The sequence below is a fragment of the Desulfovibrio desulfopostgatei genome, from assembly GCF_053570645.1.
In genome coordinates this window covers 1,512,340-1,570,010 of record NZ_JBRBQS010000002.1, presented here as the reverse complement: position 1 = coordinate 1,570,010, position 57,671 = coordinate 1,512,340, and the positions used below count along the sequence as shown (strand labels likewise).

39 protein-coding genes, 1 tRNA gene and 1 pseudogene (2 of these 41 only partly in view) are annotated in these 57,671 nt (G+C 54.8%); 26 read left to right on the top strand and 15 right to left on the bottom strand.

Going from position 1 to position 57,671, the window contains the following annotated elements; all coding sequences use genetic code 11:
• Nucleotides 1–778: the 3' end of a methyl-accepting chemotaxis protein gene (locus ACUZ9Q_RS06935; protein WP_449247591.1), read on the top strand. 1,643 nt of this gene lie to the left of the window's left edge; 778 of the gene's 2,421 nt are visible here — the last part of the coding sequence; its start codon lies off the left edge, out of view; its stop codon occupies nucleotides 776–778.
• Between the two features lie 86 nt (nucleotides 779–864).
• On the opposite strand, the gene ACUZ9Q_RS06930 is transcribed toward ACUZ9Q_RS06935, so the two are convergent.
• Entirely contained in the window at nucleotides 865–2,484 is a 1,620-nt protein-coding gene (locus tag ACUZ9Q_RS06930; RefSeq protein WP_449247590.1) for a sensor domain-containing diguanylate cyclase, read from the bottom strand.
• Between the two features lie 1,017 nt (nucleotides 2,485–3,501).
• Here ACUZ9Q_RS06930 and ACUZ9Q_RS06925 point away from each other — a divergent pair.
• The 11 genes and pseudogenes from ACUZ9Q_RS06925 to ACUZ9Q_RS06875 all read left to right on the top strand — a co-directional run bounded on the left by ACUZ9Q_RS06925 (nucleotide 3,502) and on the right by ACUZ9Q_RS06875 (nucleotide 18,702).
• A complete protein-coding gene (locus ACUZ9Q_RS06925; protein WP_449247589.1) occupies nucleotides 3,502–5,046 on the top strand; it encodes a methyl-accepting chemotaxis protein in 1,545 nt (514 codons plus the stop codon).
• Nucleotides 5,047–5,411: 365 nt separating this feature from the next.
• Nucleotides 5,412–7,169, top strand: a complete 1,758-nt coding sequence (locus ACUZ9Q_RS06920; protein ID WP_449247588.1) for a methyl-accepting chemotaxis protein — start codon at nucleotides 5,412–5,414, stop codon at nucleotides 7,167–7,169.
• 405 nt (nucleotides 7,170–7,574) lie between these two features.
• Nucleotides 7,575–8,300, top strand: a complete 726-nt coding sequence (locus ACUZ9Q_RS06915; protein WP_215646570.1) for an MIP/aquaporin family protein — start codon at nucleotides 7,575–7,577, stop codon at nucleotides 8,298–8,300.
• Between the two features lie 94 nt (nucleotides 8,301–8,394).
• Nucleotides 8,395–9,891, top strand: a pseudogene (gene glpK, locus ACUZ9Q_RS06910) (glycerol kinase GlpK).
• Between the two features lie 330 nt (nucleotides 9,892–10,221).
• Nucleotides 10,222–10,896: an HD-GYP domain-containing protein gene (locus ACUZ9Q_RS06905; protein WP_192111732.1), complete on the top strand. Its 675-nt coding sequence runs from the start codon at nucleotides 10,222–10,224 to the stop codon at nucleotides 10,894–10,896.
• Nucleotides 10,897–11,289: 393 nt separating this feature from the next.
• Nucleotides 11,290–12,909, top strand: coding sequence for a peptide chain release factor 3 (locus tag ACUZ9Q_RS06900; protein ID WP_308584331.1), 1,620 nt, complete (start codon nucleotides 11,290–11,292; stop codon nucleotides 12,907–12,909).
• Between the two features lie 328 nt (nucleotides 12,910–13,237).
• Complete coding sequence (locus ACUZ9Q_RS06895; protein WP_323391352.1) at nucleotides 13,238–14,341, top strand: SGNH/GDSL hydrolase family protein; 1,104 nt, start codon at nucleotides 13,238–13,240, stop codon at nucleotides 14,339–14,341.
• A complete protein-coding gene (locus ACUZ9Q_RS06890) occupies nucleotides 14,341–14,751 on the top strand; it encodes an SxtJ family membrane protein (RefSeq protein ID WP_215646578.1) in 411 nt (136 codons plus the stop codon). The genes ACUZ9Q_RS06895 and ACUZ9Q_RS06890 overlap by 1 nt, the downstream gene beginning before the upstream one ends.
• A gap of 24 nt (nucleotides 14,752–14,775) precedes the next feature.
• Nucleotides 14,776–14,925 carry a DUF5989 family protein gene (locus ACUZ9Q_RS06885; RefSeq protein WP_192111728.1) on the top strand — a complete coding sequence of 50 codons (150 nt, stop codon included), beginning with the start codon at nucleotides 14,776–14,778 and terminating at the stop codon, nucleotides 14,923–14,925.
• Between the two features lie 48 nt (nucleotides 14,926–14,973).
• Nucleotides 14,974–16,833 (top strand): carbamoyltransferase family protein, encoded by a 1,860-nt coding sequence (locus ACUZ9Q_RS06880; protein WP_449247587.1) that lies wholly within the window; start codon nucleotides 14,974–14,976, stop codon nucleotides 16,831–16,833.
• An 804-nt stretch (nucleotides 16,834–17,637) separates the two neighbouring features.
• Complete coding sequence (locus ACUZ9Q_RS06875; protein WP_449247586.1) at nucleotides 17,638–18,702, top strand: diguanylate cyclase; 1,065 nt, start codon at nucleotides 17,638–17,640, stop codon at nucleotides 18,700–18,702.
• A gap of 36 nt (nucleotides 18,703–18,738) precedes the next feature.
• On the opposite strand, the gene brnQ is transcribed toward ACUZ9Q_RS06875, so the two are convergent.
• A complete protein-coding gene (gene brnQ / locus ACUZ9Q_RS06870; RefSeq protein ID WP_192111725.1) occupies nucleotides 18,739–20,040 on the bottom strand; it encodes a branched-chain amino acid transport system II carrier protein in 1,302 nt (433 codons plus the stop codon).
• A 281-nt stretch (nucleotides 20,041–20,321) separates the two neighbouring features.
• Nucleotides 20,322–20,750, bottom strand: a complete 429-nt coding sequence (locus ACUZ9Q_RS06865; protein WP_215646587.1) for a TOBE domain-containing protein — start codon at nucleotides 20,748–20,750, stop codon at nucleotides 20,322–20,324.
• A 454-nt stretch (nucleotides 20,751–21,204) separates the two neighbouring features.
• Here ACUZ9Q_RS06865 and ACUZ9Q_RS06860 point away from each other — a divergent pair, with 454 nt between their 5' ends.
• Nucleotides 21,205–22,578, top strand: coding sequence for a dihydrolipoyl dehydrogenase family protein (locus ACUZ9Q_RS06860; protein WP_215646589.1), 1,374 nt, complete (start codon nucleotides 21,205–21,207; stop codon nucleotides 22,576–22,578).
• A 215-nt stretch (nucleotides 22,579–22,793) separates the two neighbouring features.
• Nucleotides 22,794–24,143 carry an NADP-specific glutamate dehydrogenase gene (gene gdhA, locus ACUZ9Q_RS06855; protein WP_227119407.1) on the top strand — a complete coding sequence of 450 codons (1,350 nt, stop codon included), beginning with the start codon at nucleotides 22,794–22,796 and terminating at the stop codon, nucleotides 24,141–24,143.
• Nucleotides 24,144–24,295: 152 nt separating this feature from the next.
• On the opposite strand, the gene ACUZ9Q_RS06850 is transcribed toward gdhA, so the two are convergent.
• The 6 genes from ACUZ9Q_RS06850 to ACUZ9Q_RS06825 form a co-directional block, all read right to left on the bottom strand.
• The gene (locus ACUZ9Q_RS06850) at nucleotides 24,296–28,081 is read right to left on the bottom strand and encodes a hypothetical protein (RefSeq protein WP_308584343.1); all 3,786 of its coding nucleotides are present in this window, start codon (nucleotides 28,079–28,081) and stop codon (nucleotides 24,296–24,298) included.
• Between the two features lie 146 nt (nucleotides 28,082–28,227).
• Entirely contained in the window at nucleotides 28,228–28,794 is a 567-nt protein-coding gene (locus tag ACUZ9Q_RS06845; protein WP_308584345.1) for a GNAT family N-acetyltransferase, read from the bottom strand.
• 34 nt (nucleotides 28,795–28,828) lie between these two features.
• Nucleotides 28,829–29,338 (bottom strand): nitroreductase family protein, encoded by a 510-nt coding sequence (locus tag ACUZ9Q_RS06840; protein ID WP_297147612.1) that lies wholly within the window; start codon nucleotides 29,336–29,338, stop codon nucleotides 28,829–28,831.
• Nucleotides 29,339–29,580: 242 nt separating this feature from the next.
• Nucleotides 29,581–31,878: an FAD-dependent oxidoreductase gene (locus tag ACUZ9Q_RS06835; protein WP_449247585.1), complete on the bottom strand. Its 2,298-nt coding sequence runs from the start codon at nucleotides 31,876–31,878 to the stop codon at nucleotides 29,581–29,583.
• Between the two features lie 20 nt (nucleotides 31,879–31,898).
• Nucleotides 31,899–33,530 (bottom strand): glutamate synthase-related protein, encoded by a 1,632-nt coding sequence (locus ACUZ9Q_RS06830; RefSeq protein WP_192111718.1) that lies wholly within the window; start codon nucleotides 33,528–33,530, stop codon nucleotides 31,899–31,901.
• Nucleotides 33,518–34,519, bottom strand: coding sequence for a glutamate synthase (locus tag ACUZ9Q_RS06825; protein ID WP_297147618.1), 1,002 nt, complete (start codon nucleotides 34,517–34,519; stop codon nucleotides 33,518–33,520). Before ACUZ9Q_RS06825 ends, ACUZ9Q_RS06830 begins: the two co-directional genes overlap by 13 nt.
• A 703-nt stretch (nucleotides 34,520–35,222) precedes the next feature.
• Between ACUZ9Q_RS06825 and ACUZ9Q_RS06820 the strand changes: the two genes are divergently transcribed.
• The 3 genes from ACUZ9Q_RS06820 (at nucleotide 35,223) to ACUZ9Q_RS06810 (ending at nucleotide 40,525) form a co-directional block, all read left to right on the top strand.
• Nucleotides 35,223–36,977, top strand: a complete 1,755-nt coding sequence (locus ACUZ9Q_RS06820; protein ID WP_227119410.1) for a methyl-accepting chemotaxis protein — start codon at nucleotides 35,223–35,225, stop codon at nucleotides 36,975–36,977.
• 266 nt (nucleotides 36,978–37,243) lie between these two features.
• Nucleotides 37,244–38,809, top strand: coding sequence for a carboxylesterase/lipase family protein (locus ACUZ9Q_RS06815; protein ID WP_449247584.1), 1,566 nt, complete (start codon nucleotides 37,244–37,246; stop codon nucleotides 38,807–38,809).
• Between the two features lie 102 nt (nucleotides 38,810–38,911).
• Entirely contained in the window at nucleotides 38,912–40,525 is a 1,614-nt protein-coding gene (locus ACUZ9Q_RS06810) for an aldehyde dehydrogenase family protein (protein ID WP_449247583.1), read from the top strand.
• Between the two features lie 95 nt (nucleotides 40,526–40,620).
• Here the strand turns inward: ACUZ9Q_RS06810 and ACUZ9Q_RS06805 are convergent, their stop codons facing one another.
• Nucleotides 40,621–41,439, bottom strand: a complete 819-nt coding sequence (locus ACUZ9Q_RS06805; RefSeq protein WP_449247582.1) for a phosphodiesterase — start codon at nucleotides 41,437–41,439, stop codon at nucleotides 40,621–40,623.
• 256 nt (nucleotides 41,440–41,695) lie between these two features.
• On the opposite strand from ACUZ9Q_RS06805, the gene ACUZ9Q_RS06800 reads away from it, so the two are divergent.
• From ACUZ9Q_RS06800 to ACUZ9Q_RS06775, 6 genes are all read left to right on the top strand, one after another.
• Nucleotides 41,696–42,748 (top strand): ABC transporter ATP-binding protein, encoded by a 1,053-nt coding sequence (locus ACUZ9Q_RS06800; protein ID WP_227119414.1) that lies wholly within the window; start codon nucleotides 41,696–41,698, stop codon nucleotides 42,746–42,748.
• A 156-nt stretch (nucleotides 42,749–42,904) separates the two neighbouring features.
• Entirely contained in the window at nucleotides 42,905–44,188 is a 1,284-nt protein-coding gene (locus ACUZ9Q_RS06795) for an ABC transporter substrate-binding protein (protein ID WP_192111711.1), read from the top strand.
• 76 nt (nucleotides 44,189–44,264) lie between these two features.
• Nucleotides 44,265–45,149 carry a carbohydrate ABC transporter permease gene (locus ACUZ9Q_RS06790; RefSeq protein WP_192111710.1) on the top strand — a complete coding sequence of 295 codons (885 nt, stop codon included), beginning with the start codon at nucleotides 44,265–44,267 and terminating at the stop codon, nucleotides 45,147–45,149.
• Entirely contained in the window at nucleotides 45,146–45,982 is an 837-nt protein-coding gene (locus tag ACUZ9Q_RS06785) for a carbohydrate ABC transporter permease (protein WP_192111709.1), read from the top strand. The genes ACUZ9Q_RS06790 and ACUZ9Q_RS06785 overlap by 4 nt, the downstream gene beginning before the upstream one ends.
• 339 nt (nucleotides 45,983–46,321) lie before the next feature.
• The gene (locus tag ACUZ9Q_RS06780) at nucleotides 46,322–46,630 is read left to right on the top strand and encodes a c-type cytochrome (RefSeq protein ID WP_192111708.1); all 309 of its coding nucleotides are present in this window, start codon (nucleotides 46,322–46,324) and stop codon (nucleotides 46,628–46,630) included.
• 139 nt (nucleotides 46,631–46,769) lie between these two features.
• A tRNA-Val gene (locus ACUZ9Q_RS06775) sits at nucleotides 46,770–46,845 on the top strand.
• Between the two features lie 126 nt (nucleotides 46,846–46,971).
• Here ACUZ9Q_RS06775 and ACUZ9Q_RS06770 read toward each other — a convergent pair.
• The 5 genes from ACUZ9Q_RS06770 to ACUZ9Q_RS06750 form a co-directional block, all read right to left on the bottom strand.
• Nucleotides 46,972–50,580, bottom strand: coding sequence for an alpha/beta fold hydrolase (locus ACUZ9Q_RS06770; protein WP_449247581.1), 3,609 nt, complete (start codon nucleotides 50,578–50,580; stop codon nucleotides 46,972–46,974).
• Nucleotides 50,581–50,897: 317 nt separating this feature from the next.
• Nucleotides 50,898–51,152 (bottom strand): hypothetical protein, encoded by a 255-nt coding sequence (locus ACUZ9Q_RS06765; RefSeq protein WP_449247580.1) that lies wholly within the window; start codon nucleotides 51,150–51,152, stop codon nucleotides 50,898–50,900.
• Between the two features lie 28 nt (nucleotides 51,153–51,180).
• Nucleotides 51,181–51,594, bottom strand: coding sequence for an OsmC family protein (locus tag ACUZ9Q_RS06760; protein ID WP_449247579.1), 414 nt, complete (start codon nucleotides 51,592–51,594; stop codon nucleotides 51,181–51,183).
• A 326-nt stretch (nucleotides 51,595–51,920) separates the two neighbouring features.
• On the bottom strand, nucleotides 51,921–52,991 hold the full coding sequence (locus tag ACUZ9Q_RS06755) for a 2,3-butanediol dehydrogenase (RefSeq protein ID WP_192111704.1): 1,071 nt from the start codon (nucleotides 52,989–52,991) through the stop codon (nucleotides 51,921–51,923).
• 363 nt (nucleotides 52,992–53,354) lie between these two features.
• Nucleotides 53,355–55,442 carry a sigma-54-dependent Fis family transcriptional regulator gene (locus ACUZ9Q_RS06750; RefSeq protein ID WP_449247578.1) on the bottom strand — a complete coding sequence of 696 codons (2,088 nt, stop codon included), beginning with the start codon at nucleotides 55,440–55,442 and terminating at the stop codon, nucleotides 53,355–53,357.
• 395 nt (nucleotides 55,443–55,837) lie between these two features.
• On the opposite strand from ACUZ9Q_RS06750, the gene ACUZ9Q_RS06745 reads away from it, so the two are divergent.
• The 3 genes in view from ACUZ9Q_RS06745 to ACUZ9Q_RS06735 are tightly spaced (at most 35 nt apart) and all read left to right on the top strand, a layout consistent with a single transcriptional unit that may run on beyond the window.
• A complete protein-coding gene (locus ACUZ9Q_RS06745; protein WP_449247577.1) occupies nucleotides 55,838–57,073 on the top strand; it encodes a dihydrolipoamide acetyltransferase family protein in 1,236 nt (411 codons plus the stop codon).
• A gap of 16 nt (nucleotides 57,074–57,089) precedes the next feature.
• Nucleotides 57,090–57,452 (top strand): Lin0512 family protein, encoded by a 363-nt coding sequence (locus ACUZ9Q_RS06740; protein WP_022660107.1) that lies wholly within the window; start codon nucleotides 57,090–57,092, stop codon nucleotides 57,450–57,452.
• Between the two features lie 35 nt (nucleotides 57,453–57,487).
• Nucleotides 57,488–57,671, top strand: the beginning of a protein-coding gene (locus ACUZ9Q_RS06735) for a thiamine pyrophosphate-dependent dehydrogenase E1 component subunit alpha (protein ID WP_192111701.1). Its footprint extends 779 nt past the window's final position; the window shows 184 of its 963 coding nt (coding positions 1–184); it begins with the start codon at nucleotides 57,488–57,490; its stop codon lies beyond the right edge, outside the window.

The following is a 57,671-nucleotide window of genomic DNA, read 5'->3' as shown; positions in this document are numbered from 1 at the left end:
GAACACATTGCATGTCCGTACGGCTGAGGCCGCTGTGGCCATCAGTCAGATGAACGCCACCGCTGTGGAAATTGCCCAAAATGCCTCCGGTGCAAGCCAGCAGGCAGATAAAACCATGCAGCAGGCCAAGAAAGGTGCTGCTACAGTACAACAGTCGGTTGCTGCAATTAGCCGCGTGAAGGGACAAACAGACATTTTGAAAAAAGATATCAGCGGCCTGGGCGATCAGGTCGCCGACATCGGGCAGATCATGGATGTCATCACCGATATTGCCGATCAGACCAACCTTCTGGCTTTAAACGCCGCTATTGAAGCAGCTCGTGCTGGTGAGGCTGGCCGCGGATTTGCTGTGGTTGCTGATGAGGTCAGAAAGCTTGCAGAAAAAACCATGAGAGCTACTGCAGAGGTCAGCTCTGCCATAACCGCCATTCAATCTGGCGCTGGCAAGGCTGCTGAAGGTATGGGAGATGCCGCTCTGGCCGTGCAAGAAGCAACGCAACTGGCGGATCAATCCGGCATAGCATTGCATGAAATTCTGGAACTGGCGGGGTTAACCACTGATCAGGTGCGCTCCATTGCGACCGCTGTTGAAGAACAGTCGGCAACAAGCGAAGAAATCCACCATGTGTTGAATGAAGTCAGCGGCGTGGCAGATCAAACAACCAGCGGAATGGAACGATCTGTAACTGCGGTGGAACAGCTCGCATTACAGGCGGGGGCGCTCAACAAGCTTATTCAAAAAATCAGCGGCAAAACCTGCCAGCCATCCGACGCTTAATCTGCAAAAAGCGCAGTATGGCTGATTAACAAAAGGGCTGGCCCGATTCGCGCAGCGTTCCACAACGCATATCTGCGGTTGCCGCCTCAGGCTGCAACCACCACGGCATCACGCCCAGCTTCCTTGGCGGCATACAGGGCTTTATCTGCCCGGATCAGCATGACGGCCAGTGCCGCCTCTGCGGATTCGGGTGATTCCGCCATATTCGCCATATCTGCGCATACAGCCACCCCGATGCTTATTGTTACCGAAAGCTCGTTGCCGTCACTCAGCAAGGGGTGTGCTGCTACTGCGTGTCGTATGCGATGGGCAAGCTCTTCACCTTGCCGGGCATCCTTACAGGCAACAAGAACCACAAACTCCTCGCCTCCGTAGCGCACAAGGAGGTCTGCACTGCGCACGCTGGCATTGATTATCCGCGCGGTGTGCTGCAACACCATATCGCCGACATTGTGCCCAAAAGTGTCGTTGATACTTTTAAAGTGGTCGATATCAAGCATCAGACAAGCGCACTGCTGGCCTGCTGAATGCGTTTTTTTAAGAAATTCCGCCCCCATAGCCTGCAAAAAACGGCGATTGTGCAGGCCTGTGAGAGCGTCTTTCAGGCTCACAGCCTCGGCCTTTTTGATCTGCCTGGCGACCCTGAAACTCATTACTGTAAACGCATCAAACAGAATCCTGAGTTCGCTGGGCATATTCTTCTGGTCACACAATTGCCCTGTTGCCTCGTAATTGTTTTTACGCAGCTCGAGCGCATAGGCCGTAAGCTCCTCAAGCGGAGCTTCAATACTGCGGCAAAAGCGCAGCATCAGTGGCATCATAAACAATACTGCGCAGAGCGATCCAAGGCCGACAAAAATAGTAAGCCACCGGTATCCTGCCAGAATTTCGTCTACTGACCGAAAATACACCAGCCGCCAACCACCATGCCCAACGGCAACTGAAGCGCCGAGCATGCGCACGCCCTGATCGTTCACGAATATCTGACCAGCTTCGCCAAGCTGCATAAGCTGCAAGGGTATTTGCCTTGCAGCATCATCTGCATTGCTTGCAACTGCCCTGTGGGGTGCAAGTATGTTTCCTTGCGCATCGCACAGTATCAGCCCCTGCTTGTCCGGCACAAAAGATCCGTGCAGCCATGCGTCCAGCTCGCCCACGAGAATGGATAAAAATACGACTCCGTCAAATTCCCCAGCCTGATTCGTCACTGGCATTGAAAACATGCACACAGGCTTGCCGGAAACCCGCCCTTTGATTCCTGTAGTAATTGCACTGAGGCCCATCATTGCCTGTTTAAAATAATACCTGTCGCCACCGTACAAACCAGGTTTGCCCATAGAGTCAATTTCTGAAATGCCCTGTGCATTGACAAATACAGCGGCAGAAATGCCTGTATGGCTTTCATCGTAATCGCTAAATTCTTTTGCAGCACTCTCCATATCTGATCTGTGTGCCTTAATAACCTTTGTCAAAAATAACACATCCTGAAAGCACACATCTACATAGGCTTTAATTGTATTTTTATTTTGACCCAAAATTTCAGCAAGCTGTTTTTTTTCATTTTCAATAAGTCGTTCTTGCTGAAAGAAAATAAAAAAAAGCGCCGCAATGGTAATTGGAATGCAGACAATAGCAATAGTATAGGCGCGAATACGCCCCCTGATCGTATCAAATCGAAAAATACTCATAAGTCTATGTTTGTTCATTACCATCTCACTGACTGCCAGATTTTATTTTTTTGCCTGCCTGAAATTATTAGCAATATCTGTTCCAGTACATTTTTGTTTCCTGTCAAAATATTGGTAACAAACCATATATCCTGCTGATTCGATCAATAATAAGGAAATGGAGGTAATTTTTCAGGATACAAACAGTGTGATAACTCATTATATTTATGCTGAAAAAGAACTATAAAAAATGTCTTGAGACAGGGTACATGCCAATCAATTGAGACCGTCCCAAGGGTATCAACTTATCGGATAAAATTTTTTCATGTTTATACCGGATATATAGTAAAAATACAGATGGGATAAAAATATTATTGAGCTTCATCATCTCTTTAAAATACTGTAAAAGTATGAATCGAGTTATTATGAACAGTTTTTAGTGCAGAAGACCTATGCACACTACCAAGGCCGTAGCAATCAATTCGTAAACTAGATAGCTTAATTTTAATAATAGCACACTGTAAAGTCAGGACAATATCATTAACATCACTACAAAAATTATGGCACTATTTCCAAAGCAAATATTATCGAATATTATATTTTTAGACATTTGTTTTTCGCACGATCGTCAGCATGTGAAAAAAATATTTATATTTATGAAACATAAACAATGTAACATAAATTCCGAAAATGAAATTGCAGCATCACTACTATTGATACCAACGCATGACGCGGCTTTGATAAACAGAAAACAGTTTCTGCCGATGCGACTTGTTAGCAATATTGCGCTGTAAATCGCTCATATTTGTTATTACTATTGCCAATGGAGGAACTGTTTTGATCAGCCAGATACTGCATACGTTACGCGGAAAATTCATCCTCACTATTTCTGTTGGGGCCATTGCCATGGCCGGGCTATTTTGTTTTTCGTTGCAGGCAATTAACAATATTGAGATCAAATATGCCCACACCCGCGATACCGCCATCGCAGGCAGAATTATTGCCCTGGAAGTAACAAAAAATATAAATTATTTTAGTCGCTTAACAAGAAACATCATGCTTGGCAGCAATATTGACAAAGATCTCAAGCAAATAGACACAGCCATTGCCGCCGTAAAAAAACACTTTGCCACACTCTCCTCCCTCAAGCTGCCCGCAGACTCCAAAGCTTTGACGGATAAAGCTCATGAGGCGGCCATTGCATTCATGAACAACGGGCAGAGCCTTGTAGCTCCCTTAAAGGATATCCCCGCGGACCAGCGCTACCTCACCTACAAAACCTATGAAAAGGAAGCCACTCCCTATGCCGTGGCATTTCGCGAACATTTTGAAAAATTTGACGCAAATATTACCGCCCTTGCTGAAACAGCCATGGCCGAAATGAATGATGACATCGCATCGCGGCGCACCCTGATGTGGATCGAATTTATTTTTGCCATTTGCCTGGTGTATTGCGCAGGATATTTCCTGACCAACAGGGATCTGCGCGCCATGCGCCAGTGTGTGTCTTTTGCCTCTACCCTTGGCGCCCAGCAGTCAGATGAACGCCTCGCTGCCGGAAGTTTTGCCAGCCTGAGCACTCTGGCTCTGGCGCTGAACAGCACGGCAGACAATCTGGCAAACTACCGCAAGGCTTCTTCCACTGCACAGGCCGAAGCCGAGCATGACCGCGAAGAAGCCAGAAAAGCCCTAGCGGAAGCCCAAAAAGCGCAAGCTCTTGCAGAGAACGCCAAAAGCGAAGGGATGCTCCACGCTGCCCGCCAACTGGAAAATGTGGTCGAAATTGTCTCCAGCGCTTCGCAGGATCTTGCGGTCAAGATAGACCAATCCCGCAGCGGAGCTGACGATCAGTCAGGCCGTGTGCGTGAAACAGCCACGGCCATGGAGCAAATGAATGCCACCGTGCGCGAAGTTGCCCAAAATGCGCAGCAGGCCGCCGGCATTGCAGACCAGACCCGACAACAGGCGCTGGAAGGCGCGCAGATTGTCAACGATGCGGTCAAGGGCATTGAGTCGGTGCACACGCAATCCCTTGCCATCCGGCAGGATATGGACGTGCTGGGCAAGCAGGCCGAAAGCATCGGGCAGGTGATGGGCGTTATTGCCGACATTGCCGACCAGACCAACCTGCTTGCGCTCAACGCCGCCATAGAAGCCGCCCGGGCAGGCGATGCCGGGCGCGGCTTTGCCGTTGTTGCTGATGAAGTGCGCAAACTGGCGGAAAAAACCATGTCTGCCACTCATGAGGTGGGTCGGGCCATTGGCGATATTCAGGCCGGGACGCGAAAAAATATTCTGAATGTGGAACAGAGCGCCAGCGCCATTGAGGAGGCGACCAAGCTTTCCATTCGCTCCGGCGATTCGCTTAAGCAGATTCTTGAGCTTGTTCACCTGGTGAATGATCAGGTACAGGCCATTGCCGCTGCAAGCGAACAGCAATCTGCCGCCAGTGAGGAGATCAACAAGTCTGTTGAGCAGGTTGCAACCATCTCTGCCGAAACGGCTCAGACAATGGAAAATGCCGCGCATGCCGTTGATGGTCTTGCGCAGCAGGCGCAGGTGTTGCAAGGGCTTATCCGCGACATGAAAAATCAGGGCTGAAGCTCCTGAGTGCAGTCTTTCCTTGCGAAAGGCCGTCCATCACCGGGCGGCCTTTTTGCGTTGGTGCAGCAATCTTTGCGCACGCGCATCCCGCAGTTTCTGAAATCGATAAGCAATATTTTCACGCCTCAGTGTATGGACACAGTCCGCAAGGCGCATTAGGCTGTTTATAACCAAAATGCTTGGAATGCTCCCATCTGCATTCCAGGCAGCTTTGCAGGGCATCACATACTCCGTGGTACATGGCAACTGCGAGAATTATTTCCACGTTTAACATATCAATTTCATTAGTTTATAACTGTGTAATACTTTTGTCCGCACTTGCTGCGGGCCATTCAACCTCATGCTTTTGGGGGAGGCGCACCATGCAGTTAAAAGTAGCAACCCGGCTTTGGCTGGGCTTTGGTTCCATTTTTTTTCTGATACTGCTCAGCGCCTTGATCATGCGCCATAACCTGAGCCAGGCCGACCTCCTAGCCGACACGACGGCCGATGAAAGCATGCCGCTGGCCATGCTGGCTGCGGATATGAAGCTGCAAACCGTGCAGGTGCAGCAATTCCTGTCTGACGTTTCCGCAACGCACAACCCTGATGGGTACAAAGAGGCGCAGGAAGCCGCCGATACCTTTCATGAGCATGCAAAAAAATTCGAAAACAAATTCGCTCTTGAGAACAACAAAAAATCACAGGAGAGGCTTGCCGCACTGGTCAAGTCGTTCGACGCCATGTACGCGTTGGGCCGCAAGATGGCTGATACTTACATCAACCAGGGCATAGAGGCTGGCAACGAACTCATGGAAGATTTCGACAATGCCACAGAAGCCCTCACAATTGCTCTGGAACCATTTATTGAAGAACAGACCGGCGTGGCAAGCCATAACCTGGACACGTTAAAGGACGAGCTTGCCGCAAGCCTGATCCTGCAATGGGTTCTGACCGGAATTTCAATTATTACTGGCTCGCTTGGGGCATTTTTTACAATCCGATCATTCATGGCGCAACTGGGAGCGGAACCTGCCGATGTAGCAGAAGTGGCGCGCAAAATTGCCCACGGCGATCTTGAAGTGGATATGAGCCTGCACGGCAGCCGTAAAAACTGCGGCCTGTTTGCCGCCATGCGCGAGATGCGCGACAAACTGAGCGAAAGCTTCACCCAGGCCTCAACGCGGCAGGCTGAGGCAGAACTGCAAGCCGAAACAGCCCGCAAGGCAACTGCCGAAGCCCAGCAATCAAAGCTGATGGCTGAAAGGGCCAAGGCGGAAGGCATGTTGCAGGCAGCCCAGCAACTTGAAGAAGTAGTTGAAGTAATCTCTGGCGCTGCGGAGCAGCTTTCTACGCAGATAACCCAATCCAGCCGTGGAGCGGATGAACAGTCAAACCGTGTGCACGAAACTGCCACCGCCATGGAAGAAATGAATGCGACAGTGCTTGAGGTTGCCAAAAATGCCCAACTCGCAGCAGGGGTTTCTGGCAACGCTCAAAAACAGACCATTGAAGGCGTGCAGATTGTGAGCACTGCGGTTGAGAACATTAAGTCCATTCATGCAAAATCATTGGCAATCAAGCAGGATATGGGGGCATTGGGCAAACAGGCCGAAGCCATTGGGCAGATCATGAACGTCATTGCGGATATTGCCGACCAGACAAACCTGCTTGCGCTCAACGCCGCCATTGAGGCTGCCCGTGCTGGCGATGCAGGCCGGGGCTTTGCCGTGGTGGCTGATGAAGTGCGCAAACTTGCAGAAAAAACCATGACAGCCACCCGTGAAGTTGGGGATGCCATCAGCGGCATTCAGCAAGGCACGAGAAAAAATATTGATAATGTGGAAGACGTGGGCGCAGCCATTGAAGAAGCAACCACGCTCTCTGCCCGTTCTGGCGATGCATTGCGGCAAATACTTGAGTATGTAGAGCATGTTAACGATCAAATCCAGGCAATTGCCGCTGCAAGCGAGCAGCAGTCGGCAACCAGCGAAGAAATCAACAGATCGGTCGAGCAAGTCGCAACCATTTCTGCCGAAACAGCGCAGGCTATGGATCACGCAAGCAAGGCAGTGGGTGCCCTCTCCCAGCAGGCGGCTGCACTGCAAGGCCTTATACGCGACATGAAAACTAACGGCTGATGCGCCTTTTATTCCCATTATACATGGCCGCCTTCGGGCGGCCTTTTTAGTTTGCTGACAATTTTATGCTACAAACGACCCAAATGAACAAACATTTAAGAATGATAATTTTTACTGTTTGTAACAATTGTAATGTACTTGCAATCTTTTTTTCATCCCATTATATATCAAATATAGGATTAGTATTCCTTACAAACATATAACCAATTGTGATGCTTTGGCTCAATCTGCATCAGACACGCACGTTTTGTAAAACGACACCTAAATACCAAAGAGCCTTCGGCATCCAAGCAGAAAGGAACATTGCGCCAAGCAGTCCCCCCATTTTACCAGCAAGCTATTGGAACAGGAGATGGCAAACCGCAAGGTTTGCAACCATATCAACTACTTGTGAAGGATCTGCCCATGACCAACCTTCTTGGTGAATTTTTTGGAACGATGATGCTGATTACCTTTGGTGCTGGCGTTGTTGCCTGCGTTTTGCTTAAAGACTCCAAGGGCAACGGCGGCGGCTGGATTGTTATTACCGCGGGCTGGGGTTTTGCCGTTATGCTCGGCGTATTTACCTCGGTGGCTCTGGGCGCGCCCCAGGCTGACCTCAATCCGGCCGTGACCCTGGCCAAAACCATGCTTGGCGTCTACGGCGCGAGTCAGGCTTTCGTAACCATGCTTGCGCAAATCGCTGGCGGCTTCACCGGAGCTGCCATTGTCTGGCTTGCCTACCTGCCCCATTGGGCACCCACTGAAGATCCCGGCCTCAAACTGGCTGTTTTCAGCACCGCCCCTGCCATCCGCAGCTACGGTCAGAACTTCCTGTGCGAAGTTATCGGCACGTTCATGCTGCTTTTTGGCATCTTTGCCATTTTCCACACCAACAATGGCACCCTGCCTTCTGGTTACGGCCCCTACATGGTGGGCATCCTTGTGTGGGCTCTGGGCCTCAGCCTTGGCGGCCCCACCGGTTACGCCATCAACCCCGCCCGCGACCTTGGCCCCCGCATTGCGCATGCGGTGCTGCCCATTGCTGGCAAGGGTTCTTCTGACTGGGCCTATGCCTGGATTCCGGTGTGCGCTCCCATGGTCGGCGCTGTGCTTGCCTATGTTGTGTGCAAGGCCATAGGCCTGCTCTAGACCGTTTTGAGCAACTCCGTGCTGCCCAGCGTACAGGTTTTCAGACTTCTGCGCGCTGCGGCAACAAACATCAACAATGCTTTCGGAGGATTATATGGCTCATAAATACATTCTGTCTCTTGACCAGGGCACTACCAGCTCGCGCGCCATTCTTTTTGACCGCGACGCCAATATTGTTCAGGTTGCGCAGCGGGAATTCACCCAAATATTCCCCCAGCCCGGCTGGGTTGAACATAACCCCAATGAAATCTTTGACACGCAGTCTCATGTTGCCAAGGAATGCCTGAAACACGCCAACGTGCAGAGCAACGAACTGGCCGCAGTTGGCATCACCAACCAGCGCGAAACCACTGTTGTGTGGGACAAGGCCACCGGCGCACCCGTATACAATGCCATTGTGTGGCAAGACCGCCGCACGGCTGGCTTTTGCGACCAGTTGCGCGCTGCGGGCAAGGCTGAGGTTATTCGTCAGAAAACCGGCCTTGTGCTCGATGCCTATTTTTCCGGCACCAAGGTGCGCTGGATACTCGACAACGTGCCCGGCGCTCGCGCCAGGGCCGAAGCGGGCGAACTGCTTTTCGGCACCATTGATACCTGGCTTATCTGGAACTTCAGCAAGCGCGGCGCGCATGTGACCGACCCTTCCAATGCCAGCCGCACCCTGCTCTTCAACATCCACACTGGCCAGTGGGATGATGAACTGCTTGAAATCATCGGCGTGCCGCGCGCCATGCTGCCCGAAGTGGCTCCCTCCTCCAGCGTTATGGCGCAGACCCATCCCGAATTTTTCGGTTAGGCTGTGCCCATTGCGGGCGTTGCTGGCGACCAGCAGGCCGCTACCTACGGCAATGCCTGCATGACCGAAGGCATGGCCAAAAACACCTATGGCACGGGCTGCTTCCTGCTGCTCAACACCGGCACCAAGGCCCGCGAAAGCAAAAACAACATGCTGACCACCGTGGCGTGGGAAACGCCCAAGGGCCGTTATTACGCCCTTGAGGGCAGCGTTTTTGTGGGCGGCGCAGTGGTGCAGTGGCTGCGCGACGGCCTTGGCTTTATCCGCGATTCTTCTGAAATGGAAAGCCTTGCCATCACCGTGCCGGACAACGGCGGCGTGTACCTTGTGCCCGCCTTTGTGGGCATGGGCGCTCCTTACTGGGATCAGTACGCCCGAGGCACCATGGTGGGCATCACGCGCGGCACCAACCGCGGGCACATTGCCAGGGCGGCGATTGAATCCATTGCTCTGCAGACCCTCGACATCATGGAGGCCATGCAGAAAGACGCGGGCGTTCCCCTGACCACCCTGCGCGTGGACGGCGGCGCAAGCCGTAACAACATGCTCATGCAGTGCCAGGCCAACCTCACAGGCGTGGTTGTTGAGCGCCCCATGGTTACGGAAACAACCGCCCTTGGCGCGGCCTACCTTGCCGGTCTTGCTGTGGGCTTCTGGGAAAGCGAAGAACAGCTCTGCGCCCAGTGGAAACTTGACCGCCGCTTTGAACCCAACATGCCCGAAGACCGTCGGCAGGAACTGCTGCACCAGTGGCACCGCGCTGTGGAGCGGGCCAGAAGCTGGATTGAGGAATAAGTTTCGCTCCCGCTAGATCCGGGCGCACAATGTACAAACAACAGGGCTGCTCCATTGGGGCGGCCCTGTTTTGCGTGGCGATCAGGCTTTGTTACGAAATCAGCTTCGCAGGTTATGAGTTGCTATATATTTATAACATGTTGTTATTGAATACCATTTTCTGATTATTATGTGTATTATCTACCTTGCAAATTTTTACGGATGTGGCTAATTTGACATTGAAATTAAATTTCAAACCTGCTAATTCGAGACCTCATCTTAAGAGTGTTTTCAATCCTGCCTGCACGTCTGAACGTGAGCCGCGCGTTTCGCCGACCATAAGGATACGTAATGTTGTGTCATTCTCGCCTTAACCTTGCCGAAAGCGCCACCCGCCGCGAAAAACTCGTTCCTTGCAGCTCTGCGGTGACAGAAATCATCCACCAGCTTGCTGAATCACTCGGCAAGGCCATAGACGCCAAGGATACCTATACCCTCGCCCATTCAGAAGAAGTTGCCATCATTTCGCAGGCTTTGGCCCTTGCGATGGGCCTGGGGCACCAGGCTGCCGATATAATCCATGTGGCTGGTCACCTGCATGATCTTGGCAAAATTGGTGTTCCTGACGACATTCTGGCCAAAACATCCGCTCTTACTCCCAAGGAATGGCTGGCAATCCGCAAGCATCCAGACATGGGGGCCGACATTCTTGCTCCCATAGCCTGCCTTCGGGATTGCGGCATTGTGGATATGGTGCGCGCCCACCATGAGCGTTTTGACGGCAACGGTTACCCGCAGGGGCTTAAGGGCGGGCATATTCCCCTGGGCGCGCGCATCATCACCGTTGCGGATAGTCTTTCTGCCATGCTGCAATCACGCCCCTACCGCCAGGCCAAGAGCTTTGACGAGGCCTGCCGTGAAATCATCAAAGGCACTGGCAGCCAGTTTGACCCGGATGTGGTCAAAGCCTTTATGAGCATCAGGGACAGGTTGCGCGACCTTGTTGCCATGTTGCGTGTGGACTGAACACCCATAAAAAACATACCAGAAAATCCAGCAGATGGGCTTGAGCGCAACATCCTTCACAGTTTGCAACCTGCGGAACCTGCGGCCCATGCTGCTGCCGGGCATCTGCAATTCAAGCAGTCACCCCATGCAAACTGTTTGACTGCCTTAAAGTAAGTGGTTAAATTGTCGTTTTGGCAAATGCACGGCCCACGCTGTGTTTCGTGAGATTTTGTCCTCACGGTGTGGATGCTGATGGTTGCAGCGCAGCGCAAACGCACGGCATTCGCCGTGCTGCTTTTTTGCCGGGTCCGCGCAGCCAGCCATCGCTTAATGCGGCAGGCCTTTGCGCCGCTATGCAGCCGGATTCTGACCCACCGGCACACTCCTGACCTCTGAATTCCAGGCAGATTTATGCAAACAAACATATCATCGGCCATGAGTCGCGAAGCGCTCAGACGCCGCACTTTCGGCATTATTTCCCACCCTGACGCAGGCAAGACAACCCTCACGGAAAAGCTGCTGCTGTTCGGCGGAGCCATCCAGATGGCGGGCGCGGTCAAGGCCAAAAAGGCCCAGCGCCATGCCACTTCTGACTGGATGGAAGTTGAACGCGAGCGCGGCATTTCCGTTTCATCCTCGGTGATGAAGTTCACCTACGCCGATCATATCATCAATCTGCTTGATACGCCCGGTCACCAGGACTTTTCGGAAGATACCTACCGCGTGCTCACGGCTGTGGACTCCGCCCTCATGGTCATTGACTCGGTCAAGGGTGTTGAAACGCAGACCCGCAAGCTCATGGAAGTGTGCCGCATGCGCGACACGCCCATTTTGACCTTTATCAACAAGCTTGACCGCGAAGGCCGCGATGCCTTTGACCTTTTGAGCGATATTGAGCAGACACTGGGCATTCAGGCCGCGCCCATGACCTGGCCCATTGGCATGGGCAAGAGCTTTCAGGGTGTGTACGATATCGAGCGTCAGGCCATCCGTTTTTTTGCGGAGGACGGCAAAAAGACCTCCCGCCCCAAGGAAGCCCTGGTCATCAATGGACTGAACGATCCGCAACTTGCCGAACTGATTGGTGAAGACGCCGCCGAGCAACTGCGCACGGAGATTGACCTGCTGGAAGGCGCGGGCTTTCCTTTTGACAAGGAACTGTACCTCAAGGGCAAGCAGACGCCGGTGTTTTTTGGCAGCGCGGTCAACAATTTCGGCGTTCAGGAACTGCTCGACACTCTTGTACGTCTTGCCCCCGGCCCAATCCCCCGCGTGGCGGAATGCGCCACGGGCGAACGCGTGGTCAATCCGCTTGAAGAAGATTTTTCCGGCGTTGTTTTCAAGATTCAGGCAAACATGGACCCCGCCCACCGCGACAGAATTGCCTTTATGCGCATATGTTCCGGCAGGTTCGAGCGCGGCATGAAGGTCAAGCACCACCGCATCGGCAAAGAGGTGCAGCTTTCGCGGGCAATCACCTTTATGGCGCAAGACCGTGAAGGCGTTGAAGATGCATGGCCAGGCGACATTATCGGTTTGCATAACCACGGTACCCTGAAAATCGGCGACACGCTCACAACATCGGAGCCGCTCAAGTTTACGGGGATTCCCAACTTTTCGCCCGAGCATTTTCGCCGTGTGCAGCTGGCTGACCCCCTGCGCTCCAAGCAGCTTGCCAAAGGCCTGAAACAGCTTGCGGAAGAAGGGGCCATTCAGGTTTTTCGCCCGATCACAGACAGCTCGCACATTCTTGGCGCGGTTGGCGTGCTGCAGTTTGACGTTATCATTGCCCGGCTCAAGGCCGAATACGGCGTTATCGCCCTGTACGAGCCCTGCCCCATTTCTGCCGCGCGCTGGATAACCTCCAGTGACCGGGCGGCGCTGGAGTCCTTTAAATCCGACCAGCAGTCAAACCTCGCCTACGATGGCGACGACTGCCTTGCCATCCTTTCCAGCAGCGAGTGGCGGCTCTCGCGGATTATTGAAGAATGGCCGCAGATAACCTTTCACACCACACGTGAAATCAGATAGGCGGACAAAAACTTCATCTGTTCGCATCTGCATAAAATTGAATAACCGCACAAAATCCTGCAAAAACGGATTTTTGTGCGGTTATTTTCAATTCTGATTACATAGTGAGGTGCCGCAGGCCGCGCCTTACGGGGATATAGAGTTTCTGCCCCCGCAAAACCGTGCTTGAAAAGTTGTCAAAGCAGGCATATATGGTCTACTTGATTATGCTCGCGCTTTGGCCTTTTTGTTCAGGTACCGCCTTCGGTGAGGAAGCCCACACGCCTGAACCCCGAAACTTTCTTTCAACCACTCCTTTATGCTAAAAAGATTCCTGATTTTTCTGTTTATGCTGATAGCCATGCTTGAGGTGGCATCCTATTTCTACATCAAGTATATAAACACAAACATTCAGATGCCGTCTTACAGCCTGGTGAACGTTAACAGCAAGTTCTGGACGTTCAGCGACGAGCATTTTGGCGTATGGCACCACCCTTCATCCACATATTTGCACAAAAAGCCCTGCTTTACGGCCCAGTACGCTTCCAATGCCTTTGGCATGCGCGACAAGGAGCGCACCAAGGATGCAGACCAGCCGCGCGTTGTTATTCTGGGTGATTCTTTTATTGAAGGATGGGGCAACAGGTCAGAAGACAGACTCTCCAACCTGCTTGAGGCTTCGACCGGCAAGGAAGTGCTCAATTTTGGCACGTCCGGCGGCTTTGGCACCATTCAGGAATGGCTGCAATACAAGCATATGGTTAAACAGTTCAGGCACGATGTCGTTCTGCTGGGCATTCTGCCCCGCAATGATTTTGAAGATAACAGCCTGGATTTCTACTACACGCAGGACACGGACGATTACCGCCCATATCTGGTTGGCGATTATCCTGATTACAAGCTTTTTTACCCGGTTAAAAAGCTGCCCCAGCCTACAAAAGTTCAGGCCTTGGCAAAGAGCTTCAAGCTCACCCTGCTGGAATGGAGCTGTCTGTACCGGGTTGCTATTTACCTGAATGATTTCAAGATCGAAAACATGAAGCTTGTCCCTCGCTGGACACCCGAGAATACCAATGATCCTTCGGGCGGCTCCATGTACTATTCTGTGCCCGAGAACGAATGGAACATCATGCGCTATTCACTCGAGCAGCTTGTGGCCGAAGCGGGGAACCGCAAGGTTATTCTGTTCACCATTCCTGCCTATCAGGATTTTGAACACTATGACGGCAAGGAGCCGCCCCTTGCCCGCAAGCTGCGCGAACTGGCTGGCCGCACAGGCGCGACTTATGTGGACTTGATGCCTGCCATGCTTGCACGCGGCGTCAAATACCCCGACCTGTATTTCAGTTGCGACAAGCACTGGAATGCCTTTGGCAACGCTGTTGCCGCAGACATTCTTGAGCCATACGTGCGCGACGCCCTGCAATCATCCCCCGCTGCAAGAGGAAACTGATGCAACACCGCAAACTACATTTCGGCTTTTTGCCTGCTGCCGTGAGCAACAAGGAATGCGCCGATACCGCTATGGCCATGACATTGATATGTCTGTTGGCCGTCATGTTTACCAAGTCGCTCACCCTGTTGCCCCTTGCTCTGGGGCTGCTGCTGGCGGGCATGATCTGGCCTCGTCTGTATTCGCCTTTGGCAAAGCTCTGGCTTGGTCTTTCCCTGCTGCTTGGCTCCATCATGTCGCGCCTGCTGCTGAGCGTCATATTTTTTGTTATTGTGACCCCGCTGGCTCTTGTCATGCGCCTTTTCGGGCATGACCCCATGCGCCGCAAAGGCTGGAAAAAAAGCATGGATTCCACCTTTGTTTCGCGCGACCATACCTTTGAAGCAAAAGATCTGGAACATCCGTTTTAGGATTTGTTCCTTCAGGAGATATCAATGGATTTTCTTAAAGACCTGCTGCAATTTTTTATGCAGCGCAAAAAATTCTGGCTGCTTCCCCTTGTGCTCGTTCTGCTGCTGTTTGGCGTACTTGTGGTGATGACCAGCGGCTCGGCCATAGCGCCTTTTATTTATTCTGTTTTTTAACAGCATCTGGTCAGGCGCACCCAGCGCCGACGACACATGGGAGCCTTCATGCCCAGAGCCATTCTTGGCATTTCTGCCTATTATCACGACTCCGCAGCCGTGCTGCTGGTGGACGGCAAAATTGTGGCAGCCGCTCACGAAGAGCGCTTTTCGCGCGTCAAACACGATTCCGGATTTCCCAGCCACGCTGCCGCCTACGTGCTGCGCGAGGGCGGGCTGAATATTGCCGATCTTGAGGCTGTAGCTTTTTACGACAAGCCCTACCTCAAGTTCGAGCGCCTGCTTGAAACCTACAACGGCTTTGCCCCGGCTGGCCTGCGCAGCTTTCTTTCTGCCATTCCCGTCTGGATCAAGGAAAAGCTGTTCATGCGCTCCATGCTGCGCGAGGCCATAGCCAAGCTCGGCCCCGGCTCGCCCAAGATGCTTTTTCCGGAGCATCATCTTTCGCACGCTGCCAGCGCCTTTTATCCCTCGCCCTTTGACAGGGCCGCCATCCTGACCATTGACGGCGTTGGCGAATGGGCAACCACAACCATTGGCCTTGGCGAGAACGACAGCATCCGCATTCTCAAAGAACAGCAGTTCCCGCACTCGCTGGGCCTGCTCTACACGGCTTTTACCGCTTACTGCGGCTTCAAGGTCAATTCGGGCGAATACAAGCTCATGGGGCTTGCGCCTTACGGCGATGGCGACATGGAGCTTGTGGAAAGGCTTAAAAAAGCCATCTGCGACAGCCTTGTGGACATTCGCGAAGACGGCTCCCTGCTGTTGAACATGGAATACTTTGACTATGCCACCGGCCTGCGCATGTACAAGCGCGACAAGTGGGAAAAGCTTCTGGGTATTCCCCCACGCGATGCGGAGAGCGAAATCGGCCAGAAATACATGGCCCTGGCGCTGGCTATCCAGCAGGTAACGGAAGACATCGTGCTCAAGCTGGCTCGCACAGCCCGCGAGCTGACCGGCTGCGACAATCTGGTCATGGCGGGCGGCGTGGCCCTGAACTGCGTTGCCAATGGCCTGCTGATACGCAGCGGCATTTTCAAGAATGTGTGGATTCAGCCCGCCTCCGGCGACTCTGGCGGCGCGCTGGGCGCTGCGCAGGCTGCCTGGCACATATGGGGCGGCAACGAGCGCCCTTCCCCCAACGGTATTGATGCCATGCAAGGCTCCTATCTTGGGCCGGAGTTTTCGCGCAACGACATTCTGCGGGTCGCGCGCCGTTTTGACGCGCCCTATACTGAATACACCAACCTCGAGGAACTCTACTCCACGGTGGCCCAGCATCTGGCGGACGGCGCTGTGGTTGGCTGGTTTCAGGGCCGCATGGAATACGGCCCCCGCGCCTTGGGCGACAGGTCTATTCTGGGTGACCCCAGAAGACCTGAAATGCAAAAAAAGCTGAACCTCAAGATCAAGTTTCGCGAGGGGTTCCGACCCTTTGCGCCTTCTGTGCTTGAAGAATACTGCGCCGAATGGTTTGATCTTGACGCCAAGTCGCCCTACATGCTGGTGTGCGCTCCTGTGGCGCAGAAGCACCGCACGCAACTGCCGGAAAACGTGCGCGAGCTGCCGCTCTACGACAGGCTGTATCTGCAACGCTCCACGGTCCCGGCCATCACGCATGTAGACTGGTCTGCCCGCATCCAGAGCGTTTCGCGCAGCACCAATCCCCGTTACTGGGGGCTGATAGACACGTTCCGGCGTGAGCAGGGCTGCCCCATGGTCGTTAACACCAGCTTTAACGTGCGTGGCGAACCCATTGTCTGCACTCCTCTGGATGCCTATACCTGCTTTATGCGTACAGAGATGGACTTTCTTGTGCTTGGCGACATGATTTTTGACAAGCGTAACCAGCCAGAGTGGCTGGAAAATGTAGACTTCAAGTCCATTTTCACACTCGACTGACGCATAGCTGCATTATAAAAACACCAAACAACAAGAGCGGAACTCCCAAATGGGGGTTCCGCTCTTGTTGTATACGTGTAAACAACACGCTGCCCAAATGGTCGTGACGCTGTTATAGTAAAACAATAAACGCTATTGATAATTGTTCATTTAACAGGGCAATCTTGTTGCCGTCCTTTGCAATATTATATAATTTAAATGATGATATGTTATTATTACTATAAATAATCACACCAGATATATTTCCAGTTTGTTTCAGGTAAATTTGGAGCTAAAGTGGAATTTCATATTCCAACAATGTTCGTGATGCTGGTCGCCGGTTGTATTACACTTGCGGTGTCTGCACTTGCGGCTTCTGAACGCCATGCGGGCGATGGTTTGCGCGAATGGGGTTTGGCCCTGTGCATCCATGCCACAAGTTATATTCTCTTTGCACTGCGCGAAACTATCCCTGGTTTTTTATCTATTGTATGTGCGAATGCCTTGTTTTCTATTTCATATGCAATTTTTTACTATGCTGTTCATATTTTTCTTGGGGTACATCCGAAATACAGATTTCTGTTCTGGGGGCCACCCCTTATTATTACTGTTGGCGTGCTCGTTTTCTTTGACTCAGTCATATTTCGCGTGCTGTTGGTCAATGCCATGTTGGCTTTTCAGGGATTCCTGGTGCAAAAGGCGCTGTTAAGCTACAAGTTTGATTTTTCTGTGCGTGGACGCAACCTGATGCTCTTTGGCATTGGGCTGTCAATTATCACACTTGCGTGGAAATTCTGTGTAGCCATTGTTGCACCCCATCAGATAATGAGCATTTTTCAGACCTCTCCGGTTCAGGTAACGCTCTATATTGTCACCTTTATTTCCTTGATCATGGTGTCAACCGGCTTTGCGCTCATGGCAAAGGAGCGCTCGGATGCGGCCTTGCGCAAGGCTGCCCTGCTGGACAGACTGACCGGCTGCTGGAACCGTGTGCGCATTGAAGAAATATTGCAGCAGGAAATGGCGCGCATGCACCGCTATGGGCATCCGGTTACCTTGTTGATGCTGGATCTGGACAACTTCAAGCGCATCAATGACCAGTTCGGGCACCTTGCTGGCGATGAAGTGCTACGAGGTTTTGGGAGGATGCTGCGCACCGACATACGCGCAATTGACGTTCCGGGGCGCTGGGGCGGGGAAGAATTTGTTGTGGTTTTGCCCTCATCCACTTTTTTTGATGCAGTAACCCTCGCGGAGCACATACGTGATCATCTTGAAAAATTTAGCTTTTCTTTCAATTCAAGGGTTACTGTCAGCATTGGCGTGGCAGCCTGTCGGGCAACGGACACAGTGGAAGAATGGATGCAACGAGCAGATATGGCTCTGTACAGAGCCAAAATTGGCGGCCGCAATCAGGTCATAGTGGAGGATCTGGACGGCAGTATCAGCAATTTTATTTGCAGCCCTTCAAGCGCATTGCGCCTTCAGTGGAGCGACACATACGAATGCGGGCATGATGAAATTGACCGGCAGCACCGCAACCTCTTTGCAACAGTCAACAACCTGCTGCAACTGGACAGTTCCGGCGCTGACAAAAAAACAATTGGCACCGCCGTTGAAGGCCTGCTGGCGGACACGGTGGAGCATTTTCAGTTTGAGGAGTACATTCTGAACCAGATTGGATACCCGGATGCGCCTTCGCACATACAGGCACATCAACACCTGCTGGACAGGGCTAACGTTCTGCTGGCCCAGTATCAACGCAACGGCGCAGACCTCGCGGCACTTCTGCGCTTCATGATTTACGAGCTGACAGCCCAGCACATCATGATTGACGACAGATGCTTTGGCAAAATTGACGCCGCAGCGCCTGAAATACCGGCTCCGTAAGGCGGCTGCATACCTGCCAGCGCCGACTGCCTGAAATTAAGCCTTGCCCCTGCCCTGCCGTACAAAAAATCCCGCAATGCCAAAAATCAGGGCGGGTAAAATCCAGCCAAGCCCCACAGATTCAAAAGGCAGCATGGCCGTCAGCCCAACGGGCAGCCCAAAATCTTCAAGCACGCTCAGGCCGCTGCTCAGCAAAGCGCCAACGGTGGCAAAACGAAAGATGTTGTCGTTCTTGATGAACTTGTCAAACAGTGAAAGCACGATAACAGCGAGAGTGCCGGGGTACAGAAAGATCAGCACCGGGGCCGCAAGGGAAATGATGCTGTCGAGCCCCACGTTGGAGATCACCATGCTGAACAGGCCAGTGGTGACGGCCACCGCCCGGTAACTGAATCGCCCTTTGCTGAACTGCGAAATAAAGGTACCGGTGGTGCCGATCAGCCCCACCGCTGTTGCCATGCACGAAACAGTCATGATCACAGCCAGCAGCACGTTGCTGGCACGGCCAAAAAGCCCGCCCACAAGGCCGGATACCAGCGCGCCCTTTTCCGTATCGGCCGGGTACAAGCCGGAGCCGGTCGCACCAAGGTAGCACAACCCGCCATAGATTATGAACAGCAGCACGCCTGCCACAAGGCTCGACAAGCCAACAGAAAGCGCCTTCTGGCTGCCGGATGTATAGCCCTTGCCCTTGAGCGCATTCACAATAATATACCCGAACACCAGCGAGGCCATGACATCCAGCGTCTGGTATCCGGCGAGGATGCTGTTCCAGGCAACCCTGGCGTCGCGCACGTTGGGATTGATTTCTCCCAGCGGCCACACAACGGCGGCGCACACAATCAGGAAAAAACCGCCGATCTTGATGGGCGAAAGGTAACGGGCAATGGCATCCACCATGTTGGATTCGCGGTATGCCAGCAAGGTCGAAATGCCAAAAAAAGCCACTGAATAGAGCACCTTGGCAAGGCTGAACCCCTTGGACGAATACCCAAGCGGCGCAAAAGAAATGGCAAAGGCAGTGGCCCCGGTGCGCGGGATGGCCAGCAACGGGCCAATGCACAGAATGATTGCCAGCATCATGAGCATTGCAGGGGTTCCGCCAAGCCTGTGGAAAAGCCCTTCCTTTCTGTCAATACAAGAAGAAGCCAGCAAGGCGTATATTGTCAGCAGGGCAAGGCCCACATCTGCCGCGTAATAGCACAAAAAACCCGTGAACCACTGCGTTCCTGCCGTCAGGCCGATGTAAGGGGGAAACACCACGTTTCCCGCGCCAAAAAACATGGCGAACAGCGCCGCCCCAACCACAAAGGAATCGCGCACGAGTTTTTTGTTCATAAAATTCCAGTAGTACGAGTATTACAGGGGCCTGCCCTTTGCCGTGGCACGGTGCAAGCCACCCGCGCCGCCTCAAATATCAGAAGGCGAGGCCGCAGGCTATATGGTCAGGTCATATTTTTTTGGGTCAGACGCGGCAGGCGTTCAAAAATAATAACCTTTCAGCACGTTATTGCGCAGGTCAGAGCAAAAAATTCGGCTCTGCCGTTTATTGCAAACAGCAGAGCCGCTACAGATCAAGGCCAGTGAGAATGGCCCAAACCTAAATTCGATGAATCGATCTACTTGGCTACAGCAAGAATAACCTGCGAGGCCTTAACAATGGCGGTAACCTTTTTGCCAGGTTCCAGGCCAAGGTTCTTGATGCTGCCCATGGTCACAATGGAGGCGATGGAAGCGCCACCGGGCAGTTCAACAATAACCTCGGCATTGACCGCGCCGGGGGTAACCTTGCTCACAGTACCGGCAAACTGGTTGCGTGTGGAGAGCAGGTAGTTTTCTGCATCATTCATCAGCAGCACAAAGCTGGCCTTGATAAGGGCCATTGCGCTGGCGCCGGGCTTGAGGCCAAGATTCTTGGTGCTCACCTTGGTAATGGAAGCAACAATATTGATACCGCCTTCAACTGCCAATTCCACTTCATCATTGACTGCGCCGGAGTTAACGGCAACAACTTTGCCGGAAAAAACGTTCCTTGCACTGGTTTCCATATGATTCTCCTTCAGTTTGCGGAGTGACTGGAATAATCTGGGGGAGGACAACCTCCGCTTTGTATGGAGCAAAACTACAGGCTTTACAGTAAAAAAGCCAACCACTCGCAGCGTTACACAGATAAATATTAATATGCTGTTATTTCATGCAATTAAATCATCCCGATTTTAATTAAATGCGTGATTATAAAAATTATTTTTTGCTATCCCGGTAAAAGCGCTGCGCTTCCCCTATCCTCGGCATATGCAGGCTATCCCCACCGCCAGACCGCGCATGGTGACAATGTGCTCAAGACACCGTACCATGCTCAGCCACAAGCCGTTCGTTACTGCACCCAGTGCTGGACCTGCGGCCTTCCTCTAATAACAGCAGCCTTCAGTAGGGCCATAAACTGGCACGCCGTGATAAACATGCGTGTGCCACATGCCCAACTGCCAATATCCGGAGAAGCGCATGAATACATTTGATGTTGTCATTATCGGCGGCGGGCCAGGCGGAGCCAAGGCCGCAGGCATACTTGCCCGTGGCGGAAAATCCGTTGCGCTGGTTGAAAACACCCATATGGGCGGCGTATGCCTTAACTGCGGCTGCATTCCCACCAAGCTGCTGCTGGGCGCAACCGCTCCAAAAGGATTGTTGCGCGGTCTTGAGCGCCAACGCGTTGCCAAAGGCAATATTGAAGTGGATTACGATGCTCTGCAAAAACGCATCCAGCGTTTTGTCAAAGCATCATCCCAGACCCTGAGCAAGGGGCTGGAACAGCTTGGCGTAACGCTTATTGAAGGCCATGCAGCATGCGTCAGCCCCTCTGAGGTTACGGTGACAGGCGCTGACGGCACCGTGCAGAATCTGCAGGCAGAGCACATCATCCTTGCTGGCGGTTCCCGCTCCGCCGCATTCCCCGGCATGACGCCCGACCATGATGCCGTTCTGGACAGCACGGACATGCTGCGCGTGCCTGCCATACCGGAAAGCCTGATTGTTGTGGGCGCGGGGGCTATCGGCCTTGAAATGGCCGACTTTTTCAACGCAATGGGCAGCAAGGTCACCATTGTAGAAGCCGCACCCCACCTTGCCCCAACGGAAGATGCCGATCTTGGTCAGGAAATGGCCAAGCTTCTTGGCAAAACCGGCATAACCTGCATCACAGGCGTTAAAGCGGCATCGCTCACAACGCGCGAGGGCGCGGCTGTGCTCGTGCTTGAGGACGGCAGGGAACTGACCGCCGCCAAGGCCCTTGTTGCGGTAGGCAGAACGCCCAATACGGATACTCTTGGAGCGGAAAAAGCCGGATGCACGCTTCAGGCGCGCGGATTCATCACTGTTGACGAGCATCTTATGGCTGCCCCCAATGTTTATGCCATTGGCGACATCAACGGGCAAACCCTGTTGGCGCATGCTGCGGAGCATCAGGGCGCGTATGTGGCGCGGCGCATTATTGGAGCGCAAAGCGGCCCCTACGCTTCCGGGCCGGTGCCTTCCTGCGTTTACGGCAGCCTGGAAATCATGCGTGTGGGCCTTACCGCGCGGCAGGCCCTGGCACTGTGCGGGCCGGTGGCTGTTTCCAGGGCGCAACTCATGGGCAACGCCATTGCCCAGGCCGGAGGCGATGCGTCGGGTTTTATCAAGATCGTGTGGCAGAACGACAGCATTGTCGGCATTGCCGCTCTGGGGCACGGGGTTTCGCACCTTGTCACAGCGGCGCAGTTGCTGCTCATAGGGCAATACCACGGCTCTGCGCTCAATGCCTTCATGTTTGCGCACCCGACACTGGACGAAGCGTTACACTCTGCGCTGGAAGCTCCACAAGAACCTTTTGCTGGCTGATCCAGAAATTTCCGCTTTCCCGGCCATTCAGCCCCGGTCAGCCCATTAAGCCGACCGGGGCTTTTTGTTGTAAGCGTCACATTCCTCATATCGGATTAGGTATTTTTTTAAATTCTTGTCAAACTGCATCATCTTGTCTAAAAAAAACCTGCTTGAATCAATGTTATGCGGAAGTTTTTTCGTGCAATCCTTACCCCCCCTATCAGGAGAGCAACATGCCTTATGTTGAGCGAGTGTTAAATAACCTTAAAGAAACCTATCCCCATGAACCTGTTTTTTTGCAGGCAGTGCAAGAGGTGTTGCAAAGTCTGCAACCCATCCTGGACAAGCAAACTGAATACGCAAAAATGAAAATCCTTGAGCGGATTGTGGAGCCGGAACGCTGCGTCTCCTTCCGCGTGCAATGGATGGACGATGCAGGACAGGTTCAGGTTAACCGGGGGTACCGGGTTCAGTACAACTCGGCTCTGGGCCCGTTCAAGGGCGGCCTGCGCTTTCACCCCAGCGTGAATCAGGGCGTGCTGAAATTTCTTGGCTTTGAGCAGATTTTCAAAAACTCGCTCTCGGGCCTTGCCATCGGCGGGGCCAAGGGTGGCTCGGATTTCAACCCCAAGGGTAAATCCAAGACGGAAATCATGCGGTTCTGTCAGGCATTCATGACGGAACTCTGGACGCATATTGGCGCAACCGTTGACGTGCCTGCTGGCGATATTGGCGTGGGCAGCCAGGAAATCAGCTTTCTTTTTGGGCAGTACAAACGCCTGACCCGGCGCTACGAAGGCGTACTCACCGGCAAAAACCTGCTCTTTGGCGGCTCGCTGGCGCGGCCTGAAGCCACAGGCTACGGCGCTGTGTATTTTGCCCAGGCCATGCTTGATGCACGCGGCCAGAGCCTTGAAGGCAAGGTCTGCACTGTCTCCGGCGCGGGCAACGTGGCTATCCACTGCTGCCAAAAGCTTATTCAGGTGGGCGCAAAACCCGTGACCGTTTCCGACTCGCGCGGCATGATCTATGACCCTGAAGGCATCAGGCTGGACGTGCTCAAGCAGGTGAAAGAAATCGAGCGCGGCCCCCTCACCCGCTATGCGGATCTGGTTTCTTCCGCCAAGTACACGCCTGTGGCGGCCTATCCCGCAGGGCGCAATGCCGTGTGGAACGTGCCCTGCTTTGCGGCTTTTCCCTGCGCGACGCAGAACGAACTGAACCTCGCGGACGCGGAAACCCTGCTTGCCAACGGCTGCGGTTGCGTGGCGGAAGGTGCAAACATGCCCTCTACGCTTGACGCAGTGCATGCCTTTATTGCTTCCGGCATTGCCTACGGCCCAGCCAAAGCAGCCAACGCGGGCGGTGTGTCTGTCAGCCAGCTTGAAATGGCGCAGAATGCCAGCATGCAGCGCTGGACGTTTGAAGCGGTGGACAACCAGCTCAAACACATCATGTATGATATTCACCAGCGCGCCGCCGCCACTGCCGCAGAATTCGGGCAGAAGGGCAACCTTGTGATGGGCGCGAACATTGCGGGCTTCCGCAAGGTGGCTGACGCCATGATCGCCTTAGGCGTATAACACTACGGTTGGCAGCCTGACCTAAGGATGCCTGCCTGGCAAGTATGATAAAAAGCCTGTTGTATTCGGAATGTGTTCTGTTCAGGAATATTCCGCGACGCAACAGGCTTTTTCTGTTTATTATAGGCTATATGCGCCATCGAGCCATGTCATTATGGATGCCATCGCTCATCAATGGCGGCTTCTTCATCGTGTCGGCGAGCATCGTGTTCATAACTTTCAGCTATCACAATAAGCTGCGCGGAAATTCTTGGATAAATGGTGCCATACTTTACAGCCAGATTGCGATACTCGCCTGCCAGAGCACGCTCCTGAGCACCGCCATCAAATGGATATCTGCTAGTAGTACCTCTGGCATTATGAACCCCTAGTCCTAACCGTCGGAGGATCCCGCCATATTCTGGTCTATTAAGAAGGTCTAATACACACACGGGCAGCCATTGATCCCATGAGCGATGCCTAGCAACGCGCCCAAAAAGTTCCGCCAGGTGAACTTCGGCTACTTCTTTTCGGCTTACTTCAGCGGCGCTATGTAGGGTCTGCTCTACCCAGGCAACAAGTTTATCTGGATCAACCTCCCCATCCGTATGACTTCCTGGGATAAGGTTCCAACTTTCCAGCACATAAAAAGCCATGTCCGCCAAAATTTTTTTTTGTTCTACATCCGAGTCCGCATCAAACTCATTGGCCCCATCCTTACGTTGATAGAGCCAAGTAAGCAGTTGTACAAAAGATTCTGGATTGCGAGACAGCTCACGATGTACTGCGAGTATCCTTCCAAACCCACTTTGTCCTCCACTACAAAGCGCAGAGATAAAAGGAATTTCAAGCTGCATTAATTGATTCTCAGAAATACACCCAGCTTTTTCAATATACTGTAATATCTCGTCAAGGGCATATGAAGATGGGAGTAGACCTTCAGGCTCATCCCCTTGCGCAATTCCTTGTAAAATGTGTTCCCACAAATCTGGCGATATGCGGTCAGGCAAATCATGTACTGCTACAAATGCTGAGCGTGGCCTTTTTGCCTCTAAGAGTTTTTTAATGCCAAACCTGACCTCATCAATTGGTGTGTCGTCCCAAATAGAAAGTGATACCGTATTCCAATAGATAGCCGCAAGTTCTTCACCCATAGTCTCTGCAACTCGCCATCCAGAAGGGATACCGGGTAAGGCTTTTACAAAACGCTGCTGCTTGTCAAAGGAATCAAGGACAAGTCTTTCATTTAAGACTGTGACGACAGCAGGTAAGTTATTCCACGCGGAGGTCAAAAGCACTTGCCGCAAAAATGCGTCCGCAGCAATACTCGGCGCTTCAGCGAGAACAAGACTAATCCATTCAGCGATATTTGAAGGATATGTATCAGGTTGTACTAGAGCCTGAGCAGCGATCTCAGGGAACGTCACAGCAAGAGCAAACCTTAGGGCTTGTTCTTTGCCTTGGTAATGTGCAATTTCAGCAATAGCATCTTGACGCCGTTGTTGAAGGCAAGCGGCACGTTCTTTAAAAGGAGGTTTCTCTTCGTTTTCGTCTTCATTAAATACGCGCCAATCAATGTAATGGCTGTCAAAAAGCCATCGGTGTCGAGCAGTCAACTCAACTGGTTCAAGTGCAGATTCTATCTGGAGAAATGCCATAGCCTGGCTTACGTCATTTTTGTCTTGGTAGACACGCTGAACACCATTGAGACGCACATCACTTCTCAGCTCTGCCTTTTCCTCATCATCCGCACTCATTGCCCAACGCTGCACTTCTTCTACCAATCGGATCAAATCATTGGAGTGCAGCCGTGTGGCTGCTTTCAAGACAACTTTCAATTCTGACTTATCAAACGGGCAAAGATCTAAAATGAGACGACTTGCCTCAGTAGCAGCCAGCATCACATCCCCAGGTGTTGGGACTGGAACTTCAACTTTCAAGGTTCGCCATTCTGGCCGCAGATTCTTTATTGCAAGCTGTCCCATGTACTGCGGGAGCAGAGAAATGCACACATTGATAATAGGTTTTCTGAATCGTTCGGCAAGATCGCGCAGGACCACCATTCTTGCGTCAATACCTAGTGTTGTACCAGGTAGCCAAACACGGAACAAAGACTGAGCGGTTGATTTTGGGGTGTTCGTCCAATTGTCTTTAGTTTCAAAACGACAGAGTCCAAAAATAATCTGCGCAACACGAGAAAAATACTCAGGATGCCATGCCAACATTTCTAGCGCCCAAAGCAGGTCTGTACGCAGGCATTCACCACTGATGCCGCCGTTTGTAGTGCCCATAATTGCGCGGATAGGAGGGTTTGGCTGTAACAGCTCTTCTTCCAGGCACGTAAGAAACTCCTCAGGTGATGCTTCAGCCAGTGCTCGCAAATGTCTACGGATTGTAAGCCAGCGATCTTCATTGGCATTGTGCATTAAAGATCGGACAATAAACCCCACGTGATGCGCACAATTGACGCCCAGCCTGTCACCACAAATGATTCCTCCATGCATAGCCAAGATACATAAGGCATCACCAAAACCTGAGAATAATTCCTTAGAGCAACTAGGGGATTTACCAAGAACTTGAGCCATCCACCATTGCTCCTGCGGAAGGTCTAGAGCCGGATCACGCTCACCTAGTAGCTCTGGCACCAATTGAAAAAAACGCTCAAGGTCATTGCGCTCAATAAATGGACCCACGGCAAAAAAAGCATCTAGCTGAGAAACGACCTTGGTTACACGGCCATATTTTGCGATGGGGGCATCGTCCAGCGCCAGCAGATCGTCTCTGTTCCGCTTTAGCGTCTCGGCATCTACCTCACCCAAAAGTTCAAGAATTGAGCTATCATCAAAGGAACTCTCTTCCACCCATGCCCCGGCTAGAGCAAAGGGGAGCAAACGCTTGACAGAAGTACGGTTTCGCGCCCAAACAGGCCGCCTGATTTCAGGATCACGCGACAACAGCCGCCGAAGCACCGGCACAGAATGGCCTGTTTGTAGAGCGTTGCGTGCAGCCTCATCTTGCGAGAAGCCCATAGATTCCAAGCCAGACCGAAAGGCTTCGGTAGAAACATGGGAAATGTGCAAAGCATTATCAACTTCAAAACGACCCTTTGGATAAGGCCTGACAACAGTAATTTTTCGCCTATCCCCAAAGTCCAGATCTACACCCGCGGGCACGTCTGCAATGATGAGCAAGTGTGTTGGATTCGATGTTATGCGGGCACTGGCAGATGTTGCGACCAAGGTTCGATCAATCAAATCCACTGCATTCGACTCAAGCAACGTTGCGACAACAAATGCCGCAGCTTCTTGCCTGTCGTCTGCCATAACAGGAATTACGGACTCTTCTTTTCGTAGTCGTTCAAGTAGAGTCTGCCTTTCATCATGACGTCTAATAGTGACTAAAGAGGTTGCCAAAGGAGGATCAGTCACCGTTGCCCAGCGATTCCACCACTCTTGAGGCGTCAACAAACTTGGACAAGCAAGCCCTAGTAGCTCACCCAACCACCTGGAAGTCACAGGGGCTTCTTCAAGCCATGTTTCCAAGTCGATTGCGTCATAAGCGTGCACGTTAGCCCAAGATTTTTCTCGGCGACGCTCCTCAAGCCAGTTTTCTTTTTTATTCCAGCGGCGTGGGGTCACAAATATGAAGCTGGCTGCCTTTCGTTCAACCTCTGGAATTCCAGCAGTTCGCTTAATGTAATCGCTGTCAGCCTTTTCACTTGGATTTTGGTTACACCCCATTTCCCAAATACTGCGCCCTTGAGGCACCATCGCAGTTGAAGATTCAGACTCCACTTGGCCGTCTAGGCCAGCTAAATCAACAGCTTCGTTACCGGGAAAGCGTAATGATAAAATCGATGGCGTTGTTTCGCGTATTAGCCTACGGATCAATATGGGCAAATGATCGCGACATTCATGGTGGTCTGCCCATTGCGTGATAGTAATTTCTTTAATCGGCATAAATATTTCTCTTGAAAATAGAGTGTAATTAACATCCGACTCGATTCATGCAATGTGATGCACAGTAGCTATACCAGTACGCCAGATCACTACCCACTTCAAAATTACTCTTTCGCCCTTAGACAACAGGTTACGATCACTTAGGGCTATGATATCACGCCAGTGGTGTCGCCGAGACCCAGTGCCCGCTGCATCAGCACAACATCAACCCACTGGCCGAGCTTGTAGCCCGCAGACTGGAGCACACCCGCGTGCCTGAAGCCGTGCGCCGCATGCAGGGCAATGGAACCAGCGTTGCCGCTGTTGCCGATAACAGCCACCATCTGCCGCCAAGGGCCGCGCTCGCACCGCGCAATGAGCGTTTGCAGCAGCGCATGCCCAAGCCCTTGCCCCATTGCCTGTTGGGCAACATAGATGGAATCTTCCAGACAGAATCTGAAAGCAGACCGCGTGCCGTACAGCCCGGCGTAACAATAGCCCACAACAGTATTGTCCTGCCGGGCCACCAGATAGGGCAAGCCAAGAGCAAGCACGGCCTGACGGCGGCGCCCCATTTCTTCCACACTGGGTGGCAGTTCTTCAAACGTTGCCAGCCCATGCAGCACATGCCAGGCGTAAATGCCCTGCACTGCCGCCATATCATCTGGTTGCGCGTCATCCACAACAATGTGCGGCGCACAGCCCGCGCCGGGGCGCAAAGGTTGTGAATCCATGAGTCCAGGCCTCGATGTTGCGGAGTAAAGCTGTTTACCAGCCGTTCAGGTGAACCTTGCTTTCGTTGAATCTGTCCGCCTCGGCAAAGGGCTGCGCAGGGTGCCCCATGACCACAAGACCGAGCATGTTGATCTGGGCCGGAACATTGAGCAGGTCGCGGATAGGTTCAACGCGGTCTTCAAAGGGGTACATACCGCACCACACCGTGCCAAGGTTCAGGCCACGCGCGGCAATCAGCATGTTTTCCAGCGCAGCAGTGCAGTCCTGCTGCCAGTAGCCGGGAGCTTTGGCTTCATCTGGATTGGCGCAAACCACAATAGCCACAGGAGCTTCAGCGGCCATTTTGGCATAGGGGTGCCGCTCGGCAATGGAGGCCAGCAAAGCTTTGTCGCGCACAACCACAAAGTGCCAGGGCTGTTTATTGTGTGCGCTGGGCGCGCACATGGCGGCCTTGAGTACGAGCTGCAAGTCTTCATCGCTCACAGGCTCGGCTGTGAATTTACGTATACTGCGGCGGGTAAACAGCGCTTCAAAAACGTCCATTGGACTTCTCCTGCTAATACTGGCTGTGAAACCGCATACTGCGATTGCGTATAAAGGGACACAATTGTATTGCGGTCTGAAACAAAGAAATCGTGCCTGTGGGCAGTATGCAATAATTCTGTTTTAAACAAAAGTGCAGGATGTCCGGCGCTAATGGCGCAAAAAGCCCCCTTTCTTACCCGTTTTGCGGGAGAAAGGGGGCTTTGCGTTCATTCAGGGCAGGCAAAAAGCCCGCCAGAGGTCTAGCTCATGTCCCAGTTGGGATACATGGTCCAGATGCCGCAAGGGCAGATGCCTGCGCAGATGCCGCAACCGATACAGCGGGCAGGATCAGAAACGTATTCAAATCCGCCGCCAGCGGTTTCTTTACGGTCAATGGCCTTCTCCGGGCAGGATTTGAGGCACATCTTGCAGTCGCGGCAGGTGCCGCAGCTCACGCAGCGGGAGAATTCATCCTGCGGCGTGGGCAGATCACGGTCATGGCACTTGGCAAAATAGGCCGTGTGCAGCCGCGTGGAAGGCACGAGCTTTTTCTTTTCCGGCGTGTAGGTTTCGCCGCGCACAAAGGCATCCGCGGCAAAGGCGGCATCGCGGCCCGTGCCAATGGCATGCACCAGCAGGCCTGGCTTGATAACGTCGCCCACCGCAAAAACGCCATCCATGACGCTGAGGTCGGGCTTGGGCACGATCCATTCGCGGAACTTTTCCAGACCTTCCGGCAGATATGAAAGGTCGGGCGATTCGCCAATGGTGATAATGACCATCTTGCCCGGGATGAGCGTCCCTTCCTGGGTGATGATGCCGTTATCAGTGACTTCCTTGGTCTGCACGGGCCACACAAGCTTGCCGCCCAGCCCTTCAACATGCTCAATTTCGTGAGCAAAGGCGGCGGGCTTCTGCACGTCGATGCAGGTCACCTGCTTGGCGCCCATGGCGTATGCGCCCACTGCGGCGTCCATACCCGCGTTGCCGCAACCGATAACAATCACGCTGTCGGGCACGGCGGGCTTTTCGCCCTTGTTGATGGCTTTCAGAAAGTCGATGCCAGCCACGATCTTTTCGTGTCCGGGCCAGGGGAAGATGCGCGGCACATGCCCGCCGGTGGCGACCACCAGGGCAGAGTGCTTTTTGCGCAGTTCCTCGAACTTTTTGGCGTCAACAGGGTAATTGTTCACAAAGGTCACGCCCATGTCCTCAATGCGCTTGAGTTCCTTGCGCAGCAGGTCATGGTTCAGACGGGCACGGGGAATCACCTGCTCAAGCTTGCCGCCCATGACGGAGTCGGCTTCGTACACGGTGACGTCGTGGCCCAGGCGGGCAAGCTGCCAGGCAGCCGTGAGGCCGCCAACACCGCCGCCGATCACGCCAATGTGCTTGCCGGTGCGGGTTTTGGGCTTATCGACCGTGATGTCCGCAGAGCAGGAACCGAGCTTGCCGATCTGCACAGGGCTGTCCAGATCAGTGCGCGTGCAGCTCTGCATGCAGGGGTTGGGGCACACGCTGCCGCAGACGGAACCGGGGAACGGCGTGTAATCCAGCACCATGCGGTAGGCTTCTTCCACATTACCTTCACGCAGAAGATTAAGTCTGCGCTGGGTAGGGATGGATGCCGGACAGTTGAATTCGCAAGGGGCGGCATACTCGGCGTTCTGCCACATGGGCACACGCAGGCGGTAATCGCCGCGCGCCACCAGCCCGTTGACCATAAAGTCATCGGGGGCAACATCGCTGAAAATACCGCTGGGTATCCATTCCTTGCTGCGGAACTGCCCAAGGCTCACAACTTCCTTCTGACCGCGCTCCTCAAAGGGCAGCGGCGTGATCTTCTGCCACTGGCTCCAGTCGCACAGTTCGCTGCGCAGGCTGGGCTGATCAATGGCCATCAGAAAGTCGTCAAGACCAGCGTCAAGCCAGGCGATGTCTTCATCGTCCAGGGGGTTGAGGCGCACGTCCTTGGGCAGCTGTCCAACAGGCCCACGGAAGTAGACAGCACCGCCAACCATGCCGACGCAGGAGCGTTCGCCCATGACTGAGGCAATGTCCTGGCTGTCATGGCCGCACACAACGGCCTTGCCGCCGCCCATGAATTCAAAAGAGAAGCTGCCCACGCTCTTGAGCACCCAGAGTTCCGGGGCTTCATAAAGGGGGTCGTGCTTCATGAGGGAGCCAGAGCGGGTACCCGCGCGGCCACCAATATAAACAGTACCGGCTGCCGCGCAATGGGCCGCAGTGTCGCCCGCATCGCCGCGCACCACAATGCGCCCGCCCGCGTTCAACCAGCCTACGTCCGCCGAGGCGGAGCCTTCAACCAGAATCTCCGTGTTGGGCAGGCACATGGAGCCTACCCGCTGACCGGGGTTGCTGACCTTGAAGGTCAGCTTTTTTCCTTCCTTGTTCCACAGGGGGCCACCGATATCGTGCTGGCCCGAGGCCTCAATATAAAAGTCAGTCTCACCCTTCTCTACCGCCGCCTCAATGGCCAGCAGCAAATCCTGGGTGGACATGCGCTTGTGTTCGTCTACCGTGCTAACGCGCAGCATGTTCTGCTCCTCGCCAAAGTCTAACAGGCGTACTGGATATCCAGCTTGTCGGCCACAGCCTTGTCCGTGGTAACCAGGGCGTCGGAGCGCCCAACCGGCAGCGAACTGTTGCCCACAGGGGCCAGCAGCTTGCGCAGTTCGGAGTCAAAGGCCAGCATGTAGTCCACAATGTTCTGCGCGCCCCTGTCCACATCCAGCCTTTTGACCAGACGCGGATCCTGGGTGCATATGCCCGTGGGACATTTGCCGGTATTACAGGCATTGCAGCGGCCATGCTCATTGCCGACGCAGCCCAGCAACTGGATGAGGATCTTGCCGATGATAACGCCGTTGGCGCCAAGGCAGATCATCTTGAAGGCATCCGCAGCCGCGTTTCCGGTCAGGCCTATGCCGCCGCCAGCCCACAGGGGAATCTGCCCCTGAAGACCCTGGGCAACGGCAGCCATGTAGCAGTCGCGCAGCTTGGAAACAATGGGATGCCCGGTATGCTCCAGCGAAACCTCGTTGGCAGCGCCAGTGCCGCCCTGAATGCCGTCGATGAAGAACCCGCCGCAGATCTTGTAGGGATCGCGCAGCAGGTTGTTGTAAACGGAAACAGACGTGGCAGATGCCGCGCACTTGATGGCCACCGGCACGCGGAAGCCAAAGGCCGCATTGAGCGAAAGGTGCATTTTCTGCACGGATTCTTCAATGGAATACAGGCCCTGATGGTTCGGCGGCGAATGCAGGGTCGCCTTGGGTACGCCACGGATAGCCTGAATGTGCGGAGCCACCTTGGCTGCGGGCAGCAGGCCGCCGTCGCCGGGTTTTGCACCCTGCCCAATCTTGATGAGCACGCCTGCCGGGTCGGTCTTCATGCGGGGCATGGCCTTGATGATGCGGTTCCAGCCAAAGTGACCGGAAGCGATCTGCAAGATCATGTACTTGAGCTGGTCGGATTCCAGCAGCTTGATGGGCATGCCGCCCTCGCCCGAGCACATGCGCACGGGCATGCCGCAGTGTTCATTAAGATAGGCTGCGGCAAGGGCAATGGCTTCCCACGCGCGGGTGGAGAGCGCGCCGATGCTCATGTCGCTGAAGATGGCGGGGTAAATCCAGTGCACCGGAGGGGTGCGCTCGGTCAGCACAAGGCTGTCGCCGTCAACGCGCAGGGGCAGTTCCTTGGCAAGCATGACGCGGCCAAGGGGCGAGCGGATATCAAAGGTGTGACGCTCGGAATCCAGCGCGGGGTCGGTCATCTGGCTGATGCGGCCCACAAAGATGGAATCGAGCGTGCGCGGCGGGTTCAGGTTGGTGCGCCCGCCCCGTTTGACGGGGCCGTGGTGACGCGCCAGCACAGGAAACCGTGTATCCTGGTTACGCACGGGTTTGATGGCCGCGTTGGGGCAGATTTTTTCGCACATACCGCAACCCACGCAGGAGTTGGGAATGCTGGCCTTTTGCATGATGACCGGGCGCGCGGAATGCTCCTGCGTCGGGTCGGGAAAGGCCTTGCGCGAAAGCGTGATGCTGCGGCGCATCATGCCCACTTCAATGGCGTTGAAAGTACACGCCGCCACGCACGAGCCGCACATGGTGCACAAATCGGGGCGGTATTCTATCTTCCAGCGCAGGTCGTTAACACTTACGTCCTGAGTTCTTACTGATTCCATCGCTGCACCGCCAGATCGTTGTCAATAACCACCATTTCCCGTTCATTGGGATAGATGTCGTTGGAGATGTCGCGGTCGGGCATGATGGCGTTCAGACCGCAGACCTCGGAGGCGATGGCCACCATGTCCGAGTTTACGCCCACAACAACGGGCCGCAGCTTTTTGGAGTCGCAGCAGGTAATCATCTTGCCGTCAGGCAGAAGGCCGATGATGGTGTTGGGGCCGTTGATCTCCAGGTGCGCAAGGGATTCGCGAATAAGATTCAGCACCTTGCGGTCAGCGCGCTGTTCCGCCTCCACAAAAGGCAGGGGCGTGATCACGTGCTTGTAATACTTGATGGGCCAACGCAGCTCATGCAAGACATAGTGCAAGGTGTACAGAAAGTTCTGCGAGTCGGATTCAAAACCCACATAGCCCCTGTGCAGCGACTTCTGGAACTCTTTGTTCTTGGTGAAAAACGTGTTCTCGCCGTTGGCGCACACAGTGTAGCCCTGCAAAAAGAAGGGATGCGCCGCGTAACGCACGATGGCGTAGTTGGTGTTCTGGCGGCACTGGGTCACGATGTTGCGCGCGGTCAGGCGGCCATCGTCTTTCCATAGTCGAAAATATACAGCTATGTCGGCAGGATCACCGATTTCTTTAAGGGTCAGCACATCGGGCCAGAACGAATAGACAAAGCCATTCTTTTTCTCGGCCAATAAGTCCCGCAGCTCAAGGCGCGTGTCCAGCAGCAGGTTTTCGCGATCTTCCTGACTACGGGAGCGGTATTCCTCCGGGTAGTCATAGTTGCGGAAGACGTAACGGGGCATGGCCTCAATCTTGAGGCCGGGGCGTTTGTCCACTTCAGGCACCCACTGGGCAACCTGCACAAAACCCTTTTCTTCCATGTAGTCGTTGACCAGTTGCACGCCCTCGGGGGTGCAGGCCAATGAAAGCAGGGGTTTGTCTTTGTAGTGGCTGAACACGCCCTCCAGGTCTTGCATAACCATAGCAAAACCGGAGTTGTCATGCCCTTCCTGCTGCGGCAGCATTAGATTGAGCGCCATTGAGGGGGGTACAGGCGTCTTGCTCTTGATGGAACCAATTCTGCACATAGCTGTTAACCTCGGGAAAATGCGTCACTTGAAGACCAGCCCGCAAAACTGGGCTACAGGGACGCGAATGAACCCTCTCGTAGGGTGCAATGTTGACTGACCTTTTGGTATAGTCTGAAGACATGACCAAAACGCACCACGAGTTGAAGCATGGGACTGTCAAAGACAGCCTCTGCGCTCCAACCGGCGGATCCACACTGGCGGTTGCGTTCGGCCTCTGGCGCAGGGGGGAAATTGAGTTTGCTACAAACCTTTTCGATGGGCAAGAATAAATTGATGTCATGCATCAAAAAAAAGCTACAGTGTTTATGTTTTGATACCATATATAAAAACTGGTGGTTGTACGTGAAAAAACTCGTAAAGTTCTGCAAAGATCTCACAATGTGCAAATTTTTTTGCAAATTTGACATATTGCCATAACATAATATTGGCATTGTCCGATATTTTTTTTAGAATCAGATTTAGCTGGGCAGAATTTATGCCCTTTTAAAAGGCATCTGATAACGCATTTCATAAAATATGGTTATTCCCCCCTGCGAGGTAAATGATGAATGTGAGAATGTGGCTCGTTACCCTTTGCTGTGGGTTTGTCGTAGGCATGGCAACCCTTTTTTTCACCAACACCCACATGTCCACACTGGTTTTTACGGAAGTAACCATTCCCCAGCTTTCGGCTGCATTGCAGTCAAAATATGAATACGGCCTGAAAAGTGTTGTGGATGTTGCCGCGCAAGATCTTGCCGACAGGCTCAAGGGAGTTTCTGACCCCAAGGAGCAGTACGCGCTGATTGAAAAATACACAGATTATCAGCGTTTCTTTCCCAACGACGAGGGGTACCTCTTTACCTATAAAACAGACGGCACCCGTATAAATGTGCCCACCAACAAGGCGCAGAACGGCAAAAACGTTATTGATCTCAAAGACAGCGACGGAGTCTATTTTATACGCGAGTTGATTGAAGCCGCCAAAAAGGGCGGAGCGTTTGTGGCTTACCGCTTTGACAAGCCGGGGGCTGGCATACAGCCCAAACTGGCATACACACGCATGATACCAGGCACTGACGTCATCATCGGCACTGGCGTGTATATCGACAGCGTTGAGGCGGAACGCACCCGTGTTGCCAATCTGGTTGCCGAGAGAAATGACCATTACGATAACCTTGAGCTGCTTATTGGCGGTGGCATCCTTGCTATCATTCTTGGCTTTGCATGGCTGATTACCCGCATTATCTGCCTGCCCTTGCGGCAAATCACCGGCGAAGCGGAAAAGGTCGCCCAAGGTCAGGAGGCCGCCCTGCCCGCACTCACAGCATCCTGTCCGCTCGAAATCCGGCGGCTCAATAGTTCGCTGGGCATGATGATAGAAAACCTGCATGGCCGCATTGAAGAAGCAGCAGACAAAACCCGTCAGGCCGCTGAAGCTCTGGATCACGCAAAAGTAGCGCAGGCCGCAGCCGAAGAAGCCAAGCTGCGTGCGGAATCTGCCCGGAGGGAAGGCATGCTCGCTGCCGCCCATCAGCTTGAATCCATTGCCGAGGCGCTCTCCTCCGCTTCATCTGATCTCTCGCACCAGATCAAACGATCTGATGAAGGCGCGGAAGAATCTTCCAAGATGCTTTCTGGCGCAGCCACTGCCATGAATGAAATGAACGCCACAGTTCAGGACGTTGCCAGAAACGCCGGGCTGGCATCTGGCGCATCGCTTGAAACCCGCGACAAGGCTCTTGCTGGCGCAAAGATCGTGCAAAACGCCGTGGAAAGCATCACTGAGGTGCAGACCCATTCGCTTTCACTCAAGGAAGACATGAACCGCCTGAACGAGCACGCGCAGGCCATTAACCAGATTATGGGCGTCATTTCCGACATTGCGGACCAGACCAATCTGCTGGCGCTGAACGCGGCCATCGAGGCCGCCCGTGCTGGCGATGCCGGCAGGGGGTTTGCCGTTGTGGCGGACGAAGTGCGCAAACTGGCGGAAAAGACCATGGTTTCCACAAGCGATGTGGCCAAGGCAATTCAGGCCATTCAGGACAGTACCGCCAAGAGCATGAAGGGTGTTGAAAACGCTGTGGGTTCCATCGGCGTGGCTACGGATCTGGCCGGGCAATCCGGCGCGGCCCTGCAAGGCATTGTGGAAGTTGTGACCGCCACGGCAGATCAGGTGAACGCCATTGCCGCCGCCAGTGAAGAACAGTCGGCAGCAAGCGAAGAAATCAACCGCAGCATTGTTGAGGTCAATGAGGTTTCGCGCCTGACGGCAGAGGCCATGAATCAGGCTTCCACAGCCGTTGCCGACCTCACCGAGCAGGCCAAAAAGCTCGCCGCCCTTATTCAGGAGATGAAGCAGGGCTAGGCTGCTCTCCCCGTCATTCTGGTTCCCGGTTTGCGCTTGCACGGCGCAGACCGGGAACCTTTGTTTTGCAGGTGGAACGGCATGCGGCGGCATGCAAGTTAGCTCAAACGCACAGGCAAACGCTCCTTGCGTTTTTGTCCGCAACACGCCACATTTGCAAAACGTTCTGCAGCGGGCGGTCTGTTGCAGTGCGCCTGTGCGAGGCAAACTCCTGTACAGGCAAGTGACCCTGTGAAGCGTCCCATTGTCCCTTTTCAGGAACGTTCATGAAAAACCGCATCCTCATCCTGGTGGTGTTGCTCTTGTGTGCCTGTGCCCGTCCAGTATCCCGGCATGAAACGTCCGCCGACACCCTTGCAGCCACTCAGTACGGCGAGGTGCAGGGATTTGCAGCGGCTGGCGTCAAAACATGGCTTGGCATTCCTTATGCCGCACCGCCAGTGGGCGAACTGCGCTTTCGGCGCAACCAGCCGCCTACGCCCTGGCAGGACGTTAAAAAGTGCGTGGCCTTTGGCAACAAACCTATCCAGTACATGAACATGTTCGGGCTTGAGCGTTCGCGGGTTCCTGCCAGCGAAGACTGCCTGTACCTCAACGTATGGGCGCCGCTGACCGCCGCCAAAGAAGCCAAGCTGCCTGTATTCGTATGGATATACGGCGGCGCGTACCACATGGGCGAAGGCAGCGACCCCATGTACGACGGCGCGTCCTTTGCCAGAGACGGCGTGGTCTTTGTCAATTTCAACTACCGCGTCGGCCCCTTGGGTTTTTATGATTTTTCCATGTACGACAAGAGGTTTGAATCCAACTGCGGCGTTTCAGACCAGATTGCCGCCCTGCGCTGGGTGCGCGACAACATAGCCGCATTTGGCGGCGACCCGAACAACGTGACCATAGCGGGCGAATCCGCAGGCGGCACGGGCGTGTACAACATGCTGGCATCGCCCGCCGCAAAAGGTCTGTTCCAGAAGGCCATCGCGGAGAGCGGCGTCACAGGAAATACCGAATCGCGCCGCATGGTCGAGATGAACAACACCATCTTTTTTGAAAAGCTGGGTATCAATCCGCGTACAGACATGGCCAAACTGCTGGATATGCCCGCGCAGGACATGCTTGCGGCGGCTACGTTCACGCTCAAGGAAGGCCCGCGCCGCCATCCCGGCATCTTCATGCCCGGCCCGGTCAAGGACGACCTGCTGCCCATGCACCCGTGGGAGGCTATGGCCCAGGGCAATGCTCGCGATGTTAAGGTCATTCTTGGCACCAACCGCAACGAAGGCACGCTGTTTGCCCTGCTGGGCCTGCTGCCCAGGGACTGGCAACAGGTGGAAAAGATGCTCCGCGACAATGGCGCGGCTGCCAGTATCCCCGCGGTATCGGAGTTGTACGCCAATGAAAAGGGCATGAAAAAGCTGACCACCCTCGCGGGCGACCGGGCATTTGTGGTGGATATGGTCAAAAGCGCCGATGCCCAGAGCGCCTTTAACAGCACCTATGTGTACCGCTTTGACTACGCCCCCCTGCTGCCGGAGCTGTTTTTGCTGGGCGCTGCGCATTCAACAGAAATTTCCACCGCGCTTGCCACCAATGATCATCCCTTCTGGCTGCTCACGCCCGCATCACGCCGCGAGGAGCTTACGCAGTCCATGCACGGAGCGTGGCTGAACTTTGTAAAAACGGGCAATCCCAACGGCCCCGGCGTTGCGCCCCTGTGGCCGCAATACGAAGCAGGGCGGCGGCTCACCTATATTTTTGACCAGACAAACACCGTGGAATCGAATCCCCACGGCGCTGTCTATGAAGTGTGGAAAGATATTCAGCTGTACCAGTAAGTTGCGGGTCGGCTTCATTGACATGAAGCGCCCGGCTTCTTACCCTCCACACGACAACAACTTTTTCACTGCTTTCATCTGCTGAAAGTTCAGGAGGCACACATGACCGAAGCCAATATCCAGCCCGGCGCTGATTTTTCGCCGGATGTGGACAATATACCCGAAGATTGCGTTCTTGAACCGCTCCATGAGCGCCGCTACCTTGTTGGCGGGCATTTGCTTGAGTGGAATGGCCCCGTGCACACCGTGCATTCGCCCCTGTATGTGAACGGCGAGCAGCGCGTCATCGGCTCCTGCCCGGAACTGACCGAGGCGGAATCTCTGGCGGCAGTGGAAGCCGTGAGCAAGGCGTGGGACAATGGCCGTGGAGCGTGGCCCACCATGCGCGTGGAAGACCGCATTGCCCGTGTGGAAGAATTTGCCCGCCGCATGCTGGCTGTGCGCGATCAGGTGGTGCGCCTGATGGTGTGGGAAATCTGCAAGCCGCTCAACGATTGCCGGGCGGAATTTGACCGCACCATCGACTACATCCGCGCCACTGTGGATGCCCTTAAAGACCTTGACCGCGCCTCCTCCCGATTTGTGATCGAGAGCGGCATTTACGCCCAGATCCGCCGCGCGCCGCTTGGGCCTGTGCTGTGCATGGGGCCGTTCAACTATCCGCTCAACGAAACCTTTACCACACTTATTCCGGCCCTGATCATGGGCAACCCGGTCATCGTCAAAACGCCCCGCATCGGCAAGCTGCTTTATGCGCCCCTGCTTGAGGCCTTTGCCGACTGCTTCCCCGCCGGGGTGGTGAACATCCTCTTTGGCGACAGGCGCGTGGCCATTCCCGCGCTGGAATCTGGCCGCATCAGCGTGCTGGCTTTTATCGGCTCAAGCCGCGCTGCCGATGCCCTGCGCCGTCACCATCCCTCGCCCCACAGGCTGCGCTGCGTGCTGGGGCTGGACGCCAAAAACGCTGCCATCGTGCTGCCCTGCGCCGACATGGATTTGACCGTATCCGAGGCCGTGACCGGGGCGCTGAGCTTCAACGGCCAGCGCTGCACGGCCCTGAAGATCTTTTACGTCCACGCTTCGCGCACCGAGGAATTTCTGGCAAAATTCAGCGAGGCCATTGCCGCCCTGCCCATGGGCCTGCCCTGGAAGCCGGGGGTCAAAATCACCCCGCTGCCCGTACCCGGCAAGATAGACGACCTGCGTGAACTGGTGGACGAAGCTGTTGCCAAGGGCGCGCGCATTGCCAACCCGCGCGGCGGCACCTTTGACCGCACCCTGTATTATCCCACGCTGGTTGCGGGAGTTACCGCTGAAATGCGCCTGCACACGGAAGAACAGTTTGCCCCAGTGGTGCCTGTGGTTTCGTACAACGACGTGTCGGAAGCCGCAGAGGCGGTAATAGCCTCCCCCTTCGGCCAGCAGGCCAGCATCTTCGGTACAGACCCCGATGCCGTGGCCGCGCTTATCGACCCCATGGTCAATCAGGTGTGCCGCGTCAACATCAACAGCCAGTGCCAGCGCGGGCCGGATACCTTCCCCTTCACAGGGCGCAAGGACTCTGCGGAAGGCACGCTCTCTGTCAGCGATGCGCTGCGCGCCTTCTCCATCCGTACACTGGTGGCAGCCAAGGGTTCCGCACCCAACAAGGAACTGATTTCGGACATCGTGCGCAACAGAAAGTCCAACTTTCTGTCCACTGATTTTCTGTTCTAGACGCTGATTTTGCTGGAAAACTAAAAGTTGAAGTGAAACATGAAAGGCCGCGTAAGCGGCCTTTTTCATTGCATAAAAACTGAGATCATTTTCATCTACCCCAACTTCGGCGGGTGGGAGAAGCTGAACAGTCCACGCTCGGCAAACTCCCCCGGTACGCGGCAGTAGTGCGTGTTCACCCGTCCATCAACAAAGTGGTGGAGCAAAAATGCCGGGGCTTCATCTGTAAAATCATCCCCGCCAGTGGCGCAGAAATCCGGCACTATGTGCATGCACACTGGTGGAGCCGTCAATGCCGCCACTCCGTGCCACATGGTGAACATGTACCTGTGCAGATGCCCGCAGCAAAGCCTCACATTGGGAAATTTCTCCAGTATGCGGCCAAGGCTCTCGCCATTTTCATATGGCTCGTCCATCACGCCAAGGGCTGTGATAAAGGGCGGATGGTGGGTAAAGACCAGCGTGGGTCTGCCTGGCTGGGCTGCCAGCGTTTTTTCCAGCCACGCCGCCACGGGCGCGTCAAAATGCCCGGAATGCGAGCCGGGGCGGGTTCCGTCAAAAAACACAAGCCGCAAGGGAAAATCCTCAACCGTATAGCACAGGTAGGGGGCAACAGCCGCATCCGCAGGGCAATACTGCCCAAGCCCGGCCACAAGATTTTCACGCTTATCATGGTTGCCGGGTAGCACATACACGGGCATGGGCAGCGCAGACAGCGCCTCTGCCGCAATGACATAGCCGCCGGGCTGGCCGTTCACCGAAATATCCCCGCTCAGCACAAGACAATCGGGCAGTTGGGGCAAGGCCGCAATGTGGCTCACGGTTTTTTCCAGCAGCAGCGCACCGTCAGACACGTTGAATGCCAGGCTGCGCCCGGCGCCCACATGCGGATCAGATATGTGTGCTACAAACATGCCAGTACCTCCCCTCGACATTTTCAACTATTTTTAATCACGGCAGCATGTTGCGGTCAAGCCAGCCTTTGTCACAAAACTGTAACGCTGCTGCCTGTAATGTAACGAATACGAAAGCTATCGTTCTTGCCACAAGGCGCAATTAGTGGTAATTAAAATCAAATTTTCTCCATGCAGGCAGCACGGCCTTGTGTTACGCCTCTGGAGCCTGACCGACCACGCCCACAAGCGCGCCCATCCACGAAAGGAGCTGAACTTGTCCGCAATACGTCTTGAAAACGTATGTAAACAGTGGGGTGCGACCCACGCTGTAAAGAACGTATCCTTTGAGATCAATGAGGGTTCCCTGCTTGTGTTGCTCGGGCCTTCCGGCTGCGGCAAATCTACCACACTGAGGCTCATTGCCGGGCTTGAGAGCGTTTCCGGCGGGCGCATCTACATTGGCGACCGCGACGTTACCGACCTGCCCCCGGCAGAGCGCCATCTGGCCATGGTGTTCCAGTCTTACGCGCTTTTTCCTCACCTCACAGTACGGGAAAACATCCTCTTTGGCCTCAAGGTGCGCAAAGTGCCGGAGGCCGACCAGATGAGGCGGCTGGACAACGCCGTTGACGTGCTTGGCCTTTCCGGCCTGCTGGAAAGAAAGCCCTCCGCCCTTTCCGGCGGTCAGCAACAGCGCGTGGCCCTTGGCCGTGCGCTTGTGGCCGAAGCGGCAGTGTGCCTCATGGACGAACCGCTCTCAAACCTTGATGCCAAGCTCCGGCTCGAAATGCGGCGCGAAATCCGCGACCTGCAACAGCGCCTGGGCATGACAATGGTCTACGTTACCCACGACCAGACAGAAGCCATGAGCATGGCCGACACCATCATTCTGATGCAGCACGGGCATATCGTGCAGAACGATGCCCCTGTCGCCATGTATTCCAAACCCGCCACTACCTTTGCGGCCAGCTTTATCGGCACGCCGCCCATGAACCTTCTGAGTGTTGCCATGTGCAGGGGGCAGGCGGTCATCAAGGGCAATGAATGCTGCCCTGTGCCAGGCGCTGTTGCGGCCGAATGCACGCTTGGCATCCGCCCCGAGCATATCCAGGTAACGCCTGACGGCCTGTGGGAGGCTGAAGTGCTGAGCATGGAATACCTTGGTGCGGATTCCGTGCTCGCTTGCAGCCTGGGCCAGCAGCAGGTGGCTGTGCAAATGGCAGGCAACCCCGGTTTTAAACCCGGCCAAAAGCTGCGCCTGAACTTTGCCGCCGATGCCCTGCACTTTTTTGAGACAGAATCGGGCAAGCGCATGGGCGCGGCATAGAACGCTTGCACCTTCACGCGGCATTGCGCGCCAATTTTGCTGTCTTTTGTCGCGCGACTGTCATAATCATCTAATTTTGATACACATTTGCCCCTTTTCGGTAACATTCAGGCGATAGTACGGATACAGCCCCCAAACCCCTTTGAGGAGAAATCCATGAAACGTATTCGCTCGTTGTTTTTGGCAATTTTCTGTATCTGCCTGTGCGCTGGCAGCGCGCTGGCGGCTCAGACCAACCTTACATTTTACTTTCCCGTATCCGTGGGCGGGCCCATCACCAAGATCGTGGAGGGCATGACCCAGGAATTCATGAAAGAAAACCCCGACATCAAGATTACGCCTGTGTATTCGGGCAATTACCGCGACACTATCACCAAGGCCCTTACCGCCCAGCGTGGGGGCGAGCCGCCGCATGTGGCCGTGCTGCTCTCTACCGACATGTTCACTCTCATTGATGAAAACGCCATCGTTTCCTACGACGAAATTGTCGGCAAGGACAACATGGCCTTCACCAAGGATTACTTTCCCGGCTTTATGCGCAACAGCCAGACCGAAGGCAAAACCTGGGGCATTCCTTTTCAGCGCTCAACCATCGTGATGTACTGGAACAAGGAGATGTTCAAGGAAGCAGGCCTTGACCCTGAAAAAGGCCCCGCCACATGGCAGGAACTGGTCGAAATGGGCAAGAAGCTCACCAAGAAGGACGAATCCGGCAAGGTCACCCAGTGGGGCGTTGCCATTCCCAGCACCGGCTATGCCTACTGGATGCTTCAGGCCCTTGCCATTACCAACGGCGTTGAACTGATGAATGATGCGGGCAACAAGGTCTTCTTTGACAACCCCAAGAACATTGAAGCCCTCCAGTTCCTCACCGATCTTGCCTACAAGTACGAAGTTTCGCCCAAGGGCACCATTGACTGGTCCACCACGCCCCGCGATTTCTTTGAGCGCAAAACCGCCATCATGTGGACCACCACCGGCAACCTCACCAACGTGCGCACCAACGCCAAGTTCCCCTTCGGCGTGGGCATGCTGCCCGCCAATACCCGCCTTGGCTCGCCCACCGGCGGCGGCAACTTCTACATTTTCAAAAATTCTACGCCCGAAGAACGCAAGGCTGCCGTCAAGTTTGTGCAGTGGATGACCACTGCAGAACGCGCCGCCCAGTGGGGCATTGATACCGGCTATGTGGCCGTGCGCCCCGATGCCTGGAAGACCGAACGCATGGAAACCTACGTGAAGGGCTTTCCTTATGCCGCCGTGGCCCGCGACCAACTGGCCCACGCCGTGCCCGAACTCTCCACCCACGAAAACCAGCGCGTGACCAAGGCTCTGGACGATGCCATTCAGGCCTCTGTTAACGGCTCCAAAAAGCCTGACGCCGCTCTCAAGGATGCCCAGCGCGAAGCTGACCGCATTCTGCGCCGCTACCAGAAGTAAACAAGCATTGTGCTGCCAGGGGGGATTGCCCCTCTGGCAGTTCTTTCGATTCAATCAGACGCAAGAGAGCAGCCCTATGTTCAAACCCGAAACCATGCGGCAAATCAACGCATGGCTGCTTTTGCTCCCCGGCTTTGCCCTGGTGGTGACGTTTACGCACTATCCTGCGGTGAGCACGTTTATCCACAGCTTTTTTATGGATGGCCGGGGTGGAGCGCCTGCCCAGTTCGTAGGGCTTGAGCAGTACCGCTATCTGCTGGACGACGAGGTTTTTCTCAAATCGCTGCGCAACAACATCATTTTTGCCTGCTGCACCATCCCCTGCTCCATGTCGCTGGCCATGCTCATGGCCTTTCTGGTCAATGCGCGGCTGAAGGGGCAGGCATTTTTGCGGCTGTGCTACTTTGTACCCACAGTGCTGCCAATGATCGCCGTGGCCAACATCTGGCTGTTTTTTTACACACCCGATTACGGCCTGCTTGAGCAGTTGCGCTTTTTTCTGGGCGCGAGCACGGGCATTAACTGGCTTGGCAGCGAGCAGACCGCCCTGTTCTGCGTGATCAGTGTTGCAGTATGGAAGGATGCGGGATTTTTTATGATTTTTTACCTCGCGGCATTGCAGCAAATCCCACCCAGCCTTGGGGAAGCGGCCATGCTTGAAGGGGCTTCGCGCGCTTATTATTACCGCCGCGTGGTCATTCCCCTGCTCATGCCCACAACGCTTTTTGTGCTTATCAACGCCACCATCAACGCTTTTCGCATGGTGGATCATCTCTTTGTGCTTACGCAGGGCGGCCCCAACAACGCTACCTCGCTGCTGCTCTACTACATTTACGAAACCAGCTTCAAATTCTGGGATACAGGCTACGGCGCAACGCTGACCATGGTGCTGCTGGGCTTTCTTGGTTTTGCCGCCTTTGTGCAGTTTGGCATCATTGAAAAAAGGGTGCATTACAGATGAACGAACAGCGCAATATGTACGACAGCCGTGGATTTTCGCGCGTGCTGGACACCACCGCCGCCTGGATGCTTGCCATTCTGTGGGCTTTGCCGCTTTTTTACGCCATCTGGACTGCCTTTCACCCGGCGGAGTTTTCTACCCGTTTCAGCCTGACTGCCCCGCTGACGCTTGAAAACTTTGCCAATGCCTGGAAGGCCGCGCCCTTTGCCCGCTATTTCGTCAACACCATCATGCTGGTCACGCTGACCACGGGCATGCAGCTTGTGCTCTGCACTCTGGCGGCCTACGCCTTTGCCCGCTACGACTTCAAGGGCAAGGGCATCGCCTTTGCGCTTATCCTCATGCAGCTCATGATCATGCCAGATGTGCTGGTGGTGGAAAACTACTCCACCATGTCCAAGATCGGCGTGCTTGATTCCACCCTTGCCATCAGCCTGCCCTATATGGCCTCGGCCTTTGGCATTTTTCTTCTGCGCCAGACCTTCAAGAGCGTTCCGAAAGAACTGGAGGAAGCCGCCGCTGTGGAAGGGGCCAACACCCTGCAGGTGCTCTGGCATGTGTACGTGCCGTTGGCCAAACCCACCTACGCGGCCTATGCGCTGGTTTCCATCAGCACCCACTGGAACAACTTTCTCTGGCCGCTCATTGTGACCAATTCCGTCAATTCGCGCCCGCTGACCGTCGGCTTGCAGATATTCTCGGCTACGGAACAGGGCGTGGACTGGACAATCATCACCGCTGCAACGCTTATGACCTCCGGCCCGCTGCTGGTGGCGTTTTTGCTGTTCCAGAGGCAATTTGTGCAGTCGTTCATGCGGGCGGGCATCAAGTAGGCCGCACACGTCAACACGCGCAAACCACAATACCCAAGCCCCAACGGTTGCCGACTCGCAACCGCTGGGGCTTGGGTATTGTGGGTATTTCCACCTCACCTCCTGTGCGCCCCTTAATGACATCAGGCGGAATGCCTGCCTTACAATTAGCAATGACAGGCGTTCCAAAGCGGCAATGCGGGCTTTTCGTGATAACGTGGTTGGAAAACAGCCGCGATCCTGCCGCATAATACCCCTTGTGGAGTGCGGGTCTTGGGGCATATGCTGAAAAAGACCAAAAGTCTGGCTGCTGTGCGTCCAGGCTGGCTTTTCAAACAGAGTAACCCACAGGAGGGTTCCATGACCTTTTCTGCTAACTCATTGAAAATTCTTTTGGCGGCCGGGCTGCTGCTGGCTGGTACTGCTGTTGCGGCTCAGGAGAGCGCGGGGACAGGGCAGGAGATGTACAACAAGCTGTGCTCGGGCTGTCATTCGGCCAGCCCAGCGGCAATGAAGGGCAAACCTGTAGATTCGCTGGTGGCTGGCATGGAAAGGGTCAAAAACCTGAGCAATGCCACAGGCGCCGCGGCCCGAATGCAGCAGACCGTGCAGAGCCTGAGCCCCGAGCAGGTGAAGGACATTGCGACATATCTTAACCAGATGAAATAACTGTAATCGCAGCAAAGTATCAGGCTGATAATCTGACAGCCCCAGCACTGTGACCGGGGCTGCTCTGCTGTAGCGCACAAAATTGCGCTTGCAATGTGCTGAATAACAGGGCATATAGCTGCCTGTGCTACGCTGTTTCGGGCAGTTAGCTCAGTTGGTTGAGCACCGCCCTTACAAGGCGGGGGCCACAGGTTCAAGTCCTGTACTGCCCACCAAATATGAAAGGGGTTATCCTAAATGGATAGCCCCTTTTTTTGTATGTAAAAAACTCCCTTCCAGTCATATCTATAGCATAGCGCCGCTATGCGTGTGCCCACGCTGCGAGATGCTGATGTCCAATCTCACCCCATCGACATTCCGCACTCATCTTCTTCAGTCGGCACACCTGCACCCTGCTGCCCAAAAAGGTCGCAGATATGCTCTGCCACGCCATCAGCAAGGCCGGGTGAAAGCATGCTTTGATGCGTGCCCGCCGTCCAGCGGAGGGTGATGTTTTTTTCAGGCAAAAAACGGCTCCAGCCCTGATACTGGTCATTAAAATCAATGTAAGGATTACTGGCAAAATCCAGAGCGCGGATATACAGAATACGCAAGTCAGATGGCGTTGGGCTGTCATAACGCGCTGCGGCAATGGCGTTGAGCCTGTACGTCTGCAACAGGTTTTCCATCTGAGCGGGGCTGAAATGGGGCGGCAGCAGTCCGGCTTTTTCGCCGCATTCCACCAGATACGTCATTCTCTCAGCCCTGTTCATGTCCCGCAGTTTGTCCGCATCAAAGGCCAGAGCTTCATGGAGCTGATTTTTCAACAGTTCCACATCATCCTTGGCTGCAAGCAGCTTGGCCCTGGTATTGTCCAGCACCGTGTCCAGTATCAGAACCGGGCCAGGGTCGCCCCCGCGCGCGGCGAACAGGCAGGCCGCCTCATAGGCAAGGAGGCCCCCGAAACTCCAGCCGCCAAAAACGATGTTCTCCGTTGCTACCTTGAGGATTTCATCAAGATAAATCGCGGCCAAATCCTGAACACTGTGCAGCTCCGTATTCAGAACAGTTTTTTCAGCCTGAAAGCCCGCAGGCTCCACGGCATATAGGGTATAGCGCCCATCCAGTTGCCGGGCCAGATCGCTGTAGCAAAACACGCTGCCGCCCACTGGATGAAACAGGAAGAGATTTTTTCCGCCTTCACTATGGCAAAGCTTGATGATGGGGCTGTTGCGCACGTATGCCTTGTCCTCTATAAGTTCGGCCAACCGTGCAATACTGGAGTGGGTCATCAGCTCGTTGACTGCAATATGAACGCACAACTCTTTTTCAATCATGGCAACAAGGCGCACGGCCATGATGCTGTGCCCGCCAATGCTGAAAAAACTGGCTTCCGCATCGCTTACATCCATGCCCAGTAGCCGTTTCCAGATAGCGGCAAGCGTCTGCTCCACAGCCCCTTGCGGGCAGCGCCCTGCAACGGCCTCTACCCTGCCCAGCGGGGGCGGCAGCGCCCTTTTATCCACCTTGCGGTTGGGCGACAGAGGCAGCTCCAGCATTGGCACAATATAGTCCGGTACACAAAAAGGCGGCAACTGCTGCTCAAGATAGCTGCGCAAATCCACCGGATTCACGGCTCCTACTACATAGGCGGCAAGACTTTTGTCGTTGCCAGCCTGATAGAAATCCGCGACCACGGCCACCTGCCGCACACCGGGAAAGCTCCCAACGGCCTTTTCCACCTCGCCGATCTCTACCCGGTTGCCCCTGATCTTGACCTGCTGATCCTCCCGCCCCCGATAGTAAACTAGGCCGTTTTGAATAAAGCCATTGTCGCCAGTGCGATAGCAGCGCCGCCCGGCGTATTCGGTAAAAGCATCGGCGCTCTCGCCATTCAGATAGCCGCGCGAAACGCCCGCGCCCGCGATCCACAGTTCCCCGGTTACAGATTCCGGCACTGGGCGCTGATGTTTATCCAGCACGAAAATAGTCACGCCTTCAAACGGCCTGCCAATGGGAAAGGCCGTAAAATCCGCATGATTGGCGCGATCAATGCGAAAGGAACTGCTGTCTACCGTGCATTCTGTAGGGCCGTACACATTGAACAGCACCACATCTTCGTTGCCGGGTATGGCATAAAATTTCTGAATGACATCTGGCCGCAGCACCTCGCCAGCCAGCAGCACACGCCTGAGCGGCAGGGGCTGGTGGCGCTCCTGCAGATAATCCACCAGCACATTAAAAAAGGCCGGGGTCATGTCGCACAGGTCAATGCCCCTTTTGCGGGCGCAGGCGCATAACGCCGCAGGATTTTTACGTTCCTCGTCCGCCATGACATACAAGGGCTTGCCGCAAAACAGCGAAACCGCCAGTTGCTGGATGGACGCATCAAACGAGAGCGGCGCAACCAGCCCCACAGTGCCGCACCCTTCTGAAAACGCCCGCAGGGCATGGATGATGTGCAGGAGGTGGCGGTGCTCCACCACAACGCCCTTGGGCTGCCCTGTGGAGCCGCTGGTGTAGACAATATAGGCGGCAGCGTCCGGCCTGACCGCCGCAAGCGGGGCAACTGGGCAGGCCTCCAGATCTCTCAGGCCAAAGCTTTCTCGCATGGCTCTGGTTCCGTGGGGTCTGGCATCATGAGCGCTTCTGCAAATCTGCACGTCATAGCGAAAGACACCCGACTGACCATTGTCAGAGGGCGCGGGAGCAGCAGGTGAAAATTTTACCTCAACCGGATATGGGCATTCTGCCGCCCAGGCACTAAAGAAACGCCGTGGCACAAACAGCTCTGCCGAGCCCTCAAAACGCAGCAAGGCCGACTGATCGCCCGTGGCAAGAGCATGCTCCCTGATGGCTGCCCGCAGGTCGTCCTTGCGATCCATATCGCGCACAGCGCCCACAAAAATGCTGCCGCCAGCAGTGAGGCGTTCTACTGCGTGGTCAAGCACCCTGCGCAGATAATTGTAGCCGGGAAAGCAATCCACAACGCCGTTGAGCACCACAAGATCAAATTGCTCATCTAAAAAACAGATATCTATGGCTTCCATGCGGTGGATGCTTACAGAAGCGTCACAAGGCAAGGCATGCACCCTGTCCAGTTCATTTCTGGCAATTTCGACCGCCGCATATCGGCTGGAGGCAGAGGCCAGAGCCTGCGCCACCACGCCGGAGCCGCTGCCGATATCAAGCACGCTTTTACCCTTGGCCTGTGTATTTCCTGAGGTGCTGCCGGGGGCACGATTGGGGGCAAGACCCGTTTTTTGCAGCAGGCTGTCTGCCATCCTGCAAAGTTGCGCCAGATCAAGGGGGCGGGCGTCCACATCGTCCAGCCACCCCCGGTCGCTGCCCAGCTCTGCAAGGTGCTCCCAGTATTCTGTGCTGCTCAGACCGCCACTTTCCAGAGCATCCGCAAAATTTGGCGCGTCCAGGCAAAGCACGTGGGTAATGTTGGGGTTGCGATAGCGATGGTATTCCGCCTCGTGCAGTGAGGCTCTGTCCGTCACCAGCAGCCGTACGGGCCTGAGCATGGCTTCCTGCCTGGGGCGCGGCAGTTCACGCTCCACTGGAACATACACCGCACCGGCCCGCATGATGCCAATGGCGGCGGCAAGATACATGGCTCCGCGCTCGCACAGCGCCCCTACTGCCGCTTCCGGCCCGTAGTTTTGCGCCTGTACAAAGGCGGCTATGCGCGCGGAGAAATCCTTCAGTTCCCTGAAGCTCAGGTTTTTTCCGCCACCAGAAAGGGCGAGGCTATCCGGGTTTTCTTCTACAACGGAACAGAACAGGGCTTCAAAGCTGGCCCATCTGTCAGACAAGCCAGACGAACTGGATGAACACGGCATGGCATTGCCGACAGCAGAGAGGTTCGAAGACAACGTGGTTGGCTGGCCTTCAGGGGCAACTCCAGCCGGATTCAGAGCTGCCTTGTTCCTGGGCATCCCAAAGGTGATATCGGCAATCTTCATTGTGCGTCTTCCTCAATACCTTCCAGAAAGCTTATCTGATATGCCAGATAGTCCTGCGCCGTCGCAAAAGCCACTTTCGGGGGGAGATTGTGGTTAAACGCAGCATGGTTGCGCTGTCTTCTTTGTACACAAAGCAAAGCAGTGCCACCCCAGTTGATCCGGGGTGACAACCGACTTTATTCCTTTTTTATCTAGGTCAGAAGCAGTTTTTTTTCAATGGATTAGTTCGTGAAGTGGATAATCAGAAGCACATATAACGGAGCTTGGCAGAGGAGAACGCCAAACCCAATGGCATGGATGAACCATGCAAGCAGCCGCTAAAACTCCAGACCAAAACTGAAACCGCCGAAACAGGAAGAACTCTGAGAACGAAATAACTCCGCTCCAAGCTCAACCTGCGCAAAAAATCCACTGGTATGGTTCGCCCGCACACTGCTATGAACCAGCATGGCGTCCCCGGCCCGGCAGATCTGACCGGCTTTCAAAACCTGGACTGTATCCCTTGAATCTGGCGCTGCTGCTGAACGTTCCGTATTTTTATCCGTCAGAAGCATGGCCACGGCAGCCAGCATTTCAGATATTCCATACTGAGCAGAAGATCTAATCGCTCCATCGGAAGGTAAATACCTGCTCAACATCTGGATGCAGGCTGTGATGAACGCCGCAGGTATTTGCTGCCCGTTCCATTACCATCTTGTCCTTGCTGCTAAATTCCCGGTTGGGCATGTTGAAAACTATTTCGATTCTGCCTATGCGACTTGGCCCCTCGGTTGTCATGGCTTTGGAAACTTCCAATGTTGTTCCGGTCACATCTAACCCATGATTTTCCGCATATGTTGCCAGCATGCTCATGGCGCATGAACACAATGCGGCTGCGCAGAGATCAGTGGGAGAAAATGCCTTGCCTGACCCGCCATGCTCAGGGGTTGGCGTGGTATAAACCTTGGTGCCGCTAAGATTATGAACAAGTTCCACCTGAAGATTACCAAGATATGTTGCGCTGATATTAGACATGCTTATTTCTCCATTGTGCAGTTAAAAAGAAAATTAATATTCCAAAATCATTACTTTTATGTTGCCGTGGCAACACAATTGCAAATTCCAATCTGGTTTGAATACCCGCAAGGCATGTTACCTGTAGTCAATGCCGGACAGATCAAAAAACGCAGCCAACGTTTAATACCCATACAAACAGCCAGACCGCATGCTGGTGCGCATGGGTGCATAAACTAACCGAGGGGTTCCGGACCATTCCGCAACCCCTCTTTCATATCCTGCCCCGCGCACAAACAACTGCGGCAAAACAGCAGGATCATCCCTCAAACACGCCGTCAAGCGCGTCAGGGACGCACAAGTATCTTGATGTTTTCGTCCTTGTTGTTGATCAGCTCAAGAAAGCCCTTTTCCATAATGTCCTTCAGCTCGATCTTGCCGGTAATCAGGTTTTCCGCCTTGATGACGCCTTTGGCCATGAGCGCGGCAAGCCCCTTGAAATCCTCAATGGTGTAGGCCAGCGTGCCCATGACCTTTTTGTCCGTACCGCTGAGGCTGAAAAAGTTGAAGGAACTGGGTTCTTCAAAAATACCCACAATGATGGCCGTTCCGGTGTTGCGCAGCACATCTATGGCCAGCGGGCCGGTGTGCTTGTTGCCAATGCATTCAAAGGAAACATCAGCCCCGGAGCCGCCTGTCAGTTCTTTCACCTTTGCAACCGGGTCGCACTCCTTGGGGTTCACCACAATGTCCGCGCCGCACTCCATTGCCTTGGCAATGCGCGCACGGGACATTTCAAGCACGATGATCTTGCCCGCGCCCGCGGCTTTGGCTGCCATAATGGTGCCAAGGCCGATGGTTCCCGCCCCAAGCACCACCACATTGAGCCCCAGAATGCTGCCCGCCATGCGCACGGCCTTAAAGCCCGTGGCCAGAGGTTCCATGACTGCTCCGGCCTCGGGTGAAACACCATCGGGCATGATAAAGCACAATTCCGCAGGCACATTCACATAGGGGGCGAATGCGCCGTCATTGTGCAGGCCCGTAAAAGCAAGCTTTTCACAAACATTGTAACGCCCTTCGCGGCAAGGCTGACACTCGCCGCAGTGCTGGCAGGCATCTGGCGCAACCATGTCGCCCACCTTCACATTGGTAACGCCGCTGCCCACCGCCACAACCTTGCCGCTGAACTCGTGTCCGAGAATGACGCTCCCCTGCTTGCCCGTAAGCGGATGCGGGGCCTCTGTGGGAATGAATATGGGGCCAGCCAGGTATTCGTGCAGATCCGAGCCGCAGATGCCGCACCAATCAACCTTGATCTGAACCCAACCGGGAGCCGGAGCGGGGGGAACGGGTACAGTTTCAACGCGGATGTCTTTTTTGCCGTGCCAAACTGCCGCCTGCATGGTTTCCGCCATAACTGCCTCGCTTGTTAGATGTTGAATCCGAATACTCTCTTCTTTGCACAGGTCATGCCGTAAAATCCGCGCCAGCAGCGGATGAGCGGACATACCCGGCAGACCGTGCCCCTGCTCGATCGAGAAAAATTGCACATGCAGACAGGCATACCGGAGCCGTAGGCAGTGTTCTGAAGTGGAACAAGGCAAGGCCATCGTGGGCGGAAGTGGAACAGAGAAAAAGCAGGCCGCGAGGACTGAAACAGCAAGCTCCGGCGAAAGCAGATGCCATAAAAAAGGCCTGCTCCATACCGTATGCCCCCATAAATGGGAATCAGGTTAAGAGCAGGCCGGATTGTGGCAATATGGTAATATTATGAAGGATTAAGCCTCTGGATCAATTTTGCGAAGCTTGGCGTATAGGGTGTTGCGGCCAATGCCCAGCGCCTTGGCGGCCTGGAGCATGTTGCCGTTATAATGCTTCAATGCGCAGCGAATGACCTTGGCCTCCTGATTGTCCAGGTTAAAATCGGTCATTCCGGGCAGGGCCGCCACGGCTTGCCCATCTGGTTGCCCGCTGGCTGCATTGGTTCCACCAGCACAGGACTGCAAATGCGCAGGCAGGTGTGCGGGCAAAATACAGCCGCCCTGCGCCATGTTGACGGCAAATTCCACGCTGTGCACAAGCTGACGCACATTGCCGGGCCAGTCGTAATCTTCCATCACACGCAAAGCCTCGGCAGAAAATCCGCCAAAAGGATGCCCATAGGTACGGCACAGGCGCTTGCAGTGGTATTCCGCAATGACGGCTATATCTTCCCTGCGCTCGCGCAATGGTGGAATTTCCAGCGCAAGCACGTGAATGCGATAAAACAGATCTTCACGAAACGCTCCCGAAGCCATCAGTTCATCCAGATTGCGGTTGGTGGCAGTGACCAGCCGGAAATCGACCATCCTGGACTGCTTGCCGCCCACCCTTGTGACGCAACGGTCTTCCAGAGGCCGTAGCAGGTTGACCTGCATTTCCAGCGGCATTTCAGAAATTTCATCCAGAAACAGGGTCCCCTTGTCGGCCAGTTCAAACTTGCCGGGACGCCCCTTTTCCACAGCTCCGGTAAAAGCCCCCCGCTCGTAGCCAAAAAGTTCGCTCTGGATAAGCTCGCGCGGCAAAGCCCCGCAGTTTACGGCCACAAACGGCCCATCGGAACATCGGCTGGCCTTGTGGATGGCCCGTGCAAACAGTTCCTTGCCCGTGCCCGTTTCGCCCAGCAACAAAACAGCCGCAGGGCTTTTGGCCATATGCCGCGCCTGCTCCACCGTGCGGGACATTTTTTCGCTGCGGTAAACAATATCGCCAAAGGGGCGCGTGCCTTCGCGGCGCGGAACATGCGGCACAGGGGCAATCGGCGCGGGGCGGGCCTCCACTCCGGCCTGAAGGGTCACAAGGGTGTAGCGCGCATCTGACCTGCCCGTCATGAAGGGCATGGCACAGGCTGTAAGTGAGGAATTGGTCAGGCAGCGCAGGGGAACCCCCTCGGGCTGGCCGCCCTTTTCCGCCTGCTGACGCGCGTACAGGGTGTAGTCAAAAAATGCCTCGGCGCGTCCGCCGCGCACATCGCCGCTAAAGCCGAGCAGGCGCTCCGCCTGCGCATTGGCATAGGTGATGATGCCGCTCTCATCCACCATCAGCACGCCAATGGGCATGGAACTGAAGAGCGTGCTGAGCAGGGTGCGTGATTTGTTCTCCATACTGCTCAGCGAGGCGTTGAGCAGCAGACGCTCAATCTCGCGGGCCGCGCCAACAGCCAGCCACAATGCCTGACGGTGATCGGCGCTGGTTGGCCCGGAAATGTCAAAACAGCCCCACAGTTGCCCAAAGGGCGTAAAAATGGGCGCGGCAGAACAGCCCCAGGCCTGATGGCTGCTGCAAAAATGCTCCTCGCCCATAACCTGCGCTGGCATGCCGTCAGAAAGGGCCAGACTTATGGCGTTGGTTCCCACGCTTCTTTCGGACCACACCGCGCCAGGGCCAAAGTAAAGCTGGTCTGCCTGAAGCAATACATCCTTGTTGCCGCAGGTGCGCAGCAACCGGCCATTGGCCTCGGAGACCGTCATGAGCAGGCCTTTTTCCTTAATCTGCTCATACACCTGACGTTCCACGCCAGCCGCCAGCTCCGCGTATATCTCGGCCTGTGCGTTGATCTGGCTCATGGGCGTAAATTCCGCGCATTTTGGCAGCAGCGGATCCACCCCCAGATCGCGGCAGCGCATCCAGGAGGCCGCAATGGGCCGGGGCAGGCTGTCGTCAACAATTTTACCGGTTCTTATAAAGGATTCCCACGTTTCCCGCCGGTTCGCTCTTGGTGCGCCGCTATAGCTGTTGAACAAAAACCCTGAGCGGTTGACGCCTTCCGCCATCAGGGGTTCCTGCCGCATTTCAAAGACATCGCCATTTCTTTGCAGAACATACATGACTTATCTCCCGGACGCGCACGCCCTTTTAACAAGCATGCCGGTTCGCTGGCCTTTCCACTTCAAAAAGACCATCTGCCCCACTTCTGAATAATGCGATCCCGCAGCTTTGTTTTAAGCAATAGCATCGTCCGTGAAAAAATGGAATAGCTCTTTGCCCATGGCTACATTCATATTACGTCCACAAAAAACAACTCCATGAATTTTTTATATATTGTAGTGTATCATAACTGGTCTTACAGAACAGCGTTCTGTTCGATTTTGGAACACTATCAAATACACAGATAAAGTATTTTATAAATTATTCATTGATTATCACCTGTTATAAAGTGGTATCAGAGTTGCAATCAAGTAGGCATAAACGCGTGCGCCACATCGGCGCAAGGAGGTAGCGGATGGCCTACGAAGTGCAGATGCCCAAATGGGGCCTCACCATGAAAACAGGCAAGATTGCGCGCTGGCTTGTGGCCGAAGGCGGTGCGGTGGCAGTGGGGCAACCCCTGCTGGAAGTGGAAACAGACAAGATCACCAACGTGGTCGAGTCTCCGGCTGGCGGCGTTCTTTTGCAGATTGTCAGCCCGCAGGGCGAGGTTGTTCCGGTCATGCAGGTTATCGGCATCATCGGTGAATCGGGCGAGGCTGTGGCCGCCCCTGCCGCCAAGGCTGCCGGGGCAGTGTCTGCCGATTCCCCGGCGCCCGCAGCATCCGGAGCCAAGGGGCAGAATGCGCAGGCCAGTGCGGCGCAAGGAGAAGTCCGCGCCATGCCTGCGGCCCGCAAGGCCGCCAAAGAGCTTGGCGTTGATCTGGCAACGGTTACGGGCACAGGCCGCGATGGCGTTATTACAGAAAAGGATGTTCGCGCCGCTCACGAAGCCGCCGCAAAAGCTCCGGCTCCGGCCAGCGCAGCCCCGGCGCAACCATGCTCCACCCCTGATGCTGATGCGGACGAAGTCATCCCCATGGACGGCCTGCGCAAGCTCATAGCGGACAACATGCAGGCCAGCCTGCAAAACGCGGCGCAACTGACCGTTTTTGTGGAAGCCGACGTTACTGAAATGGTTGCCCTGCGCGACACCATGCTGGCCCGCAACAAAAAAGACCCGGAATACCGCCTCTCGTTCAACGACATCATCGCTTTTGCCGTGTGCCGCGCACTCAGGCAGCACCCCGTCATGAACACCACCCTGCAGGCAGACGGCATCCACATGCACAGGCATGTGAACCTTGGCATCGCCGTTTCGCTCGATACGGGCCTCATTGTTCCCAACGTCAAGAATGCGGACACCTACAGCCTTGAAGAACTCAAGGCCAAGGTGCGAGATGCTGCCAGCCGCGCCCGCAAGGGCGGCCTCTCCATGGACGAGATTTCCGGCGGCACCTTTACCATTTCCAACGTGAGCATGCTTGGCGTGGACGGCTTCACCCCCATTCTCAACCCGCCGGAAACAGGCATCCTCGGCGTTGGTCGCGTAGTGGAAAAGCCGGGCGTTTTTGAAGGTCAGGTCTGCGTGCGCAAGATGATGACCCTTTCCCTCACCTTCAACCACATGGTCACCGATGGCGGCCCGGCCATGAGCTTCCTGCGCACCCTTGCGGACATGCTCGAACAGCCCGTGCGCATGCTGGGCTGACCAGCGGAGGAATCCAATGCTGCAACGTTACGTGGTTGAACTGGGCACCGGGGCCGATCTGCACGGCGCAAACATGACCAAGGCCGCATACCGCGCGGTAAAGGACGCCATTTCGCGCAGTTGTTTGTGCGGTCTGGTGGAGATACTTGGGCGCGGTTCGTTTCAGGGTGTGCATGTGCATGCGCGTATTGCCGTGCCCGAACCTGATCTGGTGGACAAGGAGGCAGTGCTTGCCGCCATCCCCATCGGGGAAAAGAGCATTGAGGTCGTTACGGGCGGTTTGCGCACTCCGGGCCTTGAAGTTGCCTGCTTCAGCCCCGGTTGCAGCGACATCGTGTTGGCCTGCGCGGCCCTGACCGTGTCGGTAGATATTGACTGAGTCGGCACCACAATCAGCAATCTGAGGAGAGTACCATGAAACATCCCGACAAAAAGGTTCTGCTGGAAATGTTCAGCACCATGACCAAGATCCGCCTTTTTGAAAGCGAGCTGCAAAAGTTTTTTGCAGCTGGCAAAATACCCGGATTCGTTCACCTCTACCTTGGTGAAGAAGCCGTTGCCACAGGCGCGTGCGCCGCGCTGAAGCAGACGGACATGA

Excerpts from the sequence above, each read along its gene's own strand:
- ACUZ9Q_RS06915 (WP_215646570.1), top strand. The coding sequence starts at position 7,575 with ATGACCAACCTTCTTGGTGAATTTTTTGGAACGATGATGCTGATTACC.
- ACUZ9Q_RS06805 (WP_449247582.1), bottom strand. The coding sequence starts at position 41,439 with ATGTTTGTAGCACACATATCTGATCCGCATGTGGGCGCCGGGCGCAGC.
- ACUZ9Q_RS06790 (WP_192111710.1), top strand. The coding sequence starts at position 44,265 with ATGTTCAAACCCGAAACCATGCGGCAAATCAACGCATGGCTGCTTTTG.
- ACUZ9Q_RS06885 (WP_192111728.1), top strand. The coding sequence starts at position 14,776 with ATGGATTTTCTTAAAGACCTGCTGCAATTTTTTATGCAGCGCAAAAAA.
- ACUZ9Q_RS06830 (WP_192111718.1), bottom strand. The coding sequence starts at position 33,530 with ATGGAATCAGTAAGAACTCAGGACGTAAGTGTTAACGACCTGCGCTGG.
- ACUZ9Q_RS06900 (WP_308584331.1), top strand. The coding sequence starts at position 11,290 with ATGCAAACAAACATATCATCGGCCATGAGTCGCGAAGCGCTCAGACGC.
- ACUZ9Q_RS06760 (WP_449247579.1), bottom strand. The coding sequence starts at position 51,594 with ATGTCTAATATCAGCGCAACATATCTTGGTAATCTTCAGGTGGAACTT.
- gdhA (WP_227119407.1), top strand. The coding sequence starts at position 22,794 with ATGCCTTATGTTGAGCGAGTGTTAAATAACCTTAAAGAAACCTATCCC.
- ACUZ9Q_RS06905 (WP_192111732.1), top strand. The coding sequence starts at position 10,222 with ATGTTGTGTCATTCTCGCCTTAACCTTGCCGAAAGCGCCACCCGCCGC.
- ACUZ9Q_RS06795 (WP_192111711.1), top strand. The coding sequence starts at position 42,905 with ATGAAACGTATTCGCTCGTTGTTTTTGGCAATTTTCTGTATCTGCCTG.
- ACUZ9Q_RS06875 (WP_449247586.1), top strand. The coding sequence starts at position 17,638 with ATGAGCATTTTTCAGACCTCTCCGGTTCAGGTAACGCTCTATATTGTC.
- ACUZ9Q_RS06755 (WP_192111704.1), bottom strand. The coding sequence starts at position 52,991 with ATGGCGGAAACCATGCAGGCGGCAGTTTGGCACGGCAAAAAAGACATC.
- brnQ (WP_192111725.1), bottom strand. The coding sequence starts at position 20,040 with ATGAACAAAAAACTCGTGCGCGATTCCTTTGTGGTTGGGGCGGCGCTG.
- ACUZ9Q_RS06880 (WP_449247587.1), top strand. The coding sequence starts at position 14,974 with ATGCCCAGAGCCATTCTTGGCATTTCTGCCTATTATCACGACTCCGCA.
- ACUZ9Q_RS06785 (WP_192111709.1), top strand. The coding sequence starts at position 45,146 with ATGAACGAACAGCGCAATATGTACGACAGCCGTGGATTTTCGCGCGTG.
- ACUZ9Q_RS06765 (WP_449247580.1), bottom strand. The coding sequence starts at position 51,152 with ATGCTGGCTGCCGTGGCCATGCTTCTGACGGATAAAAATACGGAACGT.
- ACUZ9Q_RS06895 (WP_323391352.1), top strand. The coding sequence starts at position 13,238 with ATGCTGATAGCCATGCTTGAGGTGGCATCCTATTTCTACATCAAGTAT.
- ACUZ9Q_RS06745 (WP_449247577.1), top strand. The coding sequence starts at position 55,838 with ATGGCCTACGAAGTGCAGATGCCCAAATGGGGCCTCACCATGAAAACA.
- ACUZ9Q_RS06835 (WP_449247585.1), bottom strand. The coding sequence starts at position 31,878 with ATGCTGCGCGTTAGCACGGTAGACGAACACAAGCGCATGTCCACCCAG.
- ACUZ9Q_RS06820 (WP_227119410.1), top strand. The coding sequence starts at position 35,223 with ATGGCAACCCTTTTTTTCACCAACACCCACATGTCCACACTGGTTTTT.
- ACUZ9Q_RS06925 (WP_449247589.1), top strand. The coding sequence starts at position 3,502 with ATGCTTGGCAGCAATATTGACAAAGATCTCAAGCAAATAGACACAGCC.
- ACUZ9Q_RS06750 (WP_449247578.1), bottom strand. The coding sequence starts at position 55,442 with ATGTATGTTCTGCAAAGAAATGGCGATGTCTTTGAAATGCGGCAGGAA.
- ACUZ9Q_RS06890 (WP_215646578.1), top strand. The coding sequence starts at position 14,341 with ATGCAACACCGCAAACTACATTTCGGCTTTTTGCCTGCTGCCGTGAGC.
- ACUZ9Q_RS06840 (WP_297147612.1), bottom strand. The coding sequence starts at position 29,338 with ATGGACGTTTTTGAAGCGCTGTTTACCCGCCGCAGTATACGTAAATTC.
- ACUZ9Q_RS06850 (WP_308584343.1), bottom strand. The coding sequence starts at position 28,081 with ATGCCGATTAAAGAAATTACTATCACGCAATGGGCAGACCACCATGAA.
- ACUZ9Q_RS06825 (WP_297147618.1), bottom strand. The coding sequence starts at position 34,519 with ATGGTTATGCAAGACCTGGAGGGCGTGTTCAGCCACTACAAAGACAAA.
- ACUZ9Q_RS06930 (WP_449247590.1), bottom strand. The coding sequence starts at position 2,484 with ATGAACAAACATAGACTTATGAGTATTTTTCGATTTGATACGATCAGG.
- ACUZ9Q_RS06815 (WP_449247584.1), top strand. The coding sequence starts at position 37,244 with ATGAAAAACCGCATCCTCATCCTGGTGGTGTTGCTCTTGTGTGCCTGT.
- ACUZ9Q_RS06860 (WP_215646589.1), top strand. The coding sequence starts at position 21,205 with ATGAATACATTTGATGTTGTCATTATCGGCGGCGGGCCAGGCGGAGCC.
- ACUZ9Q_RS06740 (WP_022660107.1), top strand. The coding sequence starts at position 57,090 with ATGCTGCAACGTTACGTGGTTGAACTGGGCACCGGGGCCGATCTGCAC.
- ACUZ9Q_RS06865 (WP_215646587.1), bottom strand. The coding sequence starts at position 20,750 with ATGGAAACCAGTGCAAGGAACGTTTTTTCCGGCAAAGTTGTTGCCGTT.
- ACUZ9Q_RS06845 (WP_308584345.1), bottom strand. The coding sequence starts at position 28,794 with ATGGATTCACAACCTTTGCGCCCCGGCGCGGGCTGTGCGCCGCACATT.
- ACUZ9Q_RS06810 (WP_449247583.1), top strand. The coding sequence starts at position 38,912 with ATGACCGAAGCCAATATCCAGCCCGGCGCTGATTTTTCGCCGGATGTG.
- ACUZ9Q_RS06780 (WP_192111708.1), top strand. The coding sequence starts at position 46,322 with ATGACCTTTTCTGCTAACTCATTGAAAATTCTTTTGGCGGCCGGGCTG.
- ACUZ9Q_RS06920 (WP_449247588.1), top strand. The coding sequence starts at position 5,412 with ATGCAGTTAAAAGTAGCAACCCGGCTTTGGCTGGGCTTTGGTTCCATT.
- ACUZ9Q_RS06770 (WP_449247581.1), bottom strand. The coding sequence starts at position 50,580 with ATGAAGATTGCCGATATCACCTTTGGGATGCCCAGGAACAAGGCAGCT.